This is a genomic window from Citrobacter freundii complex sp. CFNIH2, from assembly GCF_002880615.1.
In the GTDB taxonomy this organism is placed as follows: Bacteria; Pseudomonadota; Gammaproteobacteria; order Enterobacterales; family Enterobacteriaceae; genus Citrobacter_A; species Citrobacter_A amalonaticus_F.
Window position 1 is genome coordinate 5,175,069 of the sequence record NZ_CP025757.1, and the last position, 56,353, is coordinate 5,231,421.

Genomic DNA, 56,353 nt, shown 5'->3' on the forward strand with positions numbered 1-56,353 from the left:
AATTTGCTCCGCCACCACGCCGACAATCTGGGTGAAGGTTTGCAGACGCTCGTACTCTTTTTCGCTCCAGGGACGATCGTCGTTACGGATAAATTCGCAGCCGCCAAAAATGCGCCCATCCGCCGCCAGCGGCAGCAGGCAGTAGTGGCCGAATGGCGCGTAAAGTCCGCCAGCGGCCAGTTGCGGCCAGGTTTCCGAAAATTCGTGATAATTGCAGTGCAGGGCATCGGGGCGAGAGAGGATACGGCGGACCGGGCCGTGGGCCAGCACGGTTTCATCTTCGTAGATGACAGGTTTGCCGTCATCGCGCGTGGCGTACCAGGACGCCCGCTGTGTCTGCGCTTGCCACAACACAATCGCCGCGCTGTCGGCAAGCGCCGAGCGCTTTACCAGTTGCGAAAGCGCCTCGCTTAGCGATTGCAGGTCGGGCTGCTGTAACAATGTGCGAGTGATGTCGAACAATCCTTGCTGCCCGAGATCGCTCATCGGTGTATACGACATATTGCTTTTCCAGGAAAGTACCGCTGCGCGGTGCAAAAGGTACATGAATTATAGGTATTCTTTTTAAACGTCTGCCGGATGGCGGCTACGACTTATCCGGCCTACGGACAACGCGTTACCCGTAGACCCGGTAAGCGTAGCGCCACCGGGCAATATAATCAGCAAATACGCGGCAGCGGTTCTGCATGCGGTAAATCCAGTGTGCGCTTCACGCCGTAAAGACCGGCCAGACGCACGCCTTTACGTTCGACCACTTCGCCAATCAGTGCCGCATCGCGCCCCAGCGGATGGGCATGCAACGCCGCCAACACCTGCCCGGCCGCCTGACGTTCAACGGCAATGACCAGCTTGCCTTCGTTTGCGAAGTTGAGCGCATCCAGACCCAGCAGTTCACATACTCCACGAACGGCAGGCTTCACGGGAAGTGTGGATTCGGACAGCTCAATGCCAAAACCGCAGGCGGCGGCAAACTCATGGGCGACCGCGTTCACGCCGCCACGCGTCGCGTCGCGCAGGGCTTTCACGCCGGGAATATCGCGCAACGACTGAATCAGTGGAGTTAATACCGCGCAGTCGCTGACCAGTTCGCCATCCAGTCCTAACTGTTCACGCAGATTAAGAATAGTGGCTCCGTGATCGCCCAGCGTGCCGCTGACCAGCAGCACGTCGCCCGCAGCCAGGGTCTGCGCCCCCCAGTGAATATTGGCCGGAATCGCCCCCATGCCCGCGGTGTTGATGAACAATTTATCCGCTGCGCCACGCTGAACAACTTTGGTATCGCCGGTCACGATCGCGATATTGGCCTCACGCGCGGTGGCGGCCATGCTGTTTACCACGCTTTTCAGCGTCTCCATTGGCAGCCCTTCTTCGAGGATAAAGCCGCAAGAGAGATAGCGAGGGATTGCGCCGCTGACGGCGACGTCATTGGCGGTGCCGCAGATCGCCAGTTTGCCGATGTTGCCGCCGGGGAAAAACAGTGGGTCAATGACGTAGCTGTCGGTAGAGAACGCCAGCCGATCGCCTTCAGCGACCAGTTGCGCCAGTTCCAGACGCGCCTGATCTTCCTGCTCCGCCAGCCACGGGTTAGCGAAGGCTTCCATAAACAGACTGTTAATCAGTTGCTGCATGGCCTGACCGCCGCTGCCGTGGGCGAGTTGTACGCTGTTCATGCTTCACACTCCTGCTGACGATACTGATACCAGGCGGCGCATGCGCCTTCTGAAGAGACCATCAGTGCGCCGAAGGCGGTCTCTGGATTACAGGTCTTGCCAAACAACGGGCACTGATGCGGTTTACATTTCCCGGTCAGCACGTCGCCGCAGCGCGCGCGCGGGTCGTCGTAAACCTGCTGAGGTGCCGGGCGGAAATGCGCTTCGGCATCAAAACGCTGATAGTCAGGCGTCAAATGCACGCCGGACGATTCAATCACCCCCAGACCGCGCCACTCGCTGTCGCCGGTGACGCAAAATACGTCGGCAATAGCCTGTTGCGCTAACAGGTTGCCGGCGTCAGGCACCACGCGGCGGTACTGGTTCTCGACCTGGCTGTGGGCCGCTATTTTCTGCTCAACCAGCATCACGACGCCTTGCAGTAGATCAAGGGGTTCGAATCCAGCGACCACCAGCGGACGATGAAACTCGCTGGCGATAAAATGATAGGCGTCGGTACCGATCACCATGCTGACGTGGCCCGGCGCGAGGAACGCATCGATGCCGTTATCGGGCTGCTCCAGCAGACTGCGCAGGGTTGGAATGAGTGTGATGTGCTGACAGAAGAAGTAAAAATTCTGCACGTCGCGCAGTTTTGCCTGTTGCAGGGTAATGGCGGTCGTCGGCATGGTTGTTTCAAAGCCGAGACCGAAAAACACGACTTTACGCGTTGGGTTTTCCTGCGCCAGTTTGAGCGCATCCATCGGCGAGTAGACGATGCGAATATCCGCACCGCGCGCTTTCGCCTGCAACAGCGAGCCTTGTTTCCCCGGCACGCGCATGGCGTCGCCAAAGGTACAGAAAATCACCTCCGGATGGCTGGCAATTTCTACGCAGCTGTCGATACGTCCCATCGGCAGTACGCAGACCGGACAACCCGGGCCGTGGATAAACTCCACATTATCAGGGAGCAACTGGTCGAGACCAAATTTGAAGATCGCGTGCGTATGGCCGCCGCAGACTTCCATAATGCGCAACGGACGTTCGGCGGTGTACGGCAGATGCGCGGCACGTTCACGCAGGTGTTCAATCAGTTGCATCACCTGTTCCGGCGCGCGGTATTCGTCAACAAAACGCATTATTTTTCCTCGCCATACAGCAAAGCGCCGACGTCCGGCTCAACATCAAACATGTTCTGGAGCGCATCGAGGGTGTCGCGCGCTTCGGCTTCGTTAATCACGCTCATGGCAAAACCGACGTGGACCAGTACCCACTGGCCCAGACGAGGTTCGCCGTGCTCATCACAACGGCCGACCAGCGTCAGATCGACGTCGCGCTGAATGCCGCAAACGTCGACTTTCGCCAGATTACCTTCAATGGTGCGGATTTGGCCGGGAACGCCTATGCACATCGCTGTGCCTCCAGCCAGTTCAGCCACTGATCCATCCCTTCGCCGCTGGTGGCGGAAATCAGGATGATCTCGATATCCGGATTAACTTCCCGGGCGCTGGCAATGCACTTCTCAACGTCGAAATTCAGGTACGGTAGCAGGTCGACTTTGTTGAGCAGCATCAGCGAGGCGGCGGCGAACATATGCGGGTATTTCAGCGGCTTGTCTTCGCCTTCGGTGACAGAAAGCACCGCCACTTTATGGCGTTCGCCGAGATCAAAACTCGCCGGGCAGACGAGATTGCCGACGTTTTCGATAAACAGAATGCCGCGGTCTTCCAGCGGCAGACGCGGCGCGGCATCGGCAATCATCTGCGCATCAAGGTGGCAGCCCTTACCGGTGTTGACCTGGATTGCCGGTGTGCCGGTAGCCCGAATGCGGGCGGCATCGTTGACCGTCTGCTGGTCGCCTTCAATGACGGCGCACGGCACGCTGTCTTTCAGCTTCATCAGCGTTTCGGTGAGCAGCGTTGTTTTACCGGAACCCGGGCTGGAGACGAGGTTGAGCACCAGTTGATGGCGCGCGGCGAAGCGGGCGCGGTTACGTTCGGCCAGCCGGTTGTTCTTATCCAGTACGTCGATTTCCACTTCCAGCATACGCCGCTGGCTCATGCCTGGCGCATGGGTCCCGGCTTCACCGTGACCGTAGTGCAGATCGCCTTCTTCGGTCTGGCTCGGGGTGAATTCGGACGTTTTGATGCCGGTAATATTCAGCGCCGGGCGAGCTGCCGGGGCAAAAGGCGCGCTGCGAAACGCAGAATGAGGGTTATGCTCATCACCCTCTATATAAAGGTTGCCTTCAGCGCAACCGCATGTTGTACACATCGCTCACTCCTGATCTATTTCTATTCGTCGAATCTGTAATCCGTCATCGGCCACGATCTGCAACGTGTCGCTATTGCATTGCGGACAGCGGCGTACGCGTTGGGTCAGTAAGGTGACGTATTGCTGACAGGATTCACACCAGCATTCGGCTTCTTGTTCCTCGAGGTGCAGTTTACAACCTTCCGCAACGGTGCCACGGCATACCAGATCAAAACAAAAGGAGAGAGCGCTGGTTTCTACGCAAGAAAATGCGCCAATTTTGAGCCAGACCCCAGTTATCCGTTTTGCGCCGTGCGCGACGGCCTGTTGTTCGATCAATTCCAGTGCCCGCTGGCAAAGGGTAATTTCGTGCATATCGCCTCCCGATGTTATGGGCAGTGATAAGCAATAACTATGCCAGCCTGAAAGTTGGGGGCGTTTGTCGATGACGATGATGACGAAATGACATGTCATTTGGACGTCGACAGCCGTCATTTATTTTTAAATTCATGCAAAAACAAATGGTTAAAAACTGGCATGGAAAATGCTTATGGCAGGCTATCTCTGTTAAACGGATAACCTGACATGACTATTTGGGAAATAAGCGAAAAAGCCGAATACATCGCGCAGCGGCATCGTCGCCTACAGGACCAGTGGCATATTTACTGCAACTCGCTGGTTCAGGGGATCACCCTGTCGAAAGCGCGTCTGCACCATGCGATGAGCTGCGCGCCGGATAAAGATCTCTGTTTCGTACTGTTCGAACACTTTCGTATCACCGTCACGATGGCGGATGGCTTCAACAGCCACACCATCGAGTATTACGTCGAAACAAAAGATGGCGAAGATAAGCAACTGATTGCACAGGCGCAGTTGAGCATTGACGGCAAAGTGGATGAGCGGGTCAGCAACCGTGAGCGTGAGCAGGTGCTGGAACACTATCTCGATAAAATCGCCAGCGTTTATGACCGACTGTATGCCGCTGTCGAAAGCGGGTCGCCGATCAATCTGAGCCAACTGGTGGCGAGACAAACCCCGGCGGCCTGACCACCGCGTTTTGCGTCGTGACATCGTCTCATGGGTTGTCACGACGATTTAAGGGACAGACGTGTCGAATAGTGTCGAAAATGACATTTCATCGGCATGTTTTCGTCAAAAATGACTATCACCTGAGGAATGCCTGGTGAATCGTTTTGTAATTGCTGACTCCACGCTCTGTATCGGCTGCCACACCTGTGAGGCCGCCTGTTCAGAGACGCATCGCCAGCACGGCCTGCAGTCTATGCCGCGCCTGAAAGTGATGCTGAATGAAAAAGAATCTGCGCCGCAGCTTTGCCACCATTGTGAAGATGCCCCCTGCGCCACCGTGTGTCCGGTTAACGCCATTAACCGGGTGGATGGCGCCGTACAGCTTAATGAAAGCCTGTGCGTAAGCTGCAAACTGTGCGGCATTGCCTGTCCGTTTGGCGCGATCGAATTTTCCGGCAGCCGTCCGCTGCATATCCCGGCCAACGCCAATACGTCGAAAGCGCCGCCTGCGCCACCGGCACCGGCTCGCGTCAGCACGCTGCTGGACTGGGTTCCGGGCGTGCGTGCCATCGCGGTGAAGTGCGATCTGTGCAGCTTCGATGAGCAAGGCCCGGCCTGCGTACGGATGTGTCCGACGAAAGCCCTGCATCTGGTGAACAACATGGATATCGCCCGCGCCAGTAAACGGAAACGTGAGCTGACTTTCAATACCGACTTCGGCGATCTCTCCTTGTTTCAGCAGGCTCAGAGTGGGGAGGCAAAATGAGCGCAATTTCACTGATCACCAGCGGCGTGGCCTGGTTTGCCGCCGCCGCCGTCCTGGCATTTCTGTTCTCTTTTCATAAAGCGCTGAGCGGCTGGGTCGCTGGCGTGGGCGGTGCGGTGGGCAGCTTGTGTACCGCCGCGGCGGGTTTCTCCGTGCTCATCAACGCTGTCGCGGTGCGCGGCGTGATGCCGTTTATCGGTCACAGCGTGCAAATCACCCCGCTGAATGCCATCTGGCTGATTACGCTGGGGCTGTGTGGACTGTTCGTCAGTCTGTACAACATCGACTGGCATCGCCATCCGCAGGTGAAAGCTAACGGTCTGCTGGTGAATCTGCTGATGGCCGCGGCGGTGTGCGCGGTTGTCGCCAGCAATCTCGGCACGCTGGTGGTGATGGCGGAAATCATGGCGCTGTGTGCGGTGTTCCTGACCGGATGCAGCAAAGAAGTCAAGCTGTGGTTCGCGCTGGGGCGCCTCGGTACGCTGCTGCTGGCGATTGCCTGCTATCTGGTGTGGCAGCGCTACGGCACGCTGGAGTTACGCCTGCTCGATCTGCGCACACAGGAACTGCCGCTGGGTTCTGACATCTGGCTACTCGGCGTGGCGGGCTTTGGTCTGCTGGCCGGAATTATTCCGCTGCACGGATGGGTGCCGCAGGCACACGCGAACGCCAGCGCCCCGGCGGCGGCGCTGTTCTCCACCGTGGTGATGAAGGTCGGTCTGCTGGGCATTCTCTCGTTATCACTAATTGGCGGTAATGCGCCGCTGTGGTGGGGCGTGCTGCTTCTGGTACTCGGCATGATCACCGCGTTTGTCGGCGGTCTGTATGCGCTGATGGAGCACAATATTCAGCGCCTGTTGGCATATCACACGCTGGAAAACATCGGCATTATCCTGCTCGGTCTCGGCGCAGGTGTGACCGGGATTGCTCTCAATCAACCGGCGCTGATTGCCCTTGGCCTGACCGGTGGTCTCTATCACCTGGTGAACCACAGCCTGTTCAAAAGCGTACTGTTTCTCGGTGCGGGCAGCATCTGGTTTCGTACCGGACATCGCGATATCGAAAAGCTGGGCGGCATCGGCAAACGCATGCCGGTTATTTCCATTGCGATGCTGGTGGGGTTGATGGCGATGGCTGCACTGCCGCCGCTGAACGGTTTTGCTGGCGAGTGGGTGATCTACCAGTCCTTCTTCAAACTGGGCAACAGCGGCGCGTTTATTGGTCGTCTGTTGGGGCCACTACTGGCGGTCGGACTGGCGATTACCGGTGCGCTGGCAGTGATGTGTATGGCGAAAGTGTATGGCGTCACCTTCCTCGGAGCACCGCGCACGAAAGAGGCGGAAAACGCCTGCTGTGCGCCTCTCCTGATGGGCGTCAGCGTCGTGGCGCTGGCGATTTGCTGTGTACTCGGCGGGGTTGCCGCGCCGTGGCTGTTGCCGTTGCTGGCAACAGCCGTACCGCTGCCACTGGAAACCGCCAATACCACCGTATCGCAACCGATGATCACGCTGCTGCTGATCGCCTGTCCGCTGCTGCCGTTCATCATCATGGCGATGTTCAAAGGCAACCGCCTGCCGTCGCGTTCGCGCGGGACGGCATGGGTCTGCGGTTACGATCACGAGCAGTCGATGGTCATTACCGCGCATGGTTTCGCGATGCCAGTGAAAGAAGCCTTTGCACCGGTTCTCAAACTGCGTAAGTGGCTCAACCCGGTAGCGTGGGTTCCGGGCTGGCAGAGCGCGGCGGTACCGGTGCTGTTCCGCCGCCTGGCGCTGATCGAACTGGCCGTGCTGGTGGTGATTGTGGTTTCACGAGGAGCCTGAGAATGAGTGTTTTATATCCGTTAATTCAGGCGCTGGTGTTATTTGCCGCTGCGCCGCTGCTATCCGGCGTGACCCGCGTGGCGCGTGCCCGTCTGCATAATCGTCGCGGTCCTGGCGTATTGCAGGAGTATCGCGACCTGATCAAACTGCTGGGCCGCCAGAGCGTCGCGCCAGCGGATGCCGGCTGGGTCTTTCGTCTGACGCCGTTTGTGATGGTGGGCGTTATGCTGACCATCGCCACCGCGCTGCCGGTGGTGACTGTGGGTTCACCGTTGCCGCAACTGGGCGATTTGATCACGTTGATTTATCTGTTCGCCATTGCCCGTTTCTTCTTTTCCATTGCCGGTCTGGATACCGGTAGCCCGTTCACGGCGATCGGCGCCAGCCGCGAAGCGATGCTCGGCGTGCTGGTGGAGCCGATCCTGCTGCTGGGACTGTGGGTCGCCGCGCAGGTCGCGGGTTCCACCCATATCAGCAATATCACCGATACGATCTATCACTGGCCAGCAGCCCGCAGCATTCCGCTGATTTTGGCACTGTGTGCCTGTGCGTTCGCCACCTTTATCGAAATGGGCAAACTGCCGTTCGATCTGGCGGAAGCGGAGCAGGAGCTACAGGAAGGACCGCTGACCGAATACAGCGGCAGCGGTTTTGCGGTGCTGAAGTGGGGCATTAGCCTGAAACAGCTGGTTGTTCTGCAAATGTTTGTCGGCGTGTTCCTGCCGTGGGGACAGATGGAAACGTTCAGCGCAGGTGGACTGCTGCTGGCGCTGGTGATTGCCATCGTCAAGCTGCTTGTCGGCGTACTGGTGATTGCCCTGTTTGAAAACAGCATGGCGCGTCTGCGTTTTTGCGCCACTTCACGCGTGACCTGGGCCGGTTTTGGGTTTGCGTTTTTAGCGTTCGTCTCCTTGCTGGTGGCGTGATTTAAGAGAGTTTGAGCATGTCTGAAGAAAAATTAGGTCAACAATACCTTGCCGCACTGCACCAGGCGTTTCCTGGCGTGGTGCTGGACGAAGCCTGGCAGACCCGGGATCAGCTGACCATCACCGTGAAGGTCAACTATCTGCCGGAAGTGGTCGAATTCCTTTACTACAAGCAGGGCGGGTGGCTCTCCGTACTGTTCGGCAATGATGAACGCCAGCTGTGCGGTCACTACGCGGTGTACTACGTGCTGTCGATGGAGCAGGGCACCAAATGCTGGATTACCGTCCGTGTTGAAGTTGATGCCAATAAGCTGGAATTCCCGTCCGTCACCCCGCGCGTACCGGCTGCCGTCTGGGGCGAGCGTGAAGTGCGCGACATGTACGGTCTGATCCCGGTCGGTCTGCCGGACGAACGCCGTCTGGTGCTGCCGGATGACTGGCCGGACGAACTCTATCCGTTGCGTAAAGACAGCATGGATTATCGTCAGCGCCCGGCGCCGACCACCGATGCGGAAACCTACGAGTTTATCAACGAACTGGGTGACAAAAAAAATAACGTGGTGCCGATTGGCCCGCTGCACGTCACTTCGGATGAACCGGGACACTTCCGCCTGTTTGTTGATGGCGAAAATATTATCGACGCCGATTACCGCCTGTTCTATGTCCATCGCGGCATGGAAAAACTGGCGGAAACCCGGATGGGCTACAACGAAGTCACCTTCCTGTCGGATCGCGTTTGCGGGATCTGCGGCTTTGCCCACAGCACCGCGTATACCACCTCCGTGGAAAACGCGATGGGTATCGTGGTGCCGGAACGCGCGCAGATGATTCGCGCCATTCTGCTGGAGGTGGAGCGTCTGCACTCCCATCTGCTGAACCTCGGTCTGGCCTGTCACTTCACCGGTTTTGACTCCGGCTTTATGCAGTTCTTCCGCGTCCGCGAAACCTCCATGAAGATGGCGGAGATCCTGACCGGGGCGCGTAAGACCTACGGTCTGAACCTGATCGGCGGGATTCGTCGCGATCTGCTGAAAGAGGACATGATCCAGACCCGCCAACTGGCGCAACAGATGCGTCGCGACGTGCAGGAACTGGTGGATATGCTGCTCAGTACGCCGAAGATGGAACAGCGCACCGTGGGAATCGGTCGTCTGGATCCAGAGATTGCGCGTGATTTCAGTAACGTTGGGCCGATGGTTCGCGCCAGCGGTCACGCCCGTGACACTCGCGCCGATCACCCGTTTGTCGGTTACGGTCTGCTGCCGATGACGGTTCACAGCGAACAGGGCTGTGACGTGATCTCGCGTCTGAAAGTGCGTATCAACGAAGTGTACACCGCGCTGAATATGATCGACTTCGGTCTGGACAACCTGCCCGGCGGTCCGCTGATGGTGGAAGGCTTCACCTACATTCCGCATCGCTTTGCGCTGGGCTTCTCCGAAGCGCCGCGCGGTGACGATATTCACTGGAGCATGACCGGCGACAACCAGAAGCTGTACCGCTGGCGCTGCCGTGCGGCGACGTATGCCAACTGGCCAACCCTGCGTTACATGCTGCGCGGCAACACCGTTTCTGATGCACCGCTGATTATCGGTAGCCTTGACCCTTGCTATTCCTGTACTGACCGCATGACCGTGGTGGATGTGCGTAAGAAGAAGAGCAAAGTCGTGCCGTACAAAGAACTTGAGCGCTACAGCATTGAGCGTAAAAACTCGCCGCTGAAATAAGGAATCGCCATGTTTACCTTTATCAAAAAAGTCATCAAAACCGGCGCGCCGACTTCGTCTTATCCGCTGGAGCCGATTGCGGTTGATAAAAACTTCCGCGGTAAGCCGGAGCACAATCCGCAGCAGTGCATTGGCTGTGCGGCCTGCGTGAATGCCTGCCCGTCTAATGCGTTGACGGTGGAAACCGATCTGGCCAGCGGCGAACTGGCCTGGCAGTTCAACCTCGGACGCTGCATTTTCTGCGCCCGCTGTGAAGAAGTGTGCCCGACGGCGGCGATCAAGCTTTCGCAGGAGTATGAACTGGCGGTGTGGAAGAAAGAGGATTTCCTCCAGCAGTCTCGTTTTGCGCTGTGCAACTGCCGCGTCTGCCATCGTCCTTTCGCTGTCCAGAAAGAGATTGATTACGCCATTGCGCTGCTTAAGCACAACGGCGACAGCCGCGCGGAGCATCACCGCGAAAGCTTTGAGACCTGCCCGGACTGCAAACGTCAGAAATGCCTGGTGCCGTCCGACCGAATTGAACTGACTCGCCATATGAAAGAGGCCAGCTGATGAGCCATTTATTAGGTCCGCGTGACGCGAACGGTATTCCGGTACCGATGACGGTGGATGAGTCCATCGCCAGCATGAAGGCGTCATTACTGAAAAACATCAAGCGTTCAGCCTATGTTTACCGCGTGGACTGCGGCGGCTGTAACGGCTGTGAAATTGAAATTTTCGCGACCTTATCACCGTTGTTCGACGCTGAACGCTTCGGTATCAAAGTCGTACCGTCACCGCGTCATGCGGACATTCTGCTATTCACCGGCGCGGTTACCCGTGCAATGCGCTCCCCAGCGCTGCGTGCCTGGCAGTCTGCGCCCGATCCGAAAATCTGTATCTCTTACGGTGCCTGCGGCAACAGCGGCGGTATCTTCCATGACCTGTACTGCGTCTGGGGCGGCACCGACAAAATTGTGCCGGTGGATGTGTATATTCCGGGATGCCCGCCGACGCCTGCGGCAACGCTGTACGGTTTTGCGATGGCGTTGGGCCTGCTGGAGCAGAAAATTCACGCTCGTGCGCCAGGCGAACTGGACGATCAGCCAGCGGAAATTCTGCATCCGGACATGGTTCAGCCGCTGCGCGTGAAGGTCGATCGCGAGGCGCGTCGACTGGCCGGTTATCGCTATGGACGTCAGATTGCGGATGATTACCTGCGCCAGCTCGGTCAGGGTGAACATCAGGTGGCGCGCTGGCTGGAAGCGGAAAGCGATCCGCGCCTGACTGAGATCGTCACGCACTTGAATCAGGTTGTTGAAGAGGCGCGTATCCGATGAGTGAAACGGTGGTGTTCAGTCAACTGAGCCGTAAGTTTATTGATGAGAACGATGCGACGCCCGCAGAGGCGCAGCAGGTTGTCTATTACAGCCTGGCGATTGGTCACCATCTTGGGATCATCGACTGCCTGGAAGCCGCGCTGACCTGTCCGTGGGAGGCGTATCTGGCGTGGATTGCCACGCTGGAAGAGGGCAGCGAGGCCCGTCGGAAGATGGAAGGGGTGCCGAAGTACGGCGAGATCGTCATCGATTTTAATCATGTGCAAATGCTGGCTCACGCGTTCGATCGTGCGCTCGCGGTGCAGACCCCGGAGCAGCAGGCATGGAGTAAACAGATGCTCAGCATGCTGCATGATATTCATCAGGAGAGCGCTATTTACCTGATGGTAAGGAGACACCGTGACTGACGTTTTATTGTGTGTTGGCAACAGCATGATGGGTGATGACGGCGCGGGTCCGCTGCTGGCAGAAAAATGCGCGGCGCAGGCGAAAGGCAACTGGGTGGTCATCGACGGAGGCAGTGCGCCGGAAAATGACATCGTGGCCATTCGCGAACTGCGCCCGGATCGTCTGCTGATCGTGGATGCCACCGACATGGGGTTGAATCCCGGCGAGATCCGCATTATCGATCCTGACGATATCGCCGAGATGTTCATGATGACGACCCACAATATGCCGCTGAATTATCTGGTTGATCAGCTTAAAGAAGACGTCGGCGAGGTGATCTTCCTCGGGATTCAGCCAGATATCGTCGGATTCTATTATCCCATGACTCAGCCAGTTAAGGATGCCGTCGACACCGTTTACCAGCATCTCGACGGCTGGGAGGGTCACGGCGGCTTCGCGGAATTAGACGCGTCGTGATATTCATGCCGGATGACCGTCTGACCTCATCCGGCCTGTTCTTCTCTCACCTGTTCGATCACTAATTTCCCCTGCATTACCGCCACATTGACAATGGTGCCGGTCGGGAAACCCGCCTGTTCCAGCCAGTCGCCATTAATGGTTAACGACGCATGCCGGCTATAGCGGCGCGTATTGCCGGTTTTCGGATCTTCATGGCGCTTTCTGACATAGCTCACCTTTAAACGACGAAACGGCCTGATGATAGCGACTTCCGGACTGCCAGCCTCAATAGTCATAAACGATTCCTTGTTATCCACGAGTAGATGAAAATACCTGTATAAAATGCCAGTAAAAAAGGGAAGGGGCAAACCGGAAACTGGAAGGGAGATAGCGGAAACGGAATGCAAATGATGTAACGAGGGAAGGGAGGGCCGGACAGCGCGAGCGCCATCCGACATCCTGTTTACGCCAGATCCTGGCCGTTGCTGGCGATTACTTTTTTGTACCACCAGAACGATTTTTTACGGGTTCGCGCAAGCGTACCGTTGCCAGCATCATCGCGGTCGACATAGACGAACCCATACCGTTTGCTCATCTCACCCGTCGACGCGGCCACCAGATCAATACAGCCCCAGGTGGTGTAACCCATCAGCGGCACGCCGTCCTCAATGGCGTCAGCCATCGCCCGGATGTGTTCGCGCAAATAGCGAATACGGTAATCGTCATTAATGTGGCCATCGGCATCGATTTCATCTTTTGCCCCGAGACCGTTTTCCACCAGGAACAGCGGTTTCTGGTAGCGGTCGTACATCATATTCATCGTGATGCGCAGTCCAAGCGGGTCGATTCCCCAGCCCCAGTCGCTGACCTGGATGTGCGGGTTGCGCATTGACTTCACCACGTTCGCGGCGCTGCTGTTCTTTGTGTTCATCTCCGCCGACGCGCAGCGCGACGTGTAATAGCTGAAGGAGACAAAATCGACAGTGTTTTTCAGGATTGCATCATCTTCCGGGGCTTTTTCAATCACCACGCCTTTCTCGCGAAACACACGGGCAGAGTAGGCCGGATACGCGCCGCGCGCCTGTACGTCAATGAAGAACAGGTTTTCCCGATCTTTTTCCAGCGCTGTCCAGACATCTTCCGGTTTGCAGGAGTACGGATAAAAATTACCACCCGCCAGCATGCAGCCCACCTGGTTCTGCGGGTTTACCTCATGGGCGATTTTCGTCGCCAGCGCGCTGGCAATCAGCTCATGGTGCGCGGCCTGATATTTCACCTGATCCTGATTTTCCCCCTCTTCAAACACCAGCCCCGCGCCGGAGAACGGGCTGTGCAGCATGATGTTGATTTCATTGAAGGTCAGCCAGTATTTCACCAGGCCGTCAAAGGCTTCAAAACAGGTACGCGCATAGCGGGTGAAAAACTCCACCATCTTACGATTACGCCAGGAGCCGTATTCGGTAACCAGATGCATGGGCACGTCGAAGTGGCACAGTGTCACCAGCGGTTCAATACCGTACTTTTTGCACTCGGCAAACACCGCGCGATAGAACGCAATGCCTTCCTCGTTAGGCGTCAGTTCGTCGCCGTTGGGATAAATACGGCTCCAGGCAATCGAGGTGCGAAAGACGGTGAAGCCCATTTCCGCCATCAGGGCGATGTCGTCCTTATAGCGATGGTAAAAATCGATCGCCTGATGGCTGGGATAAAATTCGTCATTCCGCAGTTGGAAACGTTTCTCCTGTCCCAGTTTGACCGGCATACGATGCGCGCCGTGCGGGATCATATCGACAGTGGTCAGCCCTTTGCCGCCCTCCCGGTATGCGCCTTCAGCCTGGTTGGCGGCCAGTGCGCCGCCCCATAAAAATCCTTGCGGAAATACAGCCATAATAAACCTCAGTGAATAACAGTCAGACGCTGGCGCCTTTTACCGTAGACGGTTGTGCAGCCTGGTTTTTTCGTGCCTGTGCGGCAGCATCCTCGACGGGAATATCCTCAAAGCCCAGCAGCAGCGTCAGAACAAACGACAACACCACCGCCAGCGCCATGACGCCGAACACCCAGACAATGGTCATGGGATTGGCCGGGTCGAAGAACTGAACGCTGGTAAACAGGCCCGGCGCCGCCATTGAGTGGCTGGCGAGTCCGGCCATTCCGGCGACGGCACCACAGATGAAGCCGCTGATCAGGCTGGCGATCAGCGGACGTTTCAGGCGTACCGCCACACCGTAGAGCGCGGGTTCCGAAATCCCCGCCATGATGGCCGAGGCCGCCGCTGCCAGCGCAGTCTGGCGCAGTTCCGGGTTTTTCGTTTTCCAGGCTACCGCCAGCGAGGAGCCGCCGAGCGACAGGTTGGCACCAATTTCGGACGGCATGACCATCCCTTCTTTGCCCGTTTCGGCAATGGTCTGAATGATGGTTGGCGTAAAGACGCGGTGCATCCCGGTCATCACCAGCAGCGGCCACAGCGCGCCCATAATGGCGACAGAGAGCCAGCCGAGATAACCGTGAATGGTATAGACCAGCGCGGAAATCGCGCTACCGATCCAGATGCCAATCGGCCCAATCAGGACGATGGCCAGCGGTGCGGCGATCAACACGATCAGCATCGGTTTCAGGAAGTTTTTGGTGACCGCGGGCGTAATGCGATCCACCCAGCGTTCGATGTACGACAGACACCAGGTCATGACCAGCGCCGGAATAACCGTATAGGTGTATTTCACCGCGGTGACCGGAATCAGCGCGAATTCAACGTGTTCGCCCTGTGCCGCTTTCGCCATCAGGTCGATAAAGCTTGGATGCACCAGCACCCCGGCAATGGCAATCGCCAGCGACATGTTGGTTTTGAATTTAATCGCCGCCGAGGCCGCCACCATTAACGGCAGGAAGAAGAAGGCGCCATCGCCGATCACGGTCAGGATCGTTAACGTGGAGGAGCCTTTTTCCAGTACGCCGGTCATTTCAAGGATCATTGCCAACAGTTTGAGCATCGATCCGCCGATAATCGCCGGGATCAGCGGCGACATGGTGCCGATCAGCGCATCGAGGATACCCGCGCCAATACGTCTGAGCGTCAGCCCGGGTTTGCCAACGGGCTCGGCGGGTTGCATATCGCCCGGCAGCAAGTTGACGACTTCACGATACGCCTGGGAGACGGTATTGCCGATGATCACCTGGCACTGGTTGTCGTTGCGAACGACGCCGAGTACGCCGCTGAGGGTTTTGAGTGTGGCACTGTCGACCCGCGTGTCATCTTTCACAACGAAACGCAGACGCGTCATGCAGTGTGTCACTGCGGTGATGTTGTCGACGCCGCCCAGAGCCGTCACCACGGAGCGCGCCAGCGCTGCATAATTCTTGGACATAGGATTTTTATCCTGTTTTATCAGTAGGGTACGTTTTATTTTTGCCGCACATTCGCCTGAGCGATCGTCGGTGATGAAACGCCAATGAGAAACCGGTTCCACAAAATCATGAATAGTTTATGTTAGTCAGGCAATGTTTAATTTTATCTATTTTCGTGAAATGTGATTTAAATCACTTATGGTTTTCTGGTGTGATTTAGCATCAGGGACAACCACGCGGCGGTGAAGTACACTGCATCTCATTGCGAGAAAAGGAAGAAAACTTATGACGACGATGCTGGAGGTAGCGCAGCGGGCCGGGGTATCGAAGGCGACGGTCTCCAGGGTGCTTTCAGGGAATGGCTACGTCAGCCAGGAAACGAAGGATCGCGTATTTCAGGCGATTGAAGAGAGTGGTTATCGGCCTAACCTGCTGGCGCGTAGCCTTGCGGCGAAAACCAGTCAGACGCTGGGGCTGGTGGTGACTAACACCCTCTACCACGGCGTCTATTTTAGCGAATTGCTGTTTCATACCGCGCGGATGGCGGAAGATCAGGGCCGTCAGCTTCTGCTTGCCGATGGTAAGCACAGCGCGCAAGAGGAGCGCCAGGCGATTCAGTATCTGCTGGATTTGCGTTGCGACGCGATCATGATTTATCCGCGTTTTCTCAGCGTGGATGAGATCGATAAAATAATCGACAGCCACTCGCAGCCGATTATGGTGCTTAACCGCCGGTTACGGAAAAACAGCAGCCACTGCGTCTGGTGCGATCAAAAGCAGACCAGTTTTAACGCCGTGGCGGAACTGATTGCCGCAGGCCATCAGCAGATTGCCTTTATCACCGGTTCGATGGACTCCCCCACCGGGGTTGAACGCCTGTCGGGGTACAAAGAGGCGCTGACCCGACACGGCATTGCCGTCAATGACGACCTGATCGTCAAAGGCAAATGGACGCCAGCCTGCGGTGCCGCAGGGGTGGATGCGCTGCTTTCTCGCGACGTGACGTTCAGCGCGCTGGTGGCCAGCAATGACGACATGGCGATTGGAGCCATCAAGCAATTGCATGACAAAGGGTTAGCCGTGCCATCGCAGGTGTCGGTGATTGGTTTTGACGATATCGCAATGGCGCCCTACACCATACCGGCGCTCTCCAGCGTCAAAATTCCGGTGACGGAGATGATTCAGGAAACCATTGGTCGACTCATTTTCATGCTGGACGGCGGGGCGTTTACGCCACCGAAAAGCTTCACCGGCACGTTGATTCGCCGTGATTCCGTTACATCGATCGCGGCGCAGTAAAAATTGTCACCCGTCATCGTCATTCGTGACGATGACACCATAACGGTCACCCTCTTTTTTTTAAATATCGTTAAATTACAGCAAGATAAAAACTGGCATGATTTGTGAATGCTTCGGCACATTATCTGTCATTGCTGGAGAATTTGATGAACCGTTTCATCATTGCAGACGCCAATAAGTGCATTGGTTGCCGTACCTGTGAAGTGGCCTGCGTGGTCTCCCATCAGGAAAACCAGGACTGCGCGTCACTGACCCCTGAAACCTTTTTACCTCGCATCCATGTGATTAAAGGTGTGAATGTCTCGACGGCGACGCTGTGCCGCCAGTGTGAGGACGCGCCGTGTGCGAACGTCTGCCCGAACGGTGCCATCAGCCGTGATAAAGGTTTTGTTCATGTCATGCAGGAACGTTGCATTGGCTGCAAAACCTGCGTGGTGGCCTGCCCGTATGGCGCAATGGAAGTCGTGGTGCGTCCGGTTGTGCGTAACAGCGGTGCAGGCCTGAACGTACGGGCGGAAAAGGCGGAAGCTAATAAGTGCGATCTCTGTTATCACCGCGATGCCGGTCCGGCCTGTATGGAAGCCTGTCCGACGCATGCCCTGATTTGCGTTGACCGTAATAAGCTCGAACAACTCAGCGCAGAAAAGCGTCGTCGCGCGGCGCTGGATTCTTCCGCTTCTTTGCTTTTCTGATTCCTGCCGCAAAAATCACTCAGGAAACGCGCTGGCATCAAGGGAATTCCCGGAAATTTTCGTAAAATACGTTTCCGGGAATGATGATGGCGAGAATGACTCAATGGCAACAAATACCCCTTCCGGCGTACAGCTCCGTATTCGCGGCAAAGTTCAGGGCGTCGGCTTTCGTCCCTTCGTCTGGCAACTGGCGCAGCAGCTTCAGTTGCATGGCGACGTCTGTAATGACGGCGATGGCGTGGTGGTTCGATTGCTGGAAGATCCCGCGCTGTTTATCCGTGAACTGCATGCCCACTGTCCGCCATTGGCGCGTATCGACAGCGTGGAGAGTGAGCCTTTTCGCTGGGCGCAACTGCCCACTGAATTCAGCATTCGCCAGAGTGCGGGCGGCACGATGAACACCCAGATTGTGCCCGATGCCGCGACGTGCCCGGAATGTCTTGCCGAAATGAATACGCCCGGAGAGCGGCGTTATCGCTATCCCTTTATCAACTGCACCCATTGCGGCCCGCGTTTTACCATTATCCGGGCGATGCCCTACGATCGTCCGTTTACCGTGATGGCGTCATTTCCGCTCTGCCCGCAATGCGACAACGAGTATCGCGATCCTTATGACCGACGTTTTCACGCCCAGCCGGTGGCTTGTCCGGCGTGTGGTCCGCATCTGAGCTGGTTGAGCGGCGGACACCTGGCGGAAAAAGAGGCGGCATTGCAGGCTGCGGTGGAAATGCTGAAGGTCGGGGGCATTGTCGCTGTTAAGGGTATCGGCGGGTTTCATCTGGCCTGCGATGCGCGAAACAGCGATGCCGTGGCGCGGCTTCGTGCGCGTAAGCGCCGTCCGGCAAAACCACTGGCGGTAATGCTACCTGATGCGTCGGGTCTGCCGGAGGCGGCAACCCGACTGCTGAAAACGCCTGCGGCCCCGATTGTGCTGGTGGATAAGCAACATGTCTCCTCGCTGTGTGACGGTATTGCCCCAGGATTGACGGAAGTCGGCGTGATGTTGCCCGCCAATCCGCTCCAGCACCTGTTGCTCCAGGCACTGAAGTGCCCGCTGGTGATGACCTCCGGTAATCTCAGCGGTAAACCGCCGGCCATCAGCAACGAACAGGCGCTTGAGGATTTACAGGACATTGCCGAGGGTTTCCTGCTGCACAATCGTGACATCGTGCAGCGCATGGACGATTCCGTGGTGCGTGAAAGCGGTGAAATGCTGCGTCGCTCGCGGGGATATGTCCCGGATGCGCTGGCGTTACCGCCGGGGTTTCACCATATACCGCCGATACTCTGTCTGGGGGCGGATCTGAAAAACACCTTCTGCCTGGTGCGCGGTGAGCAGGCGGTGATCAGCCAGCATCTTGGCGATCTCAGCGACGACGGGATCCAACATCAGTGGCGTGACGCGCTGCGGTTAATCCAGACTATCTATGACTTCACGCCACAACGCCTTGTTCGCGATGCCCATCCGGGGTATGTCTCCAGCCTGTGGGCCAGCGAGATGAACCTGCCGACGGAGATCGTGTTGCATCATCATGCTCATGCCGCCGCCTGTCTGGCCGAGCACGGCTGGCCGCTGGATGGTGGCGATGTTATCGCCCTGACGCTGGACGGCATCGGAATGGGCGAAGCGGGCGCGTTATGGGGCGGAGAGTGTCTGCGGGTGAACTACCGTGAGTGTGAACATCTTGGTGGACTGTCCGCTGTGGCGCTCGTCGGTGGCGATCTCGCCGCGAAGCAACCCTGGCGCAACCTGTTAGCGCAGTGTCTGCGCTTTGTGCCGGACTGGCAGCACTATCCGGAAACGCAATACCTACAGCGACAGAACTGGAACGTGCTGGCACGAGCGATTGAGCGCGGGATTAACGCACCGCTGGCCTCGTCCTGTGGGCGTCTGTTCGATGCGGTTGCCGCCGCGTTGAACTGTGCGCCAGAATCGCTCAGCTATGAAGGCGAAGCGGCCTGCGCGTTGGAGGCATTGGCGTCGCAATGCGCGGGTGTTAAACATCCAGTGACGCTACCGCTGGCGGGGCATCAACTGGATCTGGCGACCTTCTGGTCGCAGTGGCTGAACTGGCAGGCAACGCCCGCTGAACGCGCATGGGCTTTCCACGATGCGCTGGCGCATGGGTTTGCCACGATGCTGCGCAAACAGGCCACGGCGCGTGGCATCGACACGCTGGTGTTCAGCGGTGGAGTGATGCACAACCGGTTACTGTCGGCGCGACTGGCTTACTATCTGGCGGATTTCACGCTGTTGTTCCCGCAGCAGTTACCGGCCGGCGACGGCGGACTGTCGCTGGGACAGGGGGTGATTGCCGCGGCGCGTGGGATGGCGGAAGCATAAAAAAGCCCCGGGACTGGCGGGGCGAAACGACAAGCAATATCGCACATCCGTGTGCATGAGGTTAATCAATCAGTGGCGATATCGCCGGATGGCGACGCAGAGCGTCTTATCCGGCCTACAGAGGCAGCGTTTTCAGCAGGGCGAAAGCCTCCTTCATTCTGTCTTCACTCACCACGAAGGCGCAGATCTGTCCTTCACCGTTCATCCCTTTGGCTACCATCCCGTCAGATTCTGCCGCAATGTGCCAGTTCAGATCGCGACGCTGGGTTTCGCCAGCCAGGTGCAGCGGCAGTTCCGGCGTTTTTATTTTGACTAACATGGCGGGCAACTTTAGCGGCGCGTTGCCGCCGAGCAGATTTTTCGCCAGGTACATCGCGCTGAGCTGAATCGGCTGCAGGAACGGCAGTACCTGGCCGTTGATCTCCGCGCAGTCGCCAAGAGCATAAATATCCGGGTTGCTGGTTTGCAGGTAACTGTCGACGCAAACGCCGCGATTAATGGTTACACCGGCGCGACGCGCCAGCGCGGTTTCCGGGCGCAGGCCGGTGGCGGCAATCACCGCATCGACGTCGATGCTGCGCTCGCGATCGAACGTTGCACGAATACCGGATGCGGTTTTCTCCAGCCCCTGCAACTGTGATTTCAGCAACAGGTGCACGCCCATATCGGTAAGACGATGCTGTAAGCGACTGCTCACTTCTGGCGGCATCAGCGAAGCGAGAAGGCTGGCGGCGTTATCAATCAGCGTGACCGCTTTACCGGCGCGGCAGAAATCCATCGCCAGTTCGGTTCCAATCAACCCGCCGCCGACGATCAGCACCCGTTGGGCGTCGCGCAGTTGTGTCTCACAGGCGCGGTATTCCTGCTGGCTGTTCAATGTGAGCATTAACTCACGTCCTGCTATCGGAGGAACAAAGGCCGCCGCACCCGTGGCCAGCACCAGTTTGTCGTACTGCCACTGCTTGTCCTGGCTTTTCACCACGTGGGCATCGGCATCAATGTCGGTGACCCAGGTGTGTGGAAAGAGACGCAGAGCATATTGTTCAGCAAACTCTCCCGCCGACTGACGGGTGAGGTCATCGGCGTGCTGCGCCTGGCTTATCACATGACTGAGATCGGGCTTGTTGTACTCATCCATGCTGTCAGCTGCAATCAGGGTTAACGGGACATCCGCGTCCTGCTTGCGAATGTTTTTGACTAACTGGCGGGCGGCGAAGCCCGAACCAATGATGACAATTCCCCGGTTCATTTTGCCTCCGTTGCCAGCACGTCGAAGACGTCTTTGCCTAAGGAACATTCCGGACACAGGAAGTTGTCCGGCACATCGCTCCACGGCGTACCTGGGGCGACGTCCTGCAACGGTTCACCTTTTGCCGGATCGTAAATCCACTGGCATACGCTGCACTGCATGCTCGGGCCGAGGTCGGCTGCCGCTGCGGCGGCGCAGGCGCATGCTTCTTCTTTGGTTGTCGCTTTCACTGTCGCTTCCGGCAACGGCGCGAGCGCCCACTGACGCGCGATTTCGCGACCATGCTGGCGGCACAGTTCCAGCGCATCCAGGTCCGGGCGCCATTTGGCCTTCAGGCTCAACGACATTTCAAAACCGGCATCCTGTAAACGGGTGGATAAGCGGTCGACCGCTCCGCCGCTCCAGCCGTGGGAGCCAAAAGCGCTGGCGCGTTTGTTACGAAAACGCAGCCCGGTCATCTCTTCCACCAGACCGGCGATTTTCGGCATCATCACGTTGTTCATTGTGGAGGTGCCGACCAGCACGCCTTTAGAGCGGAAAACGTTGGTCAGGATTTCGTTTTTATCACTGCGGGCGACGTTAAAAATTTTCACCGCTACGTTCGGATCGACTTCGTTAATTCCCTGAGCAATCGCATCCGCCATCATGCGGGTGTTATTGGACATGGTGTCGTAGAAAATAGTGATGCGATCTTCCTGATAGTCCGCTGCCCATTTCAGATACAGCTCAACAATCTGGGTCGGATTATCGCGCCAGACCACGCCGTGTGAGGTGGCAATCATATCGACCGGCAGATTGAAGCCGAGGATTTCGGTAATTTTTGGCGTCACCAGACGGCTGAACGGCGTCAGGATGTTGGCGTAGTAGCGCTGGCACTGTTCGAACAGTTCGGTTTGATCCACTTCATCGTTAAACAGGCGTTCGTCGCAGTAGTGCTGACCAAAAGCGTCATTACTGAACAGGACGGCATCGCCGGTCATGTAGGTCATCATGCTGTCCGGCCAGTGCAGCATCGGGGTTTCCACGAAGATCAACTGCTTACCGTTACCAATATCCAGCGTGTCGCCGGTTTTCACGACGTTAAAATTCCACTCCGGATGGTGGTGGTGACCGGTAATCGAGTCAATCGCATTGGCGGTGCAGTAGATAGGGGTGTCCGGGATCTGCGCCATCAGCTCGGTCAGCGCCCCGGCGTGATCTTCTTCCGCATGGTTGATAATGATGTAATCGATGTCTGCGAGGTCAATTTCATTACGCAGGTTTTGCACGAATTCACGGCTGAATTTATGATCGACGGTATCGATCAGGACATTTTTTTCTTCACGGATGAGATAGCTGTTGTAGCTGCTGCCGCGCAGCGTTTTGTATTCGGTTCCGTGGAAATCACGCACTTCCCAGTCACGTTGGCCAACCCAATGGATATTATTTTTAACCAGAATAGACATAGCAACCTCAATTCATTCAGCGTTGTTCAAATAAGTTGTTTCGCTTATTGCAGGTCGCGTGCCAACTTTTTATCTATTTGATTTATATTGATTTAAAATTTTATACCCATTAAATGGTAGTCAAAAAGACTACTCATAACACAGTCAATATGACAGTATGGATTGTCAAAATGACAGTGAGGACCGCATGAGTTTTTCTGTTGATGTGCTGGCGGGTATCGCCATTGAATTACAGCGCGGGGTGGGTCATCAGGATCGTTTTCAACGTCTGATTACCACGCTGCGCCAGGTGCTGGAATGCGACGCTTCTGCGCTGCTGCGCTATGAGGCGCGCCAGTTTATCCCGCTGGCGATTGACGGTCTCGCACGCGATGTGCTCGGCAGGCGTTTTACCCTGGAAGGGCATCCCCGACTGGAGGCCATCGCCCGCGCCGGGGACGTGGTGCGCTTTCCGGCAGACAGCGATCTGCCCGATCCGTATGACGGGTTGATCCCAGGGCAGGAGAGTCTGAAAGTGCACGCCTGTATTGGGTTGCCGCTTTTTGCCGGGCAGAACCTGATCGGTGCGCTGACCCTCGACGGCATGGCGCCGGATCAGTTTGATGTTTTCAGCGATGAGGAGTTACGGCTCATCGCCGCGCTGGCGGCTGGTGCATTGAGCAATGCGCTGCTGATTGAACAGCTGGAAAGTCAGAATATGCTGCCGGGGTCGAGTACCGATTTCGAACAGGTAAAAGAGACGCAGATGATTGGTCTCTCGCCGAACATGATGCAGCTGAAAAAAGAGATCGAGATTGTGGCAGGCTCCGATCTCAACGTATTAATCAGCGGCGAAACCGGTACCGGGAAAGAACTGGTAGCGAAGGCGATTCACGAAGGTTCACCTCGCGCGGTCAACCCACTGGTCTATCTGAACTGCGCCGCGCTGCCGGAAAGCGTGGCGGAGAGCGAGCTGTTTGGTCATGTGAAAGGGGCGTTTACCGGAGCCATCAGCAACCGTAGCGGCAAGTTTGAAATGGCCGATAACGGCACGCTGTTTCTCGACGAAATTGGTGAACTGTCGCTGGCGCTGCAGGCCAAACTGCTGCGTGTATTGCAGTACGGCGATATTCAGCGCGTTGGCGATGACCGCAGCCTGCGCGTGGATGTGCGCGTGCTGGCCGCAACCAATCGCGATCTACGCGAAGAGGTGCTGGCGGGGCGTTTTCGTGCCGATTTGTTCCATCGCCTGAGCGTGTTCCCGCTTTCCGTCCCTCCGTTACGTGAGCGCGGTGAGGATGTGGTGCTACTGGCAGGCTATTTTTGCGAGCAGTGTCGACTGCGACTGGGGCTTTCCCGCGTGGTGCTCAGTCCAGGGGCACGTAGCCATCTACTGAATTACGGCTGGCCGGGTAACGTGCGTGAATTGGAACATGCGATTCATCGGGCGGTGGTGCTGGCGCGCGCGACCCGATCCGGAGACGAAGTGGTACTGGAAACGAAGCATTTCGCGTTGCAGGAGGAGGCCATGACGCCGCAGCCGGAGGTGACAGCGGATTTACCGCGCAATCACAATCTGCGCGATGCGACGGAGGCGTTCCAGCGAGAGATTATTCGCCAGGCGCTGGCGCAACATAATCACAACTGGGCGGCCAGCGCGCGGGCGCTTGAAACGGACGTCGCCAACCTGCACCGGCTGGCGAAGCGTCTGGGGCTGAAAGATTAGAGGATCCCGGCCTGATAGAAATCCTGCAGGTTGATGGCGCCGGTGAGCTTACCGGTTTCATCCACCACCGGCGCGGCGGTGATTTTGCGCTTCATCAGGATCTCTTTGGCGTCAATCGCCCGGCTTTCTGCCTGCAGGGTGATGCCGTTGTGGGTCATCGCTTCACAGACCGGCGTGGTGAGCGCGCCGCCGCCAACCAGCCAGCGACGCAGGTCGCCATCGGTAAAGACGCCTTTCACCTGCATCTGGGCGTTGCAAACGGCGACCAGACCCAGACCGGTACGGCTTAATTCCAGCATCGCGTCCATTACGCTGGTGGCAAGTTGAACCTGCGGGACAGCGTCGTCACGGCGCATCAGGTGATGCACTTTATTGAGCAAACGCGCGCCCAACGCACCGGCCGGATGCGAGCGGGCAAAATCCTCTTCATTGAAGCCGCGAGCCTGCATGACCGCCATGGCCAGCGCGTCGCCCATCATCAGGGTATTGACGGTACTGGAGGTTGGCGCCAGGTGCATCGGGCAGGCTTCGCGCTCAACGGAGATATCCAGAACGGCTTTCGCCGCCAGGCCCAGCGGTGAATTGGGTTTGCCGGTCATTGCCAGCAGGGCGATGGATTTATCTTCCAGACGCGGGATAATGAGATCCAGCTCTTTTGCGCCGCCGGAATAGGAGATAAACAACATCACGTCGCGGCTTTCGATCATCCCCAGATCGCCATGCAGCGCTTCGGCAGGGTGAATAAAAAAGGCCGGGGTGCCGGTACTGGCGAGCGTCGCGGCGATTTTCTTACCAATATGGCCCGATTTGCCGATACCCGAGACAATCACTTTGCCTTCACAGTAGATAATGGTATTGGCGGCGCGGATAAAATCATCGCCCAGACGTTCCGGCAGACGGCTTGCTTCCTGTAATTCCAGCATTAACGTCTGACGGCCCGCGTTCAGTAGTGCATCACTCATTGGTTTCTCCGGTTATGATAACGGTAATCCCTTTCTCTTCCAGCGCCTGACGAAATGCGGGATCAATACCCGCGTCGGTAATCAGTTTGTCGACGCTTTCCAGACTGCACACAACATTCGGACTCTTGCGGCCAAACTTTGATGAGTCCGCCATCAGAATGACTTCGCGAGCGGCGTTGCACATCGCTTTGCTGACGGTGTAAACCTCATTAAAGGTGGTCACGCCGGCACTGAGATCAATACCGTCGGTACCCATGAAAAGTTTATCAAAACTGAACTGCTCAAAGGCGTTTTCCGCGAGTTGTCCGTGAAATGAGGCCGATTTTTTACGGAAGGTTCCGCCTGGCATCAGGATGGTTTGTTCGTTGTCTAACTCGGACAGCGCGTTGACAATGTGCAGGCTGTTGGTCATGACGGTGATATTGCTAAAGCGGGTAAGCATCGGCACCATTTGTAGCACGGTACTCCCGGCGTCCAGAATGATGGAATCGCCATCATGGATAAAGCGGACGGCCGCTTCAGCAATACGTTCCTTCTTGAGCGTATTGATCAGCGTTTTGTGATCGATAGGCGGATCGGACTCCTCTTTGTTTAACATCACGCCGCCATAGGTACGAATGACGGTTTCGGCATTTTCCAGAACGACAAGGTCTTTGCGAATGGTTGTGCCCGTGGTGTCAAAGTACTGGGCCAGTTCTTCTACTGAGCATTTCCCCTGCTTTTGCAGATGCTCAAGAATAGCGGCCTGACGCTGACGAGGTTTCATTGGCGTAATTACCCTGAATTAAATTTGCGAAATGATAATTTCGAAAGCTATTAGTATTCACAACGAAATTACCCATGTTTCAGACTAAGCGCCAATGATAGTGCATTCTGCGATAACGGATCATGGGGAAAGATCACATCAGGCTGTAATTCATTAAGATGTTTGCCCTGAATGGTGGCGATTTTGCCTGGTCTGGCGAATACGGTGAGACCTTTCATAAACAAAGTATCAGTGACTCGCTGATTGTCATCGACAGCAACGGCGACAACGACGCGCGGTTTAAAACGTCCTCCTGAACGCCCCACGCCGACGCGTCCCTGCTGGCAAAGCAGGTCAAACGCGTTGTTAAAGCGCGATATTTGCCAGTATCCCAGCGCCAGTTGTGCACACCAGGCAATGACGGCGACAGTAACGAGTGCGGATACCATATTGTTGCTCCTTTTATTTCGCCGGACGACGGTTTCACCTTTTCCGGACTGCGGGTAGGCCCGGTACGCGTAGCGCTACCGGGCGACACCCATTAAAACATGACCTGTCCACCGGTAACGTTGATTGACTGTCCGGTGCAGTACGACGCTTTCTGGCTGGCATAGAATAACAGCATGTTCAGCACATCCTGATAGTCGCAGCCGCGCTTCAGCGGAACCTTATCAATGTAATACTGCTCCACTTCGTCTGGCTCGATACCCAGCTTGGTGGCGTACTGCGGCAGCAACGACTGGAACATCGGTGACTTTAACAGGTTGCCGAGCATCAGCGAATGCACGGTAATGCCATATTCCGCCAGATCCAGCGCCAGCGACTGCGTTAACCCCACGCCGCCAAACTTCGCCGCGCTGTAGCCGGAGTTGTGTTTGCTGCCCACTTTACCGGACTTGGAGTTGATCTGAATAATACGTCCCTGAATACCATCGCGGATCATCAGACGGGAGAATTCACGTGCGCAGAGGAAATAGCCCACCAGATTCACCTGCAGCGAGCGGTCAAAATCGCCGAGCTGGAAGTCACTGATAAATGCTGCTTTAGCGATACCTGCGCTGTAAACCAGCAGATCCACGCGGCCAAAGATTTCATCTACACCGCGAGAGAGCGCGAGTACGCTCTGTTCGCTGGTGGCGTCGGCGCCAAAACCGTAAGCCATGCCTTCGCCAAATTCCGCGTTAATCTCCTGTGCGGTGTTCGCGGCTTTATCACTCTGAATGTCCACCACCGCAACGCGATACCCTTCTGCTGCAAGCCCACGGCAAAGGAATGCCCCCAGGGTCTGTCCTCCACCAATGACAACGGCAACCTGATTCATTTTTCTCTCCTTAAGCGACAAACTTCAAAATACAGCCCGGTGCGATGTCGTCCGGTACAGGCCCCGCGACGTGCACGGTGCCGGGAAATTCTGCTTCGCTCTGTCCGTCGAAGCGCAGGGTGATATGCCCCAGTTCACGTAAATTCTGCTCGGCCACGCTGCCGACGGCGGTGACCGGATAACGATGCTGACCCAGTTCGAACTGCGCGCCGGGTTGCAGCGTACCGTTCAGTTCGCCATGACAATGGATAAAGCAAAATTCCTCGATATCCGCAGGCGCGCCTTCACGAAAGGTAATCAGCATCTGGTCGCAGAGCGCATCCGGTGCGCTCTGGCCGATACGGGTGATGGTGGTCTGATAAATAACGGTCATGTCGAAACCTCTTATTGATAAATAAAGCCGGAAACAAACCAGGCGATGAGAACGGTAGGCGCCCCCGTGAGGAAGCGGCTCACCAATACCGACGGCACGCCGACGCGAACGGTGTCCTGACGGGCTTCTGCCAGCGACAGACCGACCGGGATAAAGTCACAGGCTGCCTGAGCGTTAATGGCAAACAGGGCGGGCAGCGCCAGATGCGGCGGGATGTTGCCCAGGCCAATTTGCACGCCGATCAGGACGCCGATAACCTGCGCAATGACCGCGCCAGGGCCAAGGAATGGCGACAGCAGCGGGAACGAACAGATCAGCGCCAGTGTCACCAGACCCAGCGGATGGCTGGCAAGCGGCGCCAGACCGTGGGCGATCCAGTCGCCAAGACCTGAGGCCATGATGATGCCGATCAGTGCCGAGACGAATGCCATGAACGGTAGAATGGTTTTCAGAACCGTATCGATGGTGTCGCGACCGGACTGGAACAGCACGGCCACCGCAGAGCCCATCCCCATGCCGACTTTTGCCAGCAGGCCATCGCTCTGTTCGGTGATCTTTTTGCTGGTGTCGTAATCACGCCCGGCGGTGGAGTTTGTTGGTTGTGATTGCGGCTGCGGCTGTGGCGCAGCAGACGCGTCGCCGATGACGGTGATGTTGTCTTCCCTGACGCCAGAGACATAAATGTCTTCAACGATATACTGGGCCAGCGGCCCGGATTTTCCGGTTGAGTGAATGTTCACGGTCGGGATACGGCGTTTGGGATAGATGCCGCAGCGCAGCGTCCCGCCACAGTCAATGATGGCGACGCCAATTTCGTCTTCTGGCGGTTCACCCTCTTTAAAGCCATCGACGGCCTGCCAGCCGGTTAACTGCGCCAGTTTGTCGACAATCGCCGGGCGTGTGCCTGCGGTGATGTAGACAATTTTCTTACCGGCGGTCACGTCCAGCTCTAACGGGCCACCCCAGCCGCCAGTTCCTCGTTCAATACGAATGCGCGTCATGATGCTGCTCCTGCAAGGTGGACTTTCTGCTCAAGTTGGATACCCATCTTTTTCTCAAAGATGGAGGTTGTGAGGTCCGTGACCCAGCCACGAAAGAAGTTGGTGACCAGACCGACCAGCAGATAGCTCACGGCCAGTGGCCCGAGCGGGAGACCTAACGTGGTCAGGCCGCTGGCAATGCCGAGGTAAACGAACAGTTCGCCAGGGTTAATATGCGGGAACAGGCCGTTCATTGAGTGACAACTGTAAGAGGCGGCTGCGTAGTAGCTGGGCTTGTATTTCTCTGGCATGAAGCGGCCCAGACTCAGGGTCATGGGGTTACAAAACACAAACGTGCCAATAAAAGGCAAAATCAGGTAACGGGACAACGGATTCCCGGCGCAGCGCTGGGCGAAGCGTTCGATTCGCTGCTGGCCGATAAAGTTGATCAGCGCATTCATGATGACCAGCAGGCTGATCAGCAGTGGAAGAATGCCGGTGACCATCCCGGTAAACACCTCTCCACCTTTCTGGAACAGCCCGATGAACCACTCTGCTCCATGTGTAATGGTTTCGATCATTGTTCTCTCCTGTAGGGATTTTTAGTTATCTTGCGAATGGGTGACTTATTTTAATCAGATTGAAAGAAATAAAAGTGTTATTTTGATCTCAAAATGAAAGTAAAATATTTTAAGTTGAAAGTTTTTGCAGAAAGGAAAGAATGTACTGACGATCAAACGAGGGGAAGTGATACGTAAATTGTGTGACGGAGCGCGTCTGGCGCTTCCTTGTATGGCGGGGGATGCTTTACCATACTTCTCTCTGGCTGAATCTGTTTAATGGATGTCTCATGTTCAAGCGTCGTTATGTAGCATTGCTTCCCCTGTTTGTGTTACTTGCTGCCTGTAGTAGCAAACCGAAACCTCAAGAGCCTCAAACGACAACGGGGACGCCTTCCGGCGGCTTCCTGCTTGAGCCCCAGCACAACGTTATGCAGATGGGCGGCGACTTTGCCAACAACCCGAATGCACAGCAGTTCATCGATAAGATGGTGAACAAGCACGGTTTTAATCGTCAGCAGTTGCAGGAGATCCTGTCACAGGCGAAGCGCCTGGATTACGTTTTGCGTCTGATGGACAGGCAGGCGCCGACCACGCAGCCACCAGCCGGGCCTAACGGCGCATGGCTGCGCTATCGCAAACAGTTCATTACCCCGGATAATGTGCAAAACGGCGTGGCGTTCTGGAATCAGTATGAAGACGCGCTCAATCGCGCCTGGCAGGTTTACGGCGTTCCGCCGGAGATCATCGTGGGCATTATTGGCGTGGAAACCCGCTGGGGCCGCGTGATGGGGAAAACGCGTATTCTGGATGCGCTGGCGACGCTGTCGTTTAACTATCCACGTCGTGCGGAGTACTTCTCCGGCGAACTGGAGACGTTCCTGCTGATGGCGCGTAACGAACAGGATGATCCGTTAGATTTGAAAGGTTCCTTTGCCGGCGCGATGGGTTACGGACAGTTCATGCCGTCGTCCTATAAAGAATACGCGGTGGATTTCAACGGCGACGGCCATATCAACCTGTGGGATCCGGTCGATGCTATCGGCAGCGTGGCGAATTACTTCAAAGCGCACGGTTGGGTGAAAGGCGACGCGGTGGCGGTGATGGCGAACGGTCAGGCCCCGGGACTGGCGAATGGCTTTAAAACGCAGTACAGCCTTCCTCAACTGGCGGCCGCCGGACTCACGCCGCAACAACCGCTGGGCAACCATCAGCAGGTGAGCCTGCTGCGTCTGGATATTGGTACCGGATACCAGTACTGGTACGGTTTGCCGAACTTCTATGCCATTACCCGCTACAACCACAGCACCCATTACGCGATGGCGGTGTGGCAGTTAGGTCAGGCAGTGGCGCTGGCGCGCGTGCAATAACGGTTTTTACCCAGGGTCGCTTCGGCTTCCCTGGGCCTCACTCGTTTTTTCGGAATCCCCCTCGTAAAATTGTCACCTCATCCCCATCTCCGTTGGGAAAGTGTTATCTTGTCCGGCATATTTTTTAACTGACAGAGGCTGATATGACTGACAGTGAACTGATGCAGTTAAGTGAACAGGTCGGGCTGGCGCTGAAAGCGCGTGGTGCGACGGTGACCACCGCAGAGTCCTGCACCGGCGGTTGGGTGGCGAAAGCCATTACCGATGTTGCCGGCAGCTCCGCCTGGTTTGAGCGCGGTTTTGTCACCTACAGTAACGAAGCCAAATCGCAGATGATCGGCGTGCGCGAAGAGACGCTGGCGCAGCATGGCGCGGTCAGTGAACCGGTGGTGGTTGAGATGGCGATTGGCGCACTGAAAGCGGCACGTGCCGATTTTGCGGTTTCCATCAGCGGGATCGCCGGGCCGGATGGCGGCAGCGAAGAGAAACCGGTCGGTACCGTCTGGTTTGCCTTCGCCAGCGTGCGCGGAGAAGGGATTACCCGTCGGGAATGTTTTCACGGCGACCGTGATGCGGTGCGTCGGCAAGCCACGGTTTATGCGCTGCAAACCCTGTGGCAACAATTTCTACAAAATACTTGATACTGTATGACCATACAGTATAATTGCGACAACAGTACAGAATCACTATCCGGTTTCAGCCGGCATGACAGGAGTAATTAATGGCTATCGACGAAAACAAACAGAAAGCGTTGGCGGCAGCGCTGGGCCAGATCGAAAAGCAATTCGGTAAAGGCTCCATCATGCGCCTGGGTGAAGACCGTTCTATGGATGTGGAAACGATCTCCACGGGTTCGCTTTCACTGGATATCGCGCTGGGCGCAGGCGGCCTGCCGATGGGCCGTATCGTCGAAATCTACGGGCCGGAATCATCCGGTAAAACCACGCTGACGCTGCAGGTGATTGCCGCGGCGCAGCGCGAAGGTAAAACCTGTGCGTTTATCGATGCAGAACACGCGCTGGACCCGATCTATGCACGTAAGCTGGGCGTTGATATCGACAATCTGCTCTGTTCTCAGCCGGACACCGGTGAACAGGCGCTGGAAATCTGTGACGCACTGGCGCGTTCTGGTGCCGTCGACGTTATCGTTGTCGACTCCGTCGCGGCGCTGACGCCGAAAGCGGAAATCGAAGGCGAAATCGGTGACTCTCACATGGGCCTCGCGGCGCGTATGATGAGCCAGGCGATGCGTAAACTGGCCGGTAACCTGAAGCAGTCCAACACGCTGCTGATCTTCATCAACCAGATCCGTATGAAAATTGGTGTGATGTTCGGTAACCCGGAAACCACGACCGGTGGTAACGCACTGAAATTCTATGCCTCTGTTCGTCTGGACATCCGCCGTATTGGCGCGGTGAAAGAGGGCGATAACGTGGTGGGCAGCGAAACCCGCGTGAAGGTAGTGAAAAACAAAATCGCGGCGCCGTTTAAACAGGCTGAATTCCAGATCCTTTACGGTGAAGGCATCAACTTCTATGGCGAACTGGTCGACCTGGGCGTGAAAGAGAAGCTGATCGAGAAAGCAGGCGCCTGGTATAGCTACAACGGCGAGAAAATTGGTCAGGGTAAAGCGAATGCAACCGCCTGGCTGAAAGACAACCCGGCTACCGCGAAGGAAATTGAGAAAAAAGTTCGCGAAATGCTGCTCAATAACCAGGATGCTAAACCTGACTTTGCTGTTGATGACGGTGAAGGTGTTGCGGAAACCAACGAAGATTTTTAATCGTCAGGTGTCGTCCGTCCGGATAACGCAAAACTGCCATCCGGCAAAAAGTTGAATTACACTCAAGGGCTGCATTGATGCAGCCCTTTTTGCATTTCTGATTTCGAAGGTTGTTATGAGTGAACCCACACCGCGCCGACCCGCGTATTCCCGGCTGTTAGATCGCGCAGTTCGTATCCTCGCGGTTCGTGACCACAGTGAACAAGAGTTACGACGCAAACTTGCCGCCCCGGTGATGGGGAAAAATGGACCGGAAGAGAACGATGCGACGGCGGAAGATTATGATCGGGTGATCGCCTGGTGTTACGAGCATCAGTATCTCGATGACGATCGGTTTATCGCCCGCTTTATCGCCAGCCGCAGTCGTAAAGGCTATGGTCCGGCGCGCATCCGCCAGGAGTTGAATCAAAAGGGCATTGCCCGAGAATCGACGGAAAAAGCGATGCGGGAATGTGAAATTGACTGGAGCGCCCTCGCACGCGACCAGGCCTGCCGTAAATATGGTGAACCGCTGCCTGGCGCATTTTCAGAAAAGGTTAAGGTACAGCGGTTTTTGCTCTATCGCGGGTATCTGATGGAAGATATCCAGCAAATATGGCGAAATTTTGACGATTGAGCGCATACGGGATTTTACTTCCCCGTAAAGAAAACTTATCTTATTCCCACTTTTCAGTTGCCGGCGGCCCAGTCAATCAAGAGTTGTTGCTGGTAATGATTTTTCGTTAGCAAGATTTCAGGATAATTATGAGCAAGAGCACCGCTGAGATCCGTCAGGCGTTTCTCGACTTTTTCCATAGTAAGGGACATCAGGTAGTTGCCAGCAGCTCCCTGGTTCCAAACAATGACCCCACTTTGTTGTTTACCAACGCCGGGATGAACCAGTTCAAGGACGTTTTCCTTGGGCTCGACAAGCGTAATTATTCCCGCGCAACCACATCCCAGCGCTGCGTGCGTGCGGGTGGTAAGCACAACGATCTGGAAAACGTTGGTTACACTGCACGTCACCATACCTTCTTCGAAATGCTGGGTAACTTCAGCTTCGGCGACTATTTCAAGCATGATGCAATCCAGTACGCGTGGGAATTGCTGACCGGTGAAAACTGGTTTGCCCTGCCGAAAGAGCGTCTGTGGGTGACCGTCTACGAAACAGACGATGAAGCCTATGAAATCTGGGAAAAAGAAGTCGGTATTCCTCGCGAGCGTATTATCCGCATCGGTGATAACAAAGGTGCGGCCTATGCGTCCGACAACTTCTGGCAGATGGGCGATACCGGTCCGTGCGGCCCGTGCACCGAGATTTTCTACGATCATGGCGATCACATCTGGGGCGGCCCTCCGGGAAGTCCGGAAGAAGACGGCGATCGCTACATTGAGATCTGGAACATCGTCTTTATGCAGTTCAACCGTCAGGCTGACGGTACGATGGAGCCGCTGCCTAAGCCTTCCGTTGATACCGGTATGGGTCTGGAGCGTATTGCGGCTGTGCTGCAACACGTCAACTCCAACTACGAAATTGACCTGTTCCGTACGCTGATTGAAGCGGTAGCGAAAGTGACCGGTGCGACCGATCTGAGCAACAAGTCACTGCGCGTGATTGCGGACCACATTCGTTCCTGTGCGTTCCTGATCGCCGACGGCGTGGTTCCGTCCAACGAAAACCGTGGCTATGTTCTGCGTCGTATCATTCGTCGTGCGGTACGTCATGGCAACATGCTGGGCGCGAAAGAGACCTTCTTTTACAAACTGGTGGGTCCACTGGTTGACGTCATGGGATCGGCTGGCGAAGAACTGAAGCGTCAGCAGGCTCAGGTTGAGCAAGTGCTGAAAACCGAAGAAGAGCAGTTTGCCCGTACGCTGGAGCGTGGCCTGGCGCTGCTGGACGAAGAACTGGCGAAACTGTCCGGCGATACGCTGGATGGCGAAACAGCATTCCGTCTGTACGATACCTACGGTTTCCCGGTTGACCTGACGGCAGACGTTTGCCGTGAGCGCAACATCAAAGTGGATGAAGCGGGTTTTGAAGCCGCCATGGAAGAGCAGCGCCGTCGCGCGCGCGAAGCCAGCGGTTTTGGTGCGGACTATAACGCGATGATTCGCGTGGATAGCGCCTCTGAATTTAAAGGCTACGACCATCTGGAACTGAACGGTAAAGTGACCGCGCTGTTTGTTGATGGTAAAGCGGTTGATGCGATCAGTGCCGGTCAGGAAGCCGTTGTCGTACTGGATCAAACCCCATTCTATGCGGAATCCGGTGGTCAGGTTGGCGATAAAGGTGAACTGAAAGGCGCAGGCTTTGCGTTTGCCGTAAGCGACACGCAAAAATATGGTCAGGCAATTGGCCACCTCGGCAAGCTGTCTGCGGGTTCTCTGAAAGTGGGCGACGCGGTCCAGGCTGATGTGGATGAGGCGCGTCGTGCGCGTATTCGTCTGAACCACTCCGCGACGCACTTGATGCACGCGGCGTTGCGCCAGATTCTGGGCACGCACGTGGCGCAGAAAGGGTCGCTGGTTAACGACAAAATGCTGCGTTTCGACTTCTCGCATAATGAAGCGATGAAGCCGGCGGAAATCCGCGCGGTTGAAGATCTGGTGAACGCGCAGATCCGTCGTAACCTGCCGGTTGAAACCAACGTGATGGATCTGGAAGCGGCGAAAGCAAAAGGCGCAATGGCGCTGTTCGGCGAGAAATATGACGAACGTGTTCGCGTGCTGAGCATGGGCGATTTCTCTACCGAGCTGTGCGGCGGGACGCACGCCAGCCGTACCGGTGACATCGGTCTGTTCCGTATTGTCTCCGAGTCCGGAACCGCCGCCGGGGTTCGTCGTATTGAAGCGGTAACCGGTGAGGGTGCCATTGCGACTGTGCATGCAGAAAGCGATCGCTTAACCGATATTGCTCATCTGTTGAAGGGCGATAGCCAGAATCTGGGCGACAAGGTACGTTCAGTACTGGAGCGTACTCGTCAGCTTGAGAAAGAACTTCAGCAGTTGAAAGAACAAGCTGCGGCGCAGGAAAGTGCGAATCTTTCCAGCAAAGCGGTTGATATCAATGGCGTTAAGCTGTTGGTGAGTGAGCTTACGGGTGTTGAGCCGAAAATGTTGCGCACCATGGTTGATGATCTGAAAAATCAACTGGGGTCGACAATTATCGTGCTGGCAACGGCAGCTGAAGGTAAGGTTTCTCTGATTGCTGGTGTGTCTAAGGACGTGACCGACCGTGTCAAAGCAGGGGAACTGGTAGGTATGGTCGCTCAGCAGGTGGGCGGTAAGGGTGGTGGTCGTCCGGACATGGCGCAAGCTGGTGGTACGGACGCCTCTGCTCTGCCTGCGGCGTTAGCCAGTGTGCAAGCCTGGGTCAGCGCAAAATTGCAATAACTATAAGCGTTAGCCGATGCCGTGGATAAGCATTCCGCGGCGTTTGCATCAACGTTGTCGACAACGATAAAGTCAGGTTGAAGTTGTGTATATCGGCTAAACTTAGGTTTAACAGAATGTGATGCCGTGACTGCTTACATGTAATGTGTTTGTCATCGCTTACTTTTTGGCGTTATATGATGGATAATGCCGGGATACAGAGAGACCCGACTCTTTTAATCTTTCAAGGAGCAAAGAATGCTGATTCTGACTCGTCGAGTTGGTGAGACCCTCATGATTGGAGATGAGGTCACCGTGACAGTTTTAGGGGTGAAGGGCAACCAGGTACGCATCGGCGTAAACGCCCCGAAAGAAGTATCTGTCCATCGTGAAGAGATCTACCAGCGTATCCAGGCTGAAAAATCCCAGCAGTCCAGTTACTAAGGTTTCCGCGTCTCACCTGACCGGGTGAGGCGCAACCTGACTCCCTCGCAACTTCCCACTCTTTTTCGTTTTTCTGTGACTCTTTTTCCTGTTTCGCTTGGTGTTAGTGCATCCGTATGACTTTTTTATCGTGGCAGTCCGTTGCCCGAGAGACCGATTTATCTGTTGATAAAACACTCTTTTTGCCGTTTTTGCAGACTAATTGAACGTGAAGTGTGCAAACGATAAAAGCTCAGGAAAAATTGTTTGACTTATAAGTCCCAGAAAGTAATATGTGCGCCACGCAGCGACGATGAGCAGAAACAAGTTCTTCGAAGCACTCGTAAGAGGCGTGTGGTGAGGTGGCCGAGAGGCTGAAGGCGCTCCCCTGCTAAGGGAGTATGCGGTCAAAAGCTGCATCCGGGGTTCGAATCCCCGCCTCACCGCCATTTGCATCCGTAGCTCAGCTGGATAGAGTACTCGGCTACGAACCGAGCGGTCGGAGGTTCGAATCCTCCCGGATGCACCATCTCTTACTTGATACGGCTTTAGTGGCGGTATCAAAATCTGCAGTAAAGTAAGTTTCCCGATGCATCCGTAGCTCAGCTGGATAGAGTACTCGGCTACGAACCGAGCGGTCGGAGGTTCGAATCCTCCCGGATGCACCATCTCTTACTTGGTACCGCTTTTGTGCAGTATCAATATCGGCAGTAAAATACGTTTTCCGATGCATCCGTAGCTCAGCTGGATAGAGTACTCGGCTACGAACCGAGCGGTCGGAGGTTCGAATCCTCCCGGATGCACCATCTTCTCCCGGATAACAGCGAGTTTGTTGTTTCATGGCCTGCGAGAGTGTCGCAAACGCCAGGGAGGATAACGTTGCACCCTCTCTTACTTGATACCGCTTTTGTGTAGTATCAATATCGGTAGTAAAATATGTTTTCCGATGCATCCGTAGCTCAGCTGGATAGAGTACTCGGCTACGAACCGAGCGGTCGGAGGTTCGAATCCTCCCGGATGCACCATCTTCTCCCGAATAACAGCGAATTTGTTGTTTCATGGCCTGCGAGAGTGTCGCAAACGCCAGGGAGGATAACGTTGCTTCAGCAACGGCCCGAAGGGCGAGGCTTCGCCGAGTCATCCTCCCGGATGTGCCATTTTCTCCTTTCTTTTCTCCTTTGCATTCATCTCCTGAACAATCCTCAGCATCGTCGTCAGCGACAAAATCCAGCAATTACGATAAAGTAACGTCTGTTTACTTGCCGGTGAGAGCGCTATGTACGAACGTTATGCGGGTCTGATTTTCGATATGGATGGTACCCTTCTGGATACTGAACCGACGCACCGTAAGGCGTGGGTTGAAGTATTAGGTCGTTACGGTATGCACTTTGATCTTCAGGCGATGATTGCCCTTAACGGCTCAGCCACATGGCGTATTGCTCAGTCCATTATTGAGTTGAATCATGCGGATCTCGATCCCCACGCGCTAGCCCGTGAAAAAACCGACGCGGTAAAAATCATGCTCCTCGACAGCGTCGAGCCGTTGCCGCTGGTTGAGGTGGTGAAAGCGTGGCATGGTCGTCGCCCGATGTCCGTCGGGACCGGCAGTGAAAGCGCAATAGCGGAAGCGCTGCTGGCCCATCTGGGGCTGCGTCGCTATTTTGATGCCGTCGTTGCCGCCGATCATGTCCAGCACCATAAACCCGCGCCAGATACCTTCCTGCTTTGTGCTGAGCGTATGGGCGTGCCTCCGGCACAGTGCGTGGTATTTGAAGATGCAGACTTTGGTATCCAGGCCGCACGCGCCGCCGGAATGGATGCTGTGGACGTTCGGCACCTGTGAGTGACGGACTGTCGCTCCTTTCATTGTTCGCCAGCAGTTTTCTCAGCGCTACGCTGTTGCCCGGCAATTCGGAAGTCGTTCTGATTGCCATGTTACTGGCCGGGCTCAGTCATCCCTGGGTCTTAGTTTTAACAGCAACAATGGGTAATAGCCTTGGAGGGTTAACTAACGTTATCCTTGGGCGTTTCTTCCCGCTGCGCAAGACATCGCGCTGGCAGGAGAAAGCCACAGGCTGGCTTAAACGCTATGGCGCGGTCACACTATTATTAAGCTGGATGCCGGTTGTGGGTGATTTACTGTGCCTGTTAGCGGGATGGATGCGCCTCTCGTGGGGGCCGGTGCTCTTTTTTTTATGCCTTGGCAAAGCGCTGCGCTATATTGTCGTCGCGGCTGCTACCGTTCAGGGCATTACCTGGTGGCACTAATTGTGCCTGGGGATTAGCCTTTAGGGTAACCACTACAATTATGCTAATTAATACGATTTTGACAGGCGGGAGGTCAATTTGATCCCGGACGTATCACAGGCTCTGGCCTGGCTGGAAAAGCATCCTCAGGCATTACAGGGGATTCAGCGCGGGCTGGAGCGCGAAACATTGCGCGTGAATGCGGATGGCACGTTGGCGACAACGGGGCATCCTGAAGCGTTAGGCTCAGCGCTGACGCATAAATGGATTACCACGGATTTCGCGGAAGCGCTGCTGGAGTTTATCACGCCAGTAGACGGTGACATCCAGCATATGCTGACCTTCATGCGTGACCTGCATCGTTATACCGCCAGAAATATGGGTGATGAGCGCATGTGGCCACTGAGCATGCCTTGCTACATTGCCGAAGGTCAGGACATTGAACTGGCGCAATATGGCACTTCAAATATTGGTCGTATGAAAACGCTGTACCGTGAAGGGTTGAAAAACCGTTACGGTGCGTTGATGCAAACTATCTCCGGTGTGCACTACAACTTCTCGCTGCCGATGGCATTCTGGCAGGCGAAATGCGGCGTAGTGGAAGGCGAAGAGGCAAAAGAGAAAATCTCTGCCGGCTATTTCCGCCTGATCCGTAACTATTACCGCTTTGGCTGGGTCATCCCTTATCTGTTTGGCGCGTCTCCGGCGATTTGCGCTTCCTTCCTGCAGGGCAAACCGACCACGCTGCCGTTTGAGAAAACCGACTGCGGAATGTACTACCTGCCGTACGCGACCTCGCTGCGACTGAGCGATCTGGGTTATACCAATAAGTCGCAAAGCAATCTCGGAATTACGTTTAACGATCTCTACGAGTATGTGGCAGGATTGAAGCGGGCGATTAAAACGCCTTCTGAAGAGTATGCGGCGGTAGGGCTGGAAAAAGACGGTAAGCGTCTGCAAATCAACAGCAACGTGCTGCAGATTGAAAATGAGCTGTATGCGCCGATTCGTCCGAAACGCGTTACGCGTAGCGGTGAGTCGCCTTCAGATGCGCTTCTGCGTGGCGGTATCGAATACATCGAAGTCCGCTCGCTGGATATCAACCCGTTCTCGCCAATTGGCGTGGACGAGCAACAGGTGCGTTTCCTTGACCTGTTCATGGTCTGGTGTGTGCTGGCCGATGCGCCGGAGATGAGCAGCAGTGAGCTGCTGTGTACGCGTACCAACTGGAATCGGGTGATTCTGGAAGGGCGTAAGCCGGGCCTGACGTTAGGTATCGGCTGTGAAACTGCACAGTTCCCGCTGCCCGAAGTGGGTAAAGATCTGTTCCGCGATCTGAAGCGTGTGGCACAAACGCTGGACAGCATCCACGGCGGAGAGGATTATCAGAAAGTCTGTGACGAACTGGTTGCCTGCTTTGATAACCCGGAATTGACGTTCTCTGCACGTATTCTGCGGTCTATGATTGATACGGGTATTGGCGGAACGGGCAAGGCGCTGGGCGAAGCTTACCGCAATCTGCTGCGTGAAGAGCCGCTGGAAATTTTGCAGGAAGAAGACTTTGTGGCTGAACGTGACGCCTCAAAACGTCGTCAGCGCGAGGTTGAGGCGGCAGATACGGAACCGTTTGACCGCTGGCTGGCAAAGCAACAGGCCTGACAGAAAAGAAAAAGGCCACTCGGGAGTGGCCAAAATTTCATCTCTGAAAACAGGGATGATGATAACAAATGCGCGTCTTTCATGTACTCAGACTCGCACCGAAACAAAGAGTTCAGTTTATTTTAAAAAAATTATCGGAGGTGGCTAAATGCCGTTGTTAGATAGCTTCACTGTCGATCATACCCGGATGGAAGCACCTGCAGTCCGTGTGGCGAAAACGATGAACACGCCACACGGTGACGCCATTACCGTGTTTGATCTGCGTTTCTGCATTCCAAACAAAGAGGTGATGCCGGAGAAAGGGATTCACACGCTGGAGCATCTGTTCGCAGGCTTTATGCGTAATCACCTCAACGGTAACGGCGTCGAGATTATTGATATCTCCCCGATGGGCTGCCGTACCGGTTTCTATATGAGCCTGATTGGTACGCCGGATGAGCAGCGTGTGGCAGATGCCTGGAAAGCGGCGATGGCCGACGTGCTGAAAGTTCAGGATCAGAATCAGATCCCGGAACTGAACGTTTACCAGTGCGGCACGTATCAGATGCACTCCCTGAGCGAAGCGCAGGATATCGCACGTCATATTCTGGAGCACGACGTTCGCGTCAACAGCAATGAAGAGTTGGCGCTGCCGAAAGAGAAGTTGCAGGAACTGCACATCTAGTTGTCTGTGTGATTACCGGCAAAAAAAGCCCGTTCGACTGAACGGGCTTTTTTATCGCTGTCACCTAGTGCGCGCCACCGCCGCCGCCGCCCGCACCAAACGGGGGTTTGGCGAACCAGACCAGGCCGAGCAACACCAGGAAGATCCCCGCTGACATCCAGAAGATCTCGTTGGCGGAAATAATCAGCCCCTGATTAGTGATCTGCTGAGCTATCCAGCCAGACGCCTGTTGTTGCGTCATGCCCAGTCCCTGTAGCTGATCGTACATCGCCTGCGCGTTCGGGTTATACGGATTCACCGACTCGGTTAACTGCGCATGGTGCATCGATTCCCGGTTGGTCCACATGGTGGTGGTGATCGATGTCCCGATCGACCCCGCCAGCGTTCGCGTAAAGTTAGACAAACTCGATGCCGCCGCCAGCCGCTCTGGCGGTAAGCCAGACAGCGTGATGGTTGTCAGCGGCATAAAGAAGCACGCCACCGCGAAGCCCTGAATAAACTGCGGCCAGGCTGAGGCGCCGAAGTCCATTCCCGGTTCAAACGTCCACGCACGCCAGTAGAAGCAGACGGCGTACATAATAAAGCTGAACGTTACCAGCCTGCGCATATCCAGCTTATGGGCAAAGCGGCCGATAATCGGCGACAGAATCACCGGAATGATGCCGACCGGCGCGGATGCCAGCCCCGCCCACGTCGCGGTATAGCCGTAGACCTCCTGCAAGAGCTGCGGCAACAGAACAATCGCCCCGAAGTACAGCATATAGGCCAGGCTGATACACAAACAGCCGATGGTAAAGTTTCGCGATTTAAACAGCGAGAGATCGACAATGGGGTTATCGTCGGTAAGCTCCCAGACAATCAGGAAGCTAATGGCGACCACCGCCACTACGGTCAGAATGACGATTTCCTGCGAGGCGAACCAGTCCAGCTCTTTCCCCCGGTCGAGCATAATCTGCAAACTACCGATACCAACCACCAGTAGCGCCAGCCCGATGGCGTCAATCCGCCGTTGCTCCGTGCGTGTTTCGCGTCCGCGCAGGGTTTGCAGCGTCATCAGAACGACTGCAATACCGATCGGCACGTTGATAAAGAAGATCCAGCCCCAGTGGTAGTTATCGCTGATATAGCCGCCCAGAATCGGGCCGCAAATCGGCGCGACAATCACCGTCATCGACCACAGCGCCAGCGCGATAGAACGCTTCGCGGCAGGATAGTTATTCAGCAGCAGACTTTGCGAAAGTGGGATCAGCGGTCCGGCAACCACGCCCTGAACGACGCGGAAGAAGATCAGCATATTCAGGCTGCTGGAGACACCGCACGCCCATGAGGCAATGGCAAACGCCACCGTTGACCACATGAACAGCTTTACTTCCCCGACGCGTTTCGCTAGCCAGCCGGTGATGGGAATCGAGATGGCGTTCGCCACCCCGAAAGAGGTGATCACCCACGTCCCCTGACTCAGCGATGAGCCCAGGTTCCCTGCGATTGTGGGGATCGCCACGTTAGCAATGGTGGAGTCCAGCACCTGCATGAATGTCGCCAGCGACAGCGCAATCGTCATAATGACGAGCTGCGCGCCCTCCAGCGGTTTTTGCTGTTGCATCACACGCACCTCAAATTAGCCTGCGTTGGCCTGCACAATCTCTTCGATCAGTTTATTGACCGGGGCAAGGCTGATTTCACGGGCGTTACTCTCAGACACCGGCGTGGTGCGAACCTGACTGGCCAGAACCTGACCGTCGCGGTTTGCGGTATCGACGGTGACCAGCGTCGATAAACCAATGCGCAGCGGATGTTGCGCCAGCTGCTGTGCGTCCAGTTCGATACGTACGGGCAGACGCTGAACCACTTTGATCCAGTTACCGGTCGCATTCTGTGCCGGCAGCAGCGAGAAGGCGCTGCCGGTACCCATATCAAGACCGACCACTTTACCGGTGTACTTAACGTCATCGCCGTAGATATCACTGATCACCGTTGCCGGTTGGCCGATGCGCATATGGGCAAGCTGCGTTTCTTTGAAGTTGGCGTCGACCCATAGGTTGGTCGCCGGAACTACGGCCATCAGCGGCGTTGTGGGGCTGATCTGCGCGCCAGGCTGTACGGCGCGGCGCGACACGTAGCCGGTCATCGGGCTGACGATTTTGGTACGTTCCAGCGCCAGCCAGGCGTTACGCACTTCGGTGGCAGCCTGTTGGACGGCGGGCTGATCTTCCAGCTTGCTGTCCAGGATCATCGCCTGATTTGCATTGTATTGCTGAATGGCAACATCAAGCTGCGCCTGAGCGCTGGCCACGGCATCCCGCGCGTGTTGCAACTCTTCGCGACCAATCAGATTGGCGTTACCGAGCGGTACGCGACGGTTGAAATCGCTTTGCGCCTGGGCGAGGGCGGTTTTCTGCACCGCAATGTTCGCCTGCAACTGTTTGCTGTTGATCATTAACTGATGCGTCTGACGGACGCTGGAGGCCAGCGCGGTCTTCGCTTTTTCAAATGCCTGTCTGGCATCCGTCTGATCGAGCGTGACGAGAACGTCACCCTGTTTAACAAAATCAGTGTTATCCGCCCAGACTTTCGTCACGCTGCCGGATACCTGTGCCATGATTTGAACCTGGTTCCCTGCCACGTACGCATCATCAGTCTCTTCGACATGACGCAGTACCAAAAACCAATAAATCCCATATGCCACGGCAATAATGATAAAGAGCAAGGTCAGGAGGAGCAGCGTACTTTTACGTTTGCTTTTCTTCTTAACCGGTTGCTGCGGGGTTTGAGTCTCCGCATTTGCGCTCATGTTGTTCTCCACGATCTTATTTTTTCGTCGGCTGGGCCGAGCTGTTTATCAGAAAGGCCAGCACGTTCAGGTGCTGGCCAGTCAGTTTTCTTTCTTAATCTGGATGATAGAGCGAGTCGACGCGTTAGCTCAGCGCCTCAAGAATGGCACCATCCTGGTCCATCTGATCGAGACGCGTCAGAAGCTTACGGGTGATGTGCTCAAGCTGTTCTTTTTCTGCAGTGCTAAGAGAGGACCACAGTTGATGCAGGCAGTTATGCTGCGGCGGTAATACTTCGCGCAAAAAAGCATGGCCTTTATCGGTTAACTGCAGATGCAGGCAACGACGATCGTTGTCGCTTTCACGGCGCTCGATCCAACCGCGCTTTTCCAGCTCATCAGCGATACGTGTCGCGTTAGTACGGGATGATCCCAGGGCGCAGCTCAGTTCAGAAGGCTGAATGCTGTGGTTTTCCTGAGACTCCAGCGTAATCAACGCCATAAACAACGTCTCGTTAATCCCTTGAGCTTTCAGCATTTTATTGCGGTTATCCAGCAGCTTTCCTTGCATATGCATGCAAAGACGAGTCAGCAGAATTTCCTGATACGGAAAATCCTCGTGGCGGCTGGCGCGAAATTTTAGCATTTGTTCAATGGGCGTAAACGAACTATCCATTTGGGCATGACCTCATTAATTTCAGCCGATATAGTAACGACAGTGACAAATAAAGTAAATGTATTATTAAATTAAAATGATTTTTCCATCCTATAAAACCGCCAACATTTTCCACGCTAATCCATAGGCCAGAGCACTTAATAGCGTAGGAATAATGATACTGCGCGTTTTATAAAAACTTGCACCCAGTACAGCAAAACCCACGAGCGTCGGCACGAAGCGACTGGCATCATGCATTATCTCTGGGGCCGTTGACACAACCAGCAGGGCGCAAATTGATGCAATGCCGATGGTGTCGAGTAAAACGCCGGTTGCGCCACGCTTGCCCGGACGGGTATTGCCCATCTTCAGACGCAACGGTAAATAGCGAAACCCATAATTTACACAGCCGACCAGCAATCCGAGCAGCAGCACCTCATAGCGCATCGGGAACTCCTTGCCAGAAAGCCTGAATCAGCGCGGTCAGACAACCACACACAATCCCCGCAAGAATCGCGGCGGGGATGGAAAACAGCGTCACGCCCGCCAGCGCGCCCGCTAATGCGGCGGTCACGCACAGGGACTGTTTACGCTGGAATGACGCCAGCAGAAAACTCATAAACAGCGCGGGGAGCATAAAACCGAGCGCCGCTTCGACCGCCGGGAATCCTTTCAATAAACCGCTGCCGGAAAAGGCGCCGAGCACGGTTCCCAGCACCCAGGAGGCCCAGGAGCAAAACGCGATGCCGATCATCCAGTTCTCGCTCCAGCGACGGTTATCCCGCACCAGCTTCGCGGTGGCAGCGGCAAAGACTTCGTCGGTGAGACCAAATGCCCACAGGGCGGTTTTCGGTTTACTGAGCTTCTGGGCGATACGACTGCGCAGGGAAGGACCGTATAAAACATGGCGTACATCCATCGCCATGACGGTCAGGGCGGCAACCCATAATGTGCTGCCTGCGGCGAGCATGGTTGTGATAACGAACTGGCTGGCGCCTGCATAAATAATGCAGGAGAAAAACACGCTCTCAACCGGGCTAAACCCGAGACGGGTGGCATTGAGACCAAATGCAAAGGCAACAGGAATATAGCTGATGACGATGGGTAAGCTGTCTTTGAATCCTTCCGCGCAGGTAGCCGGAGGGGTATTGGGCAGAGAAGCGGGCCTTTCCATAGAATTTTGCGCGTTATCACCAATGTTAAAATTATCAGGGTTAATAATCCCTATCACCTTAACAGACTGGGGGGCTCCTTAACACCCTCAGGAGCCCAAACGAGCGCAAACGCTTGCCGGGCGCTTAAATAGCAGCTTCTTGTCGGTGAAACCCTCGCCACCAGACCAGCAGGTTCAGTACGGCAACGGTCGTACCGGCCAGACAAACACCCAGCCATCCGGCATGCTGCCAGGCCGAGGCGGAGATCAATGACCCTGCTGCCCCGCCGATAAAGTAACTGGTCATATACCCGGCGGTCAGGCGGTTTCGGGCCTCTGGATACAGACGATAAATCACCGTCTGGTTAGTGATGTGAACTCCCTGAACGGTGAGATCCAGAACCAGGATCCCCACAATCAGCGCCAGTACTGAGGCGTGTCCCAGCCAGATGGCGAGCCAGGAAAGCAGCAATAACAGCAGGCCATAGGTCGTGGTGAGGTGAGAATGTCCTTTATCCGCAAAACCGCCGGCCGGACGTGCGCCGAGCGCGCCAGCGGCACCCGCCAGCCCAAACAGGCCAATCATCCCTTCGGAATAGTTAAACGGCGGGGCGGCCAGTAAAAACGCCATTGAGGTCCAGAGAATGCTGAAGTTGGCGAAGGTCAGGCAGCCCAACAGTGCACGCGTACGCAGCAGCTTATCGCGAGTAAACAAGCTGAACACCGAACCCAGCAGTTGCGGGTAGTTCAGGTGGGTGTCTGACTTCACCTTCGGCAAGCCGCGCCACAGAGCGATAGCCATCAGCGCCATCAATACAGAGGCGACCCAGAAGACGGTGCGCCAGCCGCCAAGATTCGCCAGCAGTCCCGCCACGGTTCGCGCCAGCAAAATGCCCAGCAGCAGGCCGCTCATGATGGTCCCGACCACTTTGCCGCGTTTATCCGGCGTGGCAAGCGTTGCCGCCAGCGGCACCAGAATCTGTGCGACCACGGAAAAGAGTCCGGTCAGCGCCGTGCCGAGGATCATCATCGCCAGCGACTGACTGCTGGCGGTAATGAGCATCCCGCCTGCCGCCAACAGCGTCATGGAGACGATCAGCGTCCGGCGTTCAAACATATCGCCAAGCGGAACCAGAAACAGCAAACCGGCGGCGTAGCCAAGCTGGGCGGCGGTGACGATAAATCCGGCTGAACTGGCGGAAAGCGAGAAGTTGCGTGCGATGGTATCAAGCAGTGGCTGTGCATAGTAGTTGCTGGCGACGGCCAGACCGGTTGCCACCGACATGAGAACGATCAGTGCCGGGCTCAGCCCGTGAGATGTTTTTGTCATTATGTTCGCAATCGTGAGTCAGGTGATGATTTCTTTGGGAATCAATCATAGCGGACATTTATGAATGTAGGGGATTTGTTGCGTGCCGGATTGTGCGGTCAGGGGAAACGGAGGGAGCAGGCCGGGAACCGCGTTCCCGGCTATCCCTGGCCGGATAAGCGCATCGCGCGCCCTCCGGCACTCAGGAGGCGATTACTTCTGCGCAGCCAGCGCGTCGTTCACCCAGCCGTCGAACTGCTGCTGGTGGGCTTTGATCCAGCCGTCAACATGACCCTGAACGTCAGCTTCCGACGCTTTGCCGTCATGCATCATCGCATTCTGCGCGTTGATGTCTGCCAGCGGCAGTTTCATGATGGCAAACAGTTTCGCCGCCGCCGGGTTTTTCTCTGCCCAGGCCTTGTTGGCAACGATGTGCATGGTGTTTACCGGGAAGCCATAGTTCGCGCCATTCGGCAGTTTAGTATCGATATCTTTCTGCTCACCCGGCAGCGAGGAGAACGGCACCTGTAACCAGACCACATCTTTACCTGGCTTCATCACGTCGCTCACCCAGTAAGGCGTCCAGGTGTAATACAGAATCGGTTTACCTTCTTTAAAGCGGGTGATGGTATCGGCCATCATCGCCGCGTAGTTACCGTGGCTGACGTCGACGGTTTTTTCCAGATCAAACGCTTTGTTCTGGTGGTTAATCACCGCTTCACAGCCCCAGCCTGGCGAGCAGCCCATCATGTCCGCTTTACCGTCGCCGTTGGTATCGAAGATTTTAGCGATGTTGGGGTCTTTCAACTGGGCGATGTTAGTAATTTTGTACTGCTCAGCGGTTTTCTTATCGATCAGATAACCTTGCGCGGCGCCAGTGACGAACGTGCCTTCGCGGTAAAACTTCTTGTCCCCGCCTGCCGCAGAATACATATCGTCGTGCAGCGGCTGCCAGTTGACGGCGGTAAAGGTGGCGTCGCCGGAGGCAATAGAGGTGTAGCCCACGTTATAGTCGACTTCGCTCGGTTTGCTTACGGTATAACCCAGTTTCTCCAGCGCGCGGCTCACCAGCAGCGTCTGGAAGGTTTCTTCGGTGATGGTGCTCTGTACCGGTTGGACGGTAATGCCTTTGCCTGGCAGGTCGGCAGCGAAAGCGCTGGTAGAGACAAGGGTGGCAAACGCTGTGGCAAAAAGTACGGTATGTCGCATCGTTGTTCCTTAATTATTGGAGGGACGTGTAGGCCCGGTAAGCGCAGCGCCACCGGGCAACAGGTGAATTACTTAATGAAAGGGCGCGTGATGAGCCCAACGGGACCGGTGGTGTACCAGCGACGGTTACCCCGACTGCGGGAGTCGCGACCCACGGCCTGAGTCAGACGGTCCAGAATGATGGCAAGGATCACAATGCCGACCCCGCCGACGGTAGCCAGTCCCATATCGAGACGACCGATACCGCGCAGTACCATCTGGCCCAGACCACCGACGGCAATCATGGAGGCGATCACGACCATCGAGAGAGCAAGCATGAGCGTCTGGTTGACCCCCGCCATAATGGTGGGCATCGCCAGCGGTAACTGAACTTTGAACAGCATCTGACGCGGGCTGGCTCCAAATGAACGTGACGCTTCGATCAAATCAGCCGGAACCTGGTTAATCCCGAGGATCGTCAGACGCACAATCGGAGGCAACGCAAAGATAATCGTCACGACCACCCCCGGCACGTTCCCGATACCGAACAGCATCACAATCGGCACCAGATAGACGAACGCCGGCGTTGTCTGCATGGCGTCGAGCAGCGGACGAACGATCTTCGCCGCCCGTGGACTGCGCGCCAGCCAGATCCCCATCGGTAGGCCGATCACCACGCAGAACAACAGGGCGGTCAGCACCAGCGCCAGCGTAATCATCGCCTGCGACCAGGCGCCGATTGCGCCGATCGCAATCAGGGAGATCAGCGTCGCCACGCCCATCCCGACGCCGGAAATCTGCCAGGCGATCAGGGCGAAAACGACGATCGCCACCGGAGCCGGCATCCCCAGCAGCAACTGCTGAAAACCGTTAAGGATGTAATCCACTGGCACACGAATGCCCTGGAAGACGGGACGGAAATGGGTGACCACCCAGTCGATCCCTTCAGTGACCCAACTGTCGAGCGGGATCAGCGTCTTATGGAACGGATCCATAATGTTGAAATGTTCCGGTGCTGGCGCAGGCGCGCTGGTCAGCCAGTCGGCACCGCCGCTATCGGCAGGCGTCCCTGACGGCGTGCCCCAGGCGTCAGCGGATTGTGCGGCGCTATCGGCCGCTGGTGCGGTATCCCACGGATTGGATTGATCAGCCATTGTTTGCCCCCTCGCGATCTAAAGCCTGTAGCAGCATGCGTTTGGAAATAATGCCAACATACTGTTGTTCCTCATCAACAACCGGCACCGCGCACGGCGCCTGTCCGACATGAGAAAGCAACTCGCTAAGCGGGGTTTGCGCATCCACGGCCAGCGGCTCGTCGATTAACGCCCCTTCAATGCTTTGGGCCTGACCTAATGCCGCTTTTAATGAGTCGATGGAGACCACGCCAACAAACTTATTGCCGCGTTCGATGACGTAACCGTATTCCCGGTCTTCGTCCTGTAATAATTTCAGGGCTGAACGGGGACCAAAGCCTGGCGTTTTACGAATCAGTCCGACCGGGCTACGGCGGGCAATATCTTTCGCGCTAAAGACCTGGCTAATATCGACGCCACGGAAGAAGGTACGCACATAATCGTTCGCCGGATTATTCAGAATTTCATCCGGAGTACCGACCTGAACCACTTCGCCATTTTGCATAATGGCAATTCGATCGCCAATACGCATCGCTTCATCGAGATCGTGGGAAATAAAGACGACGGTGCGCTGATGTTTCGCCTGCAGTTTCACCAGTTCATCCTGCATCTCGGTACGAATTAAGGGATCGAGCGCGGAGAAGGCTTCATCCATTAATAAAATGTCAGGGTTAATGGCTAATGCCCGGGCGAGACCGACACGCTGACGCATGCCGCCGGAAAGTTCATCCGGATAGCCGTGCGCGTAATTTTCAAGTCCCACCTGGCGCAGGGCATCCAGCGCTTTTTCGCGACGTTCCTCAGCACTCACACCGGCTAATTCCATGCCGAATGCGGTATTGTCCAGAACGGTCATGTGCGGCATGAGCGCAAATGACTGGAAAACCATCGCAATCTTTTTTCTGCGCACCTCGCGGAGTTCGGCATCCGATATTTTGGCGATATCGACGCCGTCAATCAGTACCTGTCCGCGGGTGGGTTCAATCAGGCGATTGAGAAGGCGTACCATTGTGGATTTACCCGAACCGGATAATCCCATGATGACAAATATCTCGCCTTCTTCAATGGCCAGACTGGCGTCTTTAACGCCAAGCGATAGCCCTGTTTTTTCCAGAATTTGTTCTTTTGAAAGTCCTTTTTCAATATATTTGAAGGCGCGCTGTGGATGCTCTCCAAATACTTTATATAGATTTTTAACTTCTAATTTAATTGCCATGCAATAGAAAGATTCCTGTTATTTGTATATATCGATATATTACCTGATAGAAATAGTCACCTTTTTCTACCCTAACATACTGAGAATCTGAGACAACCCTGAATGTGAAATGAGGCGAAATAGGGTAGAAGGCAAATTGCCGGGACTTCCCATGATATAAGGGCTGAGAGCAAACCACGGCCGGTGAATATTTTTTGTAAGGACCACTGGAAAGGCGCCTGAATTTCGAAAATTCAGGCGAATATGACAACAGCTATTGAGTGTAGATCACCCTGAAATAGTTGGGTGATAAAAACGTGATCTGCTTAAAATATTAACGTAAATATTGTAATGATATTCCTCATATTAATTTGCGTTAAAAATTCCAGTCTTCGTCTTCTGTTTCGACGGCTTTACCCATCACGTACGACGATCCCGAGCCAGAGAAAAAGTCGTGATTTTCGTCGGCGTTGGGCGAAAGCGCAGCCAGGATCGCCGGGTTCACCTCCGCCATTTCCGCCGGGAACAGCGCCTCATAGCCCAGGTTCATCAACGCCTTGTTGGCGTTGTAGCAAAGGAACGCGTTGACATCCTCTGCCCAGGCGGTGTCGGCATACAGCTCTTCGGTATAACGAACTTCGTTATCGTACAGCTCCATCAGCAGATCGAGGGCAAAACCCTTCAGCTCGTCACGCTCGGATTGAGACCGTTTTTCCAGTCCTTTCTGGTATTTATAGCCGATGTAATAGCCATGAACCGCTTCGTCGCGAATGATCAGGCGGATCAGATCGGCGGTGTTGGTGAGTTTGCCGCGGCTGGAGAAATACATCGGCAACCAGAAGCCGGAATAGAACAGGAAGGATTCCAGAAACACGCTGGCAATCTTCTTCTTTAAAGGGTCATCGCTGGCGTAATGCGCGAGGATAATCTGCGCCTTTTGCTGCAACGGCGCATTTTCTTCGCTCCAGGCATAAGCGGCATCGACATCTTTCGTCTGGCACAGCGTAGAGAAGATGGAACTGTAGGAGCGGGCGTGCACCGCTTCCATAAAACTGATGTTAGACAGCACCGCCTCTTCGTGCGGCGTCAGGGAATCCGCCATTAGCGACGGGGCCCCGGCGATATTCTGGATGGTGTCGAGCAGCGTCAGGCCGGTAAAGACGCGGATGGTCAGCTGTTGCTCGGCGGCGCTCAGGTTTTGCCACGCCGGAATATCGTTAGACAACGGCACTTTTTCCGGCAGCCAGAAGTTGCTGGTCAGGCGGTTCCACACTTCCAGATCTTTGTCGTCCTGAATCTTATTCCAGTTGATGGCGCTCACGCGTGATAATGTCATACCGCTCTCCTTACAGTGCGCACGAAACGCAGCCTTCTATTTCAGTACCTTCCAGCGCCAGCTGCCGCAAGCGAATGTAATATAACGACTTAATGCCTTTTCGCCAGGCGTAGATCTGCGCTTTGTTGATATCGCGGGTGGTGGCGGTATCGGGGAAAAACAGCGTCAGTGACAGGCCCTGATCGACGTGTTTAGTGGCTTCGGCGTAGGTATCAATGATTTTCTCCGCGCCGATTTCATAGGCGTCCTGGTACATATCCAGATTCTCATTGGTCATGAACGGGGCCGGATAGTAGACGCGCCCGGTTTTGCCCTCTTTGCGGATCTCCACTTTCGAAACGATCGGGTGAATGCTCGACGTCGCATGATTGATGTAAGAGATCGAACCGGTCGGCGGCACCGCCTGGAGATTCTGGTTATAGATGCCATAGCGCATCACCTCGTCGCGCAGGTACAGCCACATTTCGCGCGTCGGCAGCGTGATGCCGCTACGGGCAAACAGCGCACGGACTTTTTCGGTTTTCGGCGCCCAGTTCTGCTCCAGATACTGCGTGAAGAACTCGCCGCTGGCATAGCGCGACTGCGCAAATCCGGCAAAGGTCTGCCCACGCTCGCGCGCCAGCAACATCGACGTATGCAGCGCATGCCAGGTGATGGTGTAAAAGTAGAGATTGGTGAAATCCAGCCCTTCTGGCGAACCGTAAGCGATGCCTTCGCGCGCCAGATAGCCGTGCAGGTTCATCTGTCCTAACCCGATGGCGTGGGAGGCGGCATTACCGGCGGCAATCGACGGAACGCTGCGAATATGGCTCATATCCGACACCGCCGTCAGCCCGCGAATCGCCGTTTCCACCGTCCGGCCAACGTCCGGGGAATCCATGGTGTGGGCAATATTCAGCGAGCCGAGGTTGCAGGAGATGTCATGCCCGATCTGCGCGTAGTCAAGATTCTCATCGTAGGTGGAGGCGCTATTGACCTGCAAAATTTCCGAGCACAGGTTGCTCATATTAATACGACCCGCAATCGGGTTGGCGCGATTCACCGTATCCTCATACATAATGTAGGGATATCCGGATTCAAACTGAATTTCTGCCAGTGTCTGGAAAAAGTCGCGGGCGTTAATGTACGTTTTGCGCACGCGCTCGTCGGCGACCAGTTCGTCGTACCGTTCGCTTATGGCGATATCGCCGAAGGGCATACCGTAAAGACGCTCGACGTCATACGGTGAAAACAGCGCCATCTGCGCATTCTCTTTGGCCAGGCGGAAAGTGACGTCCGGGATCACTACCCCCAGCGAGAGCGTTTTAATGCGGATCTTTTCGTCGGCGTTTTCGCGTTTGGTATCGAGAAAACGCAGAATATCCGGATGATGCGCGTGCAGATACACCGCCCCCGCCCCCTGACGCGCGCCTAGCTGGTTGGCATAGGAAAAGGCGTCTTCCAGCATCTTCATCACCGGGATCACCCCGGAGGACTGGTTTTCGATGCGCTTGATTGGCGCGCCGGCTTCGCGCAGGTTAGAGAGTAAAAACGCCACGCCGCCGCCGCGTTTGGAGAGCTGAAGCGCGGAGTTCACCGCCCGTCCGATCGACTCCATGTTATCTTCAATCCGCAACAGGAAGCAGGAGACAAGTTCGCCGCGCTGCTGTTTACCGCAGTTTAAGAAGGTGGGCGTGGCGGGCTGGAAACGCCCTGAGAGCATCTCATCGGTGAGTTGTGACGCCAGCGCTTCATCGCCCTGCGCGAGCGTCAGCGCTACCATCACCACCCGGTCTTCAAAGTGTTCCAGGTAGCGTTTGCCATCAAAGGTTTTCAGCGTGTAGCTGGTGTAAAACTTCCAGGCGCCAAGGAAGGTCTGGAAACGAAAACCGCTGGCGTGGGCGCGGGCAAACAGCGTCACCACGAAAGCGCGATCGTAACGCGCCAGAACGCTTTCGTCGTAATACCCTTCGCGCACCAGCGTTTGCAGACGTTCCTCCTGACTGCTAAACGTGACAGAGTGGGGGCGAACATGGGCGGCAAAAAAGGCGTCTACCGCCTGCCGGTCCTTATCGAACTGAATACGGCCTGCTTTATCGTACAGATTCAACATGGCGTTCAGCGCATGGTAATCCAGCGATTCCTGCGTTACGCGTTCTGCGGTTGTCGTTGCCAAAATTCGCTTACTCCTTTTCGAACGTTGTCGATGTCGGCGGGGGTTCCCATCAGTTCAAAACGATAGAGCCAGGGCACGGCGCATTTTTGGGCAATCACTTCCCCTGCGCGACCATACGCCTCGCCGAAGTTACGATTGCCAGAGGCAATGACACCGCGAATTAACACCCGGTTGTGAGCATCATTTAAAAAGCGGATCACCTGTCGTGGCACTGCGCCAGCCGTGCCGCCGCCACCGTAGGAAGGCACCACCAGAATGTAGGGGTCGTCTACCCGGATCCGTTCGCGTTCATTCAGCGGAATGCGAATGGCGGGCAGCCCCAGACGCTGCATAAAGCGGTGCGTATTTTCGGAGCTGCTGGAGAAGTAGACGAGCGGGTTCATGCGCTGGCTACCCGAGGTTCAGGATGCAGACGGTTGATCATATCCGGACGAAATCCTGACCAACTGGTCTCGCCGGCAATGACAACCGGCAACTGACGAAAACCTTGCGCACGCAGGGTATCGGCCGCGTCGGGTACCAGGTCGACGTTCACCATCTCAAATTCAAATCCACGGCTTTCCATCGCCCGTTTAGTGGCGTGGCACTGAACACAGTCATTTCGAGTGTAAATAGTAATGCGCATGATTCGTATTTCCATTTAAAATGAGAAAACGGCGCGATAAGACGCGTCGGGTTGGGTGTGTACTGATAGAGAGAATACTAGATGTAGTTGAATTAAGTTTCAACCATACAAGATATGGGAATTTTCGATTAATAACTCCCCACCGATGAGCACGGCGGGGAGCGGGAGTTTATGGTAAAAAATCGCCGGTTTACATCCGCATGCTAACGGCCAGGCGGTTAAAACAGTTCATCAGACCGATCGCAAAGGTCAGGTCGCTGATTTCGCGAGCGCTGAAATGCGTTAGCAGCGGCAGATAAACGTCATCTTCAGCATGGGTTCTGGCGATATCGGTCACCGATTCCGCCCATGCCAGCGCCGCTTGCTCCTGCTCGCTGAAATGATGGCTCACTCGCCAGCCGGCCAGCGCGTCCAGTTTACTTTGCGCGACACCCGATTTACGCAGCGCCTTGCTGTGCATTTCCAGACAAAACGCGCAGCCGTTGATCTGCGAAATACGCAGGTAAATCAATTCCATCAGCGTGGTATCCAGCGCGCTGTTTTCCAGTGCCGTTTTCGCCTGTACCAGGGCGTTATAGACTTCAGGGCTGAGTTCATAGTAGGGCTGGCGTAACGTCGTCATGGTGCTTCTCCTCGTATTGATGGTCGGCAATGTAGCACTATAATGGACTGTAAAAGAGAGCCATATATTTACGAAAAAAGCAGACCATATGCCGCGCTATCAGCAAATTGCCCGCCAGTTAAAAACGGCCATTGAACGTGGGGAACTCCAGCCCGGCGCCAGACTGCCGTCCAGCCGTACCTGGTCACAGGAGCTGGGTATTTCGCGCTCGACGGTGGAAAACGCCTATGCGGAGCTGGTGGCGCAGGGCTGGCTGGAGCGGCGAGGGCAAGCGGGAACGTTTGTCAGCGCACAGTTGCAGCCGGAACAGGCGTTCAGCGAACCGGTGGTCTTTGCCGGAGAAAGCACAGTCCCTCAGCCCTTTCAGATGGGGCTTCCCGCGTTAGATCTCTTTCCGCGAGACATCTGGGCGCGGGTGATGGGGCGACGATTGCGCATGCAGACGCGTTTTGATCTGGCTCTCGGCGACGTCTGCGGTGAAGCCGCGCTACGCCAGGCAATCGTGGATTATCTGCGCGTGTCGCGCAGTATTGACTGTCTGCCCGAGCAGATTTTTATCACCTCAGGCTATGCGGCGTCGATGACGCTCATCCTGCGCGCGCTGGCCACGCCGGGCGATGGCATGTGGATTGAAGATCCTGGCTTTCCGTTGATCCGTCCGGTGATTGAACAGGAAAACGTCGCGCTGCTGCCGGTTCCGGTCGATGGCGACGGACTGAATGTGGCGACCGGGATCCACAACTATCCGGATGCGCGTTTTGCGTTACTCACTCCTGCCCATCAAAGCCCACTCGGCGTCGCGCTGTCGTTATCGCGACGTCATCAACTGCTGGAATGGGCATCGCATAGCCAGGCGTGGATTATTGAAGATGATTACGACAGCGAGTTTCGTTATCACGGCAAACCGCTGCCGCCGCTAAAAAGTCTGGATGCGCCACAGCGGGTGATTTACGCCGGTACGTTCAGCAAATCGCTGTTTCCCGCCTTACGCTGTGCATGGCTGGTGGTGCCAGTAAACCAGGTGAGCCGTTTCCGTCAGCAGGCGGTACGGATGGCCTGTAGCGTGCCGCTGCTCTGGCAGCAAACGCTGGCGGATTTTATCCACGATGGGCATTTCTGGCGGCATCTGAAAAAAATGCGTCAGCACTATGCGCAGCGAAGAGAATGGACGGAAAGGGCGCTCGGCGAACAGGGATTTCACGTTGTACCTCAACAGGGCGGGATACAGCTGGTGATTACCGTTGACGGTGACGATATCGCGCCGGTACGTAAAGCCAATGAGGCGGGCCTGGCCGTGCAGGCCCTAAGTCGCTGGCGGTTGAATACATCGGGGATGGGAGGGATAGTGCTGTCG

At 55.8% G+C, this 56,353-nt stretch carries 56 protein-coding genes and 5 tRNA genes (2 of these 61 only partly in view); 29 read left to right on the plus strand and 32 right to left on the minus strand.

Going from position 1 to position 56,353, the window contains the following annotated elements; translation table 11 throughout:
• From flhA to hypA, 6 genes are all read right to left on the minus strand, one after another.
• Positions 1 to 501: the 5' portion of a formate hydrogenlyase transcriptional activator FlhA gene (gene flhA, locus WM46_RS25355; RefSeq protein ID WP_061075095.1), read on the minus strand. It extends 1,578 nt beyond the left edge of the window; the window shows 501 of its 2,079 coding nt (coding positions 1-501); its start codon is at positions 499 to 501; its stop codon lies beyond the left edge, outside the window.
• 158 nt (positions 502 to 659) lie between these two features.
• Positions 660 to 1,670, minus strand: coding sequence for a hydrogenase maturation carbamoyl dehydratase HypE (hypE, locus tag WM46_RS25360; RefSeq protein WP_061075094.1), 1,011 nt, complete (start codon positions 1,668 to 1,670; stop codon positions 660 to 662).
• Positions 1,667 to 2,788, minus strand: coding sequence for a hydrogenase formation protein HypD (hypD, locus tag WM46_RS25365; protein ID WP_044266644.1), 1,122 nt, complete (start codon positions 2,786 to 2,788; stop codon positions 1,667 to 1,669). The genes hypE and hypD overlap by 4 nt, the downstream gene beginning before the upstream one ends.
• Positions 2,788 to 3,060, minus strand: a complete 273-nt coding sequence (locus WM46_RS25370) for a HypC/HybG/HupF family hydrogenase formation chaperone (protein WP_061075092.1) — start codon at positions 3,058 to 3,060, stop codon at positions 2,788 to 2,790. Before WM46_RS25370 ends, hypD begins: the two co-directional genes overlap by 1 nt.
• Positions 3,051 to 3,923 (minus strand): hydrogenase nickel incorporation protein HypB, encoded by an 873-nt coding sequence (gene hypB / locus WM46_RS25375; protein ID WP_102603701.1) that lies wholly within the window; start codon positions 3,921 to 3,923, stop codon positions 3,051 to 3,053. Before hypB ends, WM46_RS25370 begins: the two co-directional genes overlap by 10 nt.
• Positions 3,924 to 3,926: 3 nt before the next feature.
• On the minus strand, positions 3,927 to 4,277 hold the full coding sequence (gene hypA / locus WM46_RS25380) for a hydrogenase maturation nickel metallochaperone HypA (protein WP_042322631.1): 351 nt from the start codon (positions 4,275 to 4,277) through the stop codon (positions 3,927 to 3,929).
• A 210-nt stretch (positions 4,278 to 4,487) separates the two neighbouring features.
• Between hypA and hycA the strand changes: the two genes are divergently transcribed.
• From hycA to hycI, 9 genes are all read left to right on the plus strand, one after another.
• The gene (hycA, locus tag WM46_RS25385) at positions 4,488 to 4,949 is read left to right on the plus strand and encodes a formate hydrogenlyase regulator HycA (protein ID WP_061075090.1); all 462 of its coding nucleotides are present in this window, start codon (positions 4,488 to 4,490) and stop codon (positions 4,947 to 4,949) included.
• A gap of 136 nt (positions 4,950 to 5,085) precedes the next feature.
• Entirely contained in the window at positions 5,086 to 5,697 is a 612-nt protein-coding gene (gene hycB / locus WM46_RS25390) for a formate hydrogenlyase subunit HycB (RefSeq protein WP_061075089.1), read from the plus strand.
• Positions 5,694 to 7,520 carry a formate hydrogenlyase subunit 3 gene (gene hycC / locus WM46_RS25395; protein WP_102603702.1) on the plus strand — a complete coding sequence of 609 codons (1,827 nt, stop codon included), beginning with the start codon at positions 5,694 to 5,696 and terminating at the stop codon, positions 7,518 to 7,520. The genes hycB and hycC overlap by 4 nt, the downstream gene beginning before the upstream one ends.
• Positions 7,521 to 7,522: 2 nt before the next feature.
• The gene (locus tag WM46_RS25400; protein ID WP_042322638.1) at positions 7,523 to 8,446 is read left to right on the plus strand and encodes a respiratory chain complex I subunit 1 family protein; all 924 of its coding nucleotides are present in this window, start codon (positions 7,523 to 7,525) and stop codon (positions 8,444 to 8,446) included.
• Positions 8,447 to 8,463: 17 nt separating this feature from the next.
• Positions 8,464 to 10,173: a formate hydrogenlyase subunit HycE gene (hycE, locus tag WM46_RS25405; protein WP_102603703.1), complete on the plus strand. Its 1,710-nt coding sequence runs from the start codon at positions 8,464 to 8,466 to the stop codon at positions 10,171 to 10,173.
• A gap of 9 nt (positions 10,174 to 10,182) precedes the next feature.
• Positions 10,183 to 10,725: a formate hydrogenlyase subunit HycF gene (hycF, locus tag WM46_RS25410; protein ID WP_044255059.1), complete on the plus strand. Its 543-nt coding sequence runs from the start codon at positions 10,183 to 10,185 to the stop codon at positions 10,723 to 10,725.
• Complete coding sequence (gene hycG / locus WM46_RS25415; RefSeq protein WP_042999592.1) at positions 10,725 to 11,492, plus strand: formate hydrogenlyase subunit HycG; 768 nt, start codon at positions 10,725 to 10,727, stop codon at positions 11,490 to 11,492. The genes hycF and hycG overlap by 1 nt, the downstream gene beginning before the upstream one ends.
• Positions 11,489 to 11,899 (plus strand): formate hydrogenlyase maturation HycH family protein, encoded by a 411-nt coding sequence (locus tag WM46_RS25420; protein ID WP_046486398.1) that lies wholly within the window; start codon positions 11,489 to 11,491, stop codon positions 11,897 to 11,899. The genes hycG and WM46_RS25420 overlap by 4 nt, the downstream gene beginning before the upstream one ends.
• The gene (gene hycI, locus WM46_RS25425) at positions 11,892 to 12,356 is read left to right on the plus strand and encodes a hydrogenase maturation peptidase HycI (RefSeq protein WP_102603704.1); all 465 of its coding nucleotides are present in this window, start codon (positions 11,892 to 11,894) and stop codon (positions 12,354 to 12,356) included. Before WM46_RS25420 ends, hycI begins: the two co-directional genes overlap by 8 nt.
• Before the next feature lie 26 nt (positions 12,357 to 12,382).
• On the opposite strand, the gene WM46_RS25430 is transcribed toward hycI, so the two are convergent.
• The 3 genes from WM46_RS25430 to ascF all read right to left on the minus strand — a co-directional run bounded on the left by WM46_RS25430 (position 12,383) and on the right by ascF (position 15,703).
• Positions 12,383 to 12,634: a SymE family type I addiction module toxin gene (locus WM46_RS25430; RefSeq protein ID WP_061075083.1), complete on the minus strand. Its 252-nt coding sequence runs from the start codon at positions 12,632 to 12,634 to the stop codon at positions 12,383 to 12,385.
• Between the two features lie 167 nt (positions 12,635 to 12,801).
• Entirely contained in the window at positions 12,802 to 14,226 is a 1,425-nt protein-coding gene (locus WM46_RS25435) for a 6-phospho-beta-glucosidase (RefSeq protein WP_102603705.1), read from the minus strand.
• A 22-nt stretch (positions 14,227 to 14,248) separates the two neighbouring features.
• Positions 14,249 to 15,703: a PTS cellobiose/arbutin/salicin transporter subunit IIBC gene (ascF, locus tag WM46_RS25440; RefSeq protein WP_102603706.1), complete on the minus strand. Its 1,455-nt coding sequence runs from the start codon at positions 15,701 to 15,703 to the stop codon at positions 14,249 to 14,251.
• A gap of 265 nt (positions 15,704 to 15,968) precedes the next feature.
• Here ascF and WM46_RS25445 point away from each other — a divergent pair, with 265 nt between their 5' ends.
• From WM46_RS25445 to hypF, 3 genes are all read left to right on the plus strand, one after another.
• On the plus strand, positions 15,969 to 16,982 hold the full coding sequence (locus WM46_RS25445; RefSeq protein WP_102603707.1) for a LacI family DNA-binding transcriptional regulator: 1,014 nt from the start codon (positions 15,969 to 15,971) through the stop codon (positions 16,980 to 16,982).
• Between the two features lie 146 nt (positions 16,983 to 17,128).
• Positions 17,129 to 17,674, plus strand: coding sequence for an electron transport protein HydN (hydN, locus tag WM46_RS25450; RefSeq protein WP_042999599.1), 546 nt, complete (start codon positions 17,129 to 17,131; stop codon positions 17,672 to 17,674).
• A 103-nt stretch (positions 17,675 to 17,777) separates the two neighbouring features.
• Entirely contained in the window at positions 17,778 to 20,018 is a 2,241-nt protein-coding gene (gene hypF, locus WM46_RS25455) for a carbamoyltransferase HypF (RefSeq protein WP_102603708.1), read from the plus strand.
• Positions 20,019 to 20,133: 115 nt separating this feature from the next.
• Here the strand turns inward: hypF and norW are convergent, their stop codons facing one another.
• Positions 20,134 to 21,267 (minus strand): NADH:flavorubredoxin reductase NorW, encoded by a 1,134-nt coding sequence (gene norW, locus WM46_RS25460; protein WP_102603709.1) that lies wholly within the window; start codon positions 21,265 to 21,267, stop codon positions 20,134 to 20,136.
• On the minus strand, positions 21,264 to 22,712 hold the full coding sequence (gene norV / locus WM46_RS25465; RefSeq protein WP_102603710.1) for an anaerobic nitric oxide reductase flavorubredoxin: 1,449 nt from the start codon (positions 22,710 to 22,712) through the stop codon (positions 21,264 to 21,266). Before norV ends, norW begins: the two co-directional genes overlap by 4 nt.
• A 187-nt stretch (positions 22,713 to 22,899) precedes the next feature.
• Here norV and norR point away from each other — a divergent pair, with 187 nt between their 5' ends.
• The gene (gene norR / locus WM46_RS25470; RefSeq protein WP_102603711.1) at positions 22,900 to 24,417 is read left to right on the plus strand and encodes a nitric oxide reductase transcriptional regulator NorR; all 1,518 of its coding nucleotides are present in this window, start codon (positions 22,900 to 22,902) and stop codon (positions 24,415 to 24,417) included.
• Here norR and gutQ read toward each other — a convergent pair.
• The 7 genes from gutQ to srlA form a co-directional block, all read right to left on the minus strand.
• Positions 24,414 to 25,379: an arabinose-5-phosphate isomerase GutQ gene (gene gutQ / locus WM46_RS25475; protein WP_102603712.1), complete on the minus strand. Its 966-nt coding sequence runs from the start codon at positions 25,377 to 25,379 to the stop codon at positions 24,414 to 24,416. The genes norR and gutQ overlap by 4 nt on opposite strands.
• Positions 25,372 to 26,145, minus strand: coding sequence for a DNA-binding transcriptional repressor (locus WM46_RS25480; RefSeq protein WP_061075074.1), 774 nt, complete (start codon positions 26,143 to 26,145; stop codon positions 25,372 to 25,374). Before WM46_RS25480 ends, gutQ begins: the two co-directional genes overlap by 8 nt.
• Positions 26,146 to 26,213: 68 nt before the next feature.
• Positions 26,214 to 26,573 carry a transcriptional regulator GutM gene (gene gutM, locus WM46_RS25485; RefSeq protein ID WP_102603713.1) on the minus strand — a complete coding sequence of 120 codons (360 nt, stop codon included), beginning with the start codon at positions 26,571 to 26,573 and terminating at the stop codon, positions 26,214 to 26,216.
• 92 nt (positions 26,574 to 26,665) lie between these two features.
• Positions 26,666 to 27,445: a sorbitol-6-phosphate dehydrogenase gene (gene srlD / locus WM46_RS25490; protein WP_061075072.1), complete on the minus strand. Its 780-nt coding sequence runs from the start codon at positions 27,443 to 27,445 to the stop codon at positions 26,666 to 26,668.
• A 10-nt stretch (positions 27,446 to 27,455) separates the two neighbouring features.
• A complete protein-coding gene (gene srlB, locus WM46_RS25495; RefSeq protein WP_061075071.1) occupies positions 27,456 to 27,818 on the minus strand; it encodes a PTS glucitol/sorbitol transporter subunit IIA in 363 nt (120 codons plus the stop codon).
• Between the two features lie 11 nt (positions 27,819 to 27,829).
• Positions 27,830 to 28,819: a PTS glucitol/sorbitol transporter subunit IIB gene (locus tag WM46_RS25500; protein WP_102603714.1), complete on the minus strand. Its 990-nt coding sequence runs from the start codon at positions 28,817 to 28,819 to the stop codon at positions 27,830 to 27,832.
• A complete protein-coding gene (gene srlA, locus WM46_RS25505) occupies positions 28,816 to 29,379 on the minus strand; it encodes a PTS glucitol/sorbitol transporter subunit IIC (RefSeq protein WP_042322680.1) in 564 nt (187 codons plus the stop codon). The genes WM46_RS25500 and srlA overlap by 4 nt, the downstream gene beginning before the upstream one ends.
• A 269-nt stretch (positions 29,380 to 29,648) precedes the next feature.
• Here srlA and mltB point away from each other — a divergent pair, with 269 nt between their 5' ends.
• From mltB to luxS, 15 genes are all read left to right on the plus strand, one after another.
• Complete coding sequence (gene mltB, locus WM46_RS25510; protein WP_187394428.1) at positions 29,649 to 30,728, plus strand: lytic murein transglycosylase B; 1,080 nt, start codon at positions 29,649 to 29,651, stop codon at positions 30,726 to 30,728.
• A gap of 143 nt (positions 30,729 to 30,871) precedes the next feature.
• Positions 30,872 to 31,369, plus strand: coding sequence for a nicotinamide-nucleotide amidase (pncC, locus tag WM46_RS25515; RefSeq protein ID WP_061075068.1), 498 nt, complete (start codon positions 30,872 to 30,874; stop codon positions 31,367 to 31,369).
• Positions 31,370 to 31,449: 80 nt separating this feature from the next.
• Positions 31,450 to 32,511: a recombinase RecA gene (recA, locus tag WM46_RS25520; protein WP_102603716.1), complete on the plus strand. Its 1,062-nt coding sequence runs from the start codon at positions 31,450 to 31,452 to the stop codon at positions 32,509 to 32,511.
• 115 nt (positions 32,512 to 32,626) lie between these two features.
• On the plus strand, positions 32,627 to 33,127 hold the full coding sequence (gene recX, locus WM46_RS25525) for a recombination regulator RecX (RefSeq protein ID WP_102603717.1): 501 nt from the start codon (positions 32,627 to 32,629) through the stop codon (positions 33,125 to 33,127).
• A gap of 128 nt (positions 33,128 to 33,255) precedes the next feature.
• A complete protein-coding gene (gene alaS / locus WM46_RS25530; protein WP_061075065.1) occupies positions 33,256 to 35,886 on the plus strand; it encodes an alanine--tRNA ligase in 2,631 nt (876 codons plus the stop codon).
• A gap of 237 nt (positions 35,887 to 36,123) precedes the next feature.
• Positions 36,124 to 36,309: a carbon storage regulator CsrA gene (csrA, locus tag WM46_RS25535; protein ID WP_000906486.1), complete on the plus strand. Its 186-nt coding sequence runs from the start codon at positions 36,124 to 36,126 to the stop codon at positions 36,307 to 36,309.
• Positions 36,310 to 36,644: 335 nt separating this feature from the next.
• A tRNA-Ser gene (locus tag WM46_RS25545) sits at positions 36,645 to 36,737 on the plus strand.
• 3 nt (positions 36,738 to 36,740) lie between these two features.
• A tRNA-Arg gene (locus WM46_RS25550) sits at positions 36,741 to 36,817 on the plus strand.
• Between the two features lie 62 nt (positions 36,818 to 36,879).
• Positions 36,880 to 36,956, plus strand: a tRNA-Arg gene (locus WM46_RS25555).
• Positions 36,957 to 37,017: 61 nt separating this feature from the next.
• Positions 37,018 to 37,094: transfer RNA gene (locus WM46_RS25560), tRNA-Arg, on the plus strand.
• A gap of 142 nt (positions 37,095 to 37,236) precedes the next feature.
• Positions 37,237 to 37,313 (plus strand) — tRNA-Arg (locus WM46_RS25565).
• 251 nt (positions 37,314 to 37,564) lie between these two features.
• Positions 37,565 to 38,131, plus strand: coding sequence for a fructose-1-phosphate/6-phosphogluconate phosphatase (yqaB, locus tag WM46_RS25570; protein WP_061075064.1), 567 nt, complete (start codon positions 37,565 to 37,567; stop codon positions 38,129 to 38,131).
• Entirely contained in the window at positions 38,128 to 38,556 is a 429-nt protein-coding gene (locus WM46_RS25575; RefSeq protein WP_042999619.1) for a YqaA family protein, read from the plus strand. Before yqaB ends, WM46_RS25575 begins: the two co-directional genes overlap by 4 nt.
• 78 nt (positions 38,557 to 38,634) lie before the next feature.
• Positions 38,635 to 40,194, plus strand: a complete 1,560-nt coding sequence (gene gshA, locus WM46_RS25580) for a glutamate--cysteine ligase (protein WP_061075063.1) — start codon at positions 38,635 to 38,637, stop codon at positions 40,192 to 40,194.
• A 148-nt stretch (positions 40,195 to 40,342) separates the two neighbouring features.
• The gene (gene luxS / locus WM46_RS25585) at positions 40,343 to 40,858 is read left to right on the plus strand and encodes an S-ribosylhomocysteine lyase (protein WP_016154160.1); all 516 of its coding nucleotides are present in this window, start codon (positions 40,343 to 40,345) and stop codon (positions 40,856 to 40,858) included.
• A gap of 64 nt (positions 40,859 to 40,922) precedes the next feature.
• Here luxS and emrB read toward each other — a convergent pair whose 3' ends face one another.
• The 14 genes from emrB to WM46_RS25660 form a co-directional block, all read right to left on the minus strand.
• Positions 40,923 to 42,461, minus strand: a complete 1,539-nt coding sequence (emrB, locus tag WM46_RS25590; protein WP_061075062.1) for a multidrug efflux MFS transporter permease subunit EmrB — start codon at positions 42,459 to 42,461, stop codon at positions 40,923 to 40,925.
• A 15-nt stretch (positions 42,462 to 42,476) separates the two neighbouring features.
• A complete protein-coding gene (gene emrA, locus WM46_RS25595) occupies positions 42,477 to 43,649 on the minus strand; it encodes a multidrug efflux MFS transporter periplasmic adaptor subunit EmrA (protein ID WP_042999624.1) in 1,173 nt (390 codons plus the stop codon).
• A 124-nt stretch (positions 43,650 to 43,773) separates the two neighbouring features.
• Entirely contained in the window at positions 43,774 to 44,304 is a 531-nt protein-coding gene (gene mprA / locus WM46_RS25600; RefSeq protein ID WP_061075061.1) for a transcriptional repressor MprA, read from the minus strand.
• A gap of 90 nt (positions 44,305 to 44,394) precedes the next feature.
• Entirely contained in the window at positions 44,395 to 44,730 is a 336-nt protein-coding gene (gene ygaH, locus WM46_RS25605; protein ID WP_061075060.1) for an L-valine transporter subunit YgaH, read from the minus strand.
• A complete protein-coding gene (locus WM46_RS25610) occupies positions 44,720 to 45,457 on the minus strand; it encodes an AzlC family ABC transporter permease (protein WP_043001836.1) in 738 nt (245 codons plus the stop codon). Before WM46_RS25610 ends, ygaH begins: the two co-directional genes overlap by 11 nt.
• Before the next feature lie 124 nt (positions 45,458 to 45,581).
• Entirely contained in the window at positions 45,582 to 46,766 is a 1,185-nt protein-coding gene (locus tag WM46_RS25615; RefSeq protein ID WP_102603718.1) for an MFS transporter, read from the minus strand.
• Between the two features lie 192 nt (positions 46,767 to 46,958).
• Positions 46,959 to 47,954: a glycine betaine/L-proline ABC transporter substrate-binding protein ProX gene (gene proX / locus WM46_RS25620; protein WP_061075058.1), complete on the minus strand. Its 996-nt coding sequence runs from the start codon at positions 47,952 to 47,954 to the stop codon at positions 46,959 to 46,961.
• Positions 47,955 to 48,022: 68 nt separating this feature from the next.
• Positions 48,023 to 49,087, minus strand: coding sequence for a glycine betaine/L-proline ABC transporter permease ProW (gene proW, locus WM46_RS25625; protein ID WP_102603719.1), 1,065 nt, complete (start codon positions 49,085 to 49,087; stop codon positions 48,023 to 48,025).
• Positions 49,080 to 50,282, minus strand: a complete 1,203-nt coding sequence (gene proV, locus WM46_RS25630) for a glycine betaine/L-proline ABC transporter ATP-binding protein ProV (protein ID WP_061075056.1) — start codon at positions 50,280 to 50,282, stop codon at positions 49,080 to 49,082. The genes proW and proV overlap by 8 nt, the downstream gene beginning before the upstream one ends.
• A 355-nt stretch (positions 50,283 to 50,637) precedes the next feature.
• The gene (nrdF, locus tag WM46_RS25640; RefSeq protein WP_102603720.1) at positions 50,638 to 51,597 is read right to left on the minus strand and encodes a class 1b ribonucleoside-diphosphate reductase subunit beta; all 960 of its coding nucleotides are present in this window, start codon (positions 51,595 to 51,597) and stop codon (positions 50,638 to 50,640) included.
• A 10-nt stretch (positions 51,598 to 51,607) separates the two neighbouring features.
• A complete protein-coding gene (gene nrdE / locus WM46_RS25645) occupies positions 51,608 to 53,752 on the minus strand; it encodes a class 1b ribonucleoside-diphosphate reductase subunit alpha (protein WP_102603721.1) in 2,145 nt (714 codons plus the stop codon).
• Positions 53,725 to 54,135, minus strand: coding sequence for a class Ib ribonucleoside-diphosphate reductase assembly flavoprotein NrdI (gene nrdI, locus WM46_RS25650; protein ID WP_102603722.1), 411 nt, complete (start codon positions 54,133 to 54,135; stop codon positions 53,725 to 53,727). The genes nrdE and nrdI overlap by 28 nt, the downstream gene beginning before the upstream one ends.
• Positions 54,132 to 54,377 (minus strand): glutaredoxin-like protein NrdH, encoded by a 246-nt coding sequence (gene nrdH / locus WM46_RS25655; RefSeq protein ID WP_042326022.1) that lies wholly within the window; start codon positions 54,375 to 54,377, stop codon positions 54,132 to 54,134. Before nrdH ends, nrdI begins: the two co-directional genes overlap by 4 nt.
• Positions 54,378 to 54,567: 190 nt before the next feature.
• Positions 54,568 to 54,999, minus strand: a complete 432-nt coding sequence (locus WM46_RS25660) for a carboxymuconolactone decarboxylase family protein (protein ID WP_102603723.1) — start codon at positions 54,997 to 54,999, stop codon at positions 54,568 to 54,570.
• A gap of 88 nt (positions 55,000 to 55,087) precedes the next feature.
• Between WM46_RS25660 and WM46_RS25665 the strand changes: the two genes are divergently transcribed.
• A protein-coding gene (locus WM46_RS25665) for a PLP-dependent aminotransferase family protein (RefSeq protein ID WP_102603724.1) crosses the window boundary here: on the plus strand, positions 55,088 to 56,353 show its 5' portion. 78 nt of this gene lie beyond the right edge of the window; only the first 1,266 of its 1,344 coding nucleotides appear in the window; the start codon lies at positions 55,088 to 55,090; its stop codon lies beyond the right edge, outside the window.

What these genes read in the sequence shown, in the direction of transcription:
- hypE (WP_061075094.1), bottom strand. Translation starts at nt 1,670, where the DNA reads ATGAACAGCGTACAACTCGCCCACGGCAGCGGCGGTCAGGCCATGCAG.
- hypD (WP_044266644.1), bottom strand. Translation starts at nt 2,788, where the DNA reads ATGCGTTTTGTTGACGAATACCGCGCGCCGGAACAGGTGATGCAACTG.
- WM46_RS25370 (WP_061075092.1), bottom strand. Translation starts at nt 3,060, where the DNA reads ATGTGCATAGGCGTTCCCGGCCAAATCCGCACCATTGAAGGTAATCTG.
- hypB (WP_102603701.1), bottom strand. Translation starts at nt 3,923, where the DNA reads ATGTGTACAACATGCGGTTGCGCTGAAGGCAACCTTTATATAGAGGGT.
- hypA (WP_042322631.1), bottom strand. Translation starts at nt 4,277, where the DNA reads ATGCACGAAATTACCCTTTGCCAGCGGGCACTGGAATTGATCGAACAA.
- hycA (WP_061075090.1), top strand. Translation starts at nt 4,488, where the DNA reads ATGACTATTTGGGAAATAAGCGAAAAAGCCGAATACATCGCGCAGCGG.
- hycC (WP_102603702.1), top strand. Translation starts at nt 5,694, where the DNA reads ATGAGCGCAATTTCACTGATCACCAGCGGCGTGGCCTGGTTTGCCGCC.
- WM46_RS25400 (WP_042322638.1), top strand. Translation starts at nt 7,523, where the DNA reads ATGAGTGTTTTATATCCGTTAATTCAGGCGCTGGTGTTATTTGCCGCT.
- hycE (WP_102603703.1), top strand. Translation starts at nt 8,464, where the DNA reads ATGTCTGAAGAAAAATTAGGTCAACAATACCTTGCCGCACTGCACCAG.
- hycF (WP_044255059.1), top strand. Translation starts at nt 10,183, where the DNA reads ATGTTTACCTTTATCAAAAAAGTCATCAAAACCGGCGCGCCGACTTCG.
- hycG (WP_042999592.1), top strand. Translation starts at nt 10,725, where the DNA reads ATGAGCCATTTATTAGGTCCGCGTGACGCGAACGGTATTCCGGTACCG.
- WM46_RS25420 (WP_046486398.1), top strand. Translation starts at nt 11,489, where the DNA reads ATGAGTGAAACGGTGGTGTTCAGTCAACTGAGCCGTAAGTTTATTGAT.
- WM46_RS25430 (WP_061075083.1), bottom strand. Translation starts at nt 12,634, where the DNA reads ATGACTATTGAGGCTGGCAGTCCGGAAGTCGCTATCATCAGGCCGTTT.
- WM46_RS25435 (WP_102603705.1), bottom strand. Translation starts at nt 14,226, where the DNA reads ATGGCTGTATTTCCGCAAGGATTTTTATGGGGCGGCGCACTGGCCGCC.
- ascF (WP_102603706.1), bottom strand. Translation starts at nt 15,703, where the DNA reads ATGTCCAAGAATTATGCAGCGCTGGCGCGCTCCGTGGTGACGGCTCTG.
- WM46_RS25445 (WP_102603707.1), top strand. Translation starts at nt 15,969, where the DNA reads ATGACGACGATGCTGGAGGTAGCGCAGCGGGCCGGGGTATCGAAGGCG.
- hydN (WP_042999599.1), top strand. Translation starts at nt 17,129, where the DNA reads ATGAACCGTTTCATCATTGCAGACGCCAATAAGTGCATTGGTTGCCGT.
- hypF (WP_102603708.1), top strand. Translation starts at nt 17,778, where the DNA reads ATGGCAACAAATACCCCTTCCGGCGTACAGCTCCGTATTCGCGGCAAA.
- norW (WP_102603709.1), bottom strand. Translation starts at nt 21,267, where the DNA reads ATGAACCGGGGAATTGTCATCATTGGTTCGGGCTTCGCCGCCCGCCAG.
- norV (WP_102603710.1), bottom strand. Translation starts at nt 22,712, where the DNA reads ATGTCTATTCTGGTTAAAAATAATATCCATTGGGTTGGCCAACGTGAC.
- norR (WP_102603711.1), top strand. Translation starts at nt 22,900, where the DNA reads ATGAGTTTTTCTGTTGATGTGCTGGCGGGTATCGCCATTGAATTACAG.
- gutQ (WP_102603712.1), bottom strand. Translation starts at nt 25,379, where the DNA reads ATGAGTGATGCACTACTGAACGCGGGCCGTCAGACGTTAATGCTGGAA.
- WM46_RS25480 (WP_061075074.1), bottom strand. Translation starts at nt 26,145, where the DNA reads ATGAAACCTCGTCAGCGTCAGGCCGCTATTCTTGAGCATCTGCAAAAG.
- gutM (WP_102603713.1), bottom strand. Translation starts at nt 26,573, where the DNA reads ATGGTATCCGCACTCGTTACTGTCGCCGTCATTGCCTGGTGTGCACAA.
- srlD (WP_061075072.1), bottom strand. Translation starts at nt 27,445, where the DNA reads ATGAATCAGGTTGCCGTTGTCATTGGTGGAGGACAGACCCTGGGGGCA.
- srlB (WP_061075071.1), bottom strand. Translation starts at nt 27,818, where the DNA reads ATGACCGTTATTTATCAGACCACCATCACCCGTATCGGCCAGAGCGCA.
- WM46_RS25500 (WP_102603714.1), bottom strand. Translation starts at nt 28,819, where the DNA reads ATGACGCGCATTCGTATTGAACGAGGAACTGGCGGCTGGGGTGGCCCG.
- srlA (WP_042322680.1), bottom strand. Translation starts at nt 29,379, where the DNA reads ATGATCGAAACCATTACACATGGAGCAGAGTGGTTCATCGGGCTGTTC.
- mltB (WP_187394428.1), top strand. Translation starts at nt 29,649, where the DNA reads ATGTTCAAGCGTCGTTATGTAGCATTGCTTCCCCTGTTTGTGTTACTT.
- pncC (WP_061075068.1), top strand. Translation starts at nt 30,872, where the DNA reads ATGACTGACAGTGAACTGATGCAGTTAAGTGAACAGGTCGGGCTGGCG.
- recA (WP_102603716.1), top strand. Translation starts at nt 31,450, where the DNA reads ATGGCTATCGACGAAAACAAACAGAAAGCGTTGGCGGCAGCGCTGGGC.
- recX (WP_102603717.1), top strand. Translation starts at nt 32,627, where the DNA reads ATGAGTGAACCCACACCGCGCCGACCCGCGTATTCCCGGCTGTTAGAT.
- alaS (WP_061075065.1), top strand. Translation starts at nt 33,256, where the DNA reads ATGAGCAAGAGCACCGCTGAGATCCGTCAGGCGTTTCTCGACTTTTTC.
- csrA (WP_000906486.1), top strand. Translation starts at nt 36,124, where the DNA reads ATGCTGATTCTGACTCGTCGAGTTGGTGAGACCCTCATGATTGGAGAT.
- yqaB (WP_061075064.1), top strand. Translation starts at nt 37,565, where the DNA reads ATGTACGAACGTTATGCGGGTCTGATTTTCGATATGGATGGTACCCTT.
- luxS (WP_016154160.1), top strand. Translation starts at nt 40,343, where the DNA reads ATGCCGTTGTTAGATAGCTTCACTGTCGATCATACCCGGATGGAAGCA.
- emrB (WP_061075062.1), bottom strand. Translation starts at nt 42,461, where the DNA reads ATGCAACAGCAAAAACCGCTGGAGGGCGCGCAGCTCGTCATTATGACG.
- emrA (WP_042999624.1), bottom strand. Translation starts at nt 43,649, where the DNA reads ATGAGCGCAAATGCGGAGACTCAAACCCCGCAGCAACCGGTTAAGAAG.
- mprA (WP_061075061.1), bottom strand. Translation starts at nt 44,304, where the DNA reads ATGGATAGTTCGTTTACGCCCATTGAACAAATGCTAAAATTTCGCGCC.
- ygaH (WP_061075060.1), bottom strand. Translation starts at nt 44,730, where the DNA reads ATGCGCTATGAGGTGCTGCTGCTCGGATTGCTGGTCGGCTGTGTAAAT.
- WM46_RS25610 (WP_043001836.1), bottom strand. Translation starts at nt 45,457, where the DNA reads ATGGAAAGGCCCGCTTCTCTGCCCAATACCCCTCCGGCTACCTGCGCG.
- WM46_RS25615 (WP_102603718.1), bottom strand. Translation starts at nt 46,766, where the DNA reads ATGACAAAAACATCTCACGGGCTGAGCCCGGCACTGATCGTTCTCATG.
- proX (WP_061075058.1), bottom strand. Translation starts at nt 47,954, where the DNA reads ATGCGACATACCGTACTTTTTGCCACAGCGTTTGCCACCCTTGTCTCT.
- proW (WP_102603719.1), bottom strand. Translation starts at nt 49,087, where the DNA reads ATGGCTGATCAATCCAATCCGTGGGATACCGCACCAGCGGCCGATAGC.
- proV (WP_061075056.1), bottom strand. Translation starts at nt 50,282, where the DNA reads ATGGCAATTAAATTAGAAGTTAAAAATCTATATAAAGTATTTGGAGAG.
- nrdF (WP_102603720.1), bottom strand. Translation starts at nt 51,597, where the DNA reads ATGACATTATCACGCGTGAGCGCCATCAACTGGAATAAGATTCAGGAC.
- nrdI (WP_102603722.1), bottom strand. Translation starts at nt 54,135, where the DNA reads ATGAACCCGCTCGTCTACTTCTCCAGCAGCTCCGAAAATACGCACCGC.
- nrdH (WP_042326022.1), bottom strand. Translation starts at nt 54,377, where the DNA reads ATGCGCATTACTATTTACACTCGAAATGACTGTGTTCAGTGCCACGCC.
- WM46_RS25660 (WP_102603723.1), bottom strand. Translation starts at nt 54,999, where the DNA reads ATGACGACGTTACGCCAGCCCTACTATGAACTCAGCCCTGAAGTCTAT.